Annotated in this window: 60 protein-coding genes (2 of these 60 only partly in view); 28 read left to right on the forward strand and 32 right to left on the reverse strand. The window is 71.4% G+C overall.

Annotation, left to right across the window (positions count from 1 at the left end):
* Together OIE40_RS02330 and OIE40_RS02335 are read right to left on the reverse strand one after the other, a co-directional pair.
* A protein-coding gene (locus OIE40_RS02330; RefSeq protein WP_264699532.1) for a sunset domain-containing protein crosses the window boundary here: on the reverse strand, positions 1–125 show its 5' portion. Its footprint begins 1,249 nt before the window's first position; the window shows 125 of its 1,374 coding nt (coding positions 1–125); its start codon is at positions 123–125; its stop codon lies off the left edge, out of view.
* 164 nt (positions 126–289) lie between these two features.
* Positions 290–1,180: a LysR family transcriptional regulator ArgP gene (locus OIE40_RS02335; protein ID WP_264699534.1), complete on the reverse strand. Its 891-nt coding sequence runs from the start codon at positions 1,178–1,180 to the stop codon at positions 290–292.
* A gap of 71 nt (positions 1,181–1,251) precedes the next feature.
* On the opposite strand from OIE40_RS02335, the gene OIE40_RS02340 reads away from it, so the two are divergent.
* Both OIE40_RS02340 and OIE40_RS02345 read left to right on the forward strand, forming a co-directional pair.
* The gene (locus tag OIE40_RS02340) at positions 1,252–1,950 is read left to right on the forward strand and encodes a LysE/ArgO family amino acid transporter (protein WP_264699536.1); all 699 of its coding nucleotides are present in this window, start codon (positions 1,252–1,254) and stop codon (positions 1,948–1,950) included.
* A gap of 203 nt (positions 1,951–2,153) precedes the next feature.
* Positions 2,154–2,666: a peptidylprolyl isomerase gene (locus OIE40_RS02345; protein ID WP_264699538.1), complete on the forward strand. Its 513-nt coding sequence runs from the start codon at positions 2,154–2,156 to the stop codon at positions 2,664–2,666.
* A gap of 97 nt (positions 2,667–2,763) precedes the next feature.
* Here the strand turns inward: OIE40_RS02345 and OIE40_RS02350 are convergent, their stop codons facing one another.
* The 3 genes from OIE40_RS02350 to OIE40_RS02360 are packed head-to-tail and all read right to left on the reverse strand — an operon-like array spanning position 2,764 to position 4,931.
* Positions 2,764–2,928 (reverse strand): hypothetical protein, encoded by a 165-nt coding sequence (locus OIE40_RS02350; protein ID WP_264699540.1) that lies wholly within the window; start codon positions 2,926–2,928, stop codon positions 2,764–2,766.
* Positions 2,925–3,203, reverse strand: a complete 279-nt coding sequence (locus tag OIE40_RS02355; RefSeq protein ID WP_264699541.1) for an Lrp/AsnC family transcriptional regulator — start codon at positions 3,201–3,203, stop codon at positions 2,925–2,927. Before OIE40_RS02355 ends, OIE40_RS02350 begins: the two co-directional genes overlap by 4 nt.
* A 9-nt stretch (positions 3,204–3,212) precedes the next feature.
* Positions 3,213–4,931 carry a DEDD exonuclease domain-containing protein gene (locus OIE40_RS02360; RefSeq protein ID WP_264699543.1) on the reverse strand — a complete coding sequence of 573 codons (1,719 nt, stop codon included), beginning with the start codon at positions 4,929–4,931 and terminating at the stop codon, positions 3,213–3,215.
* Between the two features lie 97 nt (positions 4,932–5,028).
* Here OIE40_RS02360 and OIE40_RS02365 point away from each other — a divergent pair, with 97 nt between their 5' ends.
* The 3 genes from OIE40_RS02365 (at position 5,029) to OIE40_RS02375 (ending at position 7,430) form a co-directional block, all read left to right on the forward strand.
* Complete coding sequence (locus OIE40_RS02365; RefSeq protein ID WP_264699544.1) at positions 5,029–5,298, forward strand: hypothetical protein; 270 nt, start codon at positions 5,029–5,031, stop codon at positions 5,296–5,298.
* 67 nt (positions 5,299–5,365) lie between these two features.
* Positions 5,366–6,397 (forward strand): C40 family peptidase, encoded by a 1,032-nt coding sequence (locus OIE40_RS02370; RefSeq protein WP_264699546.1) that lies wholly within the window; start codon positions 5,366–5,368, stop codon positions 6,395–6,397.
* Positions 6,375–7,430: a hypothetical protein gene (locus OIE40_RS02375; RefSeq protein WP_264699548.1), complete on the forward strand. Its 1,056-nt coding sequence runs from the start codon at positions 6,375–6,377 to the stop codon at positions 7,428–7,430. The genes OIE40_RS02370 and OIE40_RS02375 overlap by 23 nt, the downstream gene beginning before the upstream one ends.
* A 1-nt stretch (position 7,431) precedes the next feature.
* On the opposite strand, the gene OIE40_RS02380 is transcribed toward OIE40_RS02375, so the two are convergent.
* Together OIE40_RS02380 and OIE40_RS02385 are read right to left on the reverse strand one after the other, a co-directional pair.
* A complete protein-coding gene (locus OIE40_RS02380; protein ID WP_264699550.1) occupies positions 7,432–7,929 on the reverse strand; it encodes a hypothetical protein in 498 nt (165 codons plus the stop codon).
* Positions 7,926–8,675, reverse strand: coding sequence for an alpha/beta hydrolase (locus tag OIE40_RS02385; RefSeq protein WP_264699551.1), 750 nt, complete (start codon positions 8,673–8,675; stop codon positions 7,926–7,928). Before OIE40_RS02385 ends, OIE40_RS02380 begins: the two co-directional genes overlap by 4 nt.
* Before the next feature lie 100 nt (positions 8,676–8,775).
* Here OIE40_RS02385 and OIE40_RS02390 point away from each other — a divergent pair, with 100 nt between their 5' ends.
* The 5 genes from OIE40_RS02390 (at position 8,776) to OIE40_RS02410 (ending at position 13,890) form a co-directional block, all read left to right on the forward strand.
* Positions 8,776–9,531 (forward strand): lysophospholipid acyltransferase family protein, encoded by a 756-nt coding sequence (locus OIE40_RS02390; RefSeq protein ID WP_264699553.1) that lies wholly within the window; start codon positions 8,776–8,778, stop codon positions 9,529–9,531.
* Positions 9,532–9,650: 119 nt separating this feature from the next.
* Positions 9,651–11,042, forward strand: a complete 1,392-nt coding sequence (locus tag OIE40_RS02395; protein WP_264699555.1) for a class II 3-deoxy-7-phosphoheptulonate synthase — start codon at positions 9,651–9,653, stop codon at positions 11,040–11,042.
* Between the two features lie 208 nt (positions 11,043–11,250).
* On the forward strand, positions 11,251–12,171 hold the full coding sequence (locus OIE40_RS02400; RefSeq protein ID WP_264699557.1) for a transketolase: 921 nt from the start codon (positions 11,251–11,253) through the stop codon (positions 12,169–12,171).
* The gene (locus tag OIE40_RS02405) at positions 12,171–13,163 is read left to right on the forward strand and encodes a transketolase family protein (protein WP_264699559.1); all 993 of its coding nucleotides are present in this window, start codon (positions 12,171–12,173) and stop codon (positions 13,161–13,163) included. Before OIE40_RS02400 ends, OIE40_RS02405 begins: the two co-directional genes overlap by 1 nt.
* An 82-nt stretch (positions 13,164–13,245) precedes the next feature.
* Entirely contained in the window at positions 13,246–13,890 is a 645-nt protein-coding gene (locus tag OIE40_RS02410; protein ID WP_264699561.1) for an MBL fold metallo-hydrolase, read from the forward strand.
* A 56-nt stretch (positions 13,891–13,946) separates the two neighbouring features.
* On the opposite strand, the gene OIE40_RS02415 is transcribed toward OIE40_RS02410, so the two are convergent.
* Entirely contained in the window at positions 13,947–15,167 is a 1,221-nt protein-coding gene (locus OIE40_RS02415) for a hypothetical protein (RefSeq protein WP_264699563.1), read from the reverse strand.
* Between the two features lie 20 nt (positions 15,168–15,187).
* Positions 15,188–17,161: a Stk1 family PASTA domain-containing Ser/Thr kinase gene (gene pknB, locus OIE40_RS02420; RefSeq protein WP_264699564.1), complete on the reverse strand. Its 1,974-nt coding sequence runs from the start codon at positions 17,159–17,161 to the stop codon at positions 15,188–15,190.
* 170 nt (positions 17,162–17,331) lie between these two features.
* Here pknB and OIE40_RS02425 point away from each other — a divergent pair, with 170 nt between their 5' ends.
* The gene (locus tag OIE40_RS02425) at positions 17,332–18,228 is read left to right on the forward strand and encodes a thiamine phosphate synthase (protein WP_264699566.1); all 897 of its coding nucleotides are present in this window, start codon (positions 17,332–17,334) and stop codon (positions 18,226–18,228) included.
* 12 nt (positions 18,229–18,240) lie between these two features.
* Here the strand turns inward: OIE40_RS02425 and OIE40_RS02430 are convergent, their stop codons facing one another.
* Positions 18,241–19,329: a polyprenyl synthetase family protein gene (locus tag OIE40_RS02430; RefSeq protein WP_264699568.1), complete on the reverse strand. Its 1,089-nt coding sequence runs from the start codon at positions 19,327–19,329 to the stop codon at positions 18,241–18,243.
* Positions 19,330–19,381: 52 nt separating this feature from the next.
* On the opposite strand from OIE40_RS02430, the gene OIE40_RS02435 reads away from it, so the two are divergent.
* Complete coding sequence (locus OIE40_RS02435) at positions 19,382–20,335, forward strand: methylenetetrahydrofolate reductase (RefSeq protein WP_264699570.1); 954 nt, start codon at positions 19,382–19,384, stop codon at positions 20,333–20,335.
* On the opposite strand, the gene OIE40_RS02440 is transcribed toward OIE40_RS02435, so the two are convergent.
* The 5 genes from OIE40_RS02440 to OIE40_RS02460 form a co-directional block, all read right to left on the reverse strand.
* On the reverse strand, positions 20,244–22,415 hold the full coding sequence (locus tag OIE40_RS02440; RefSeq protein ID WP_264699573.1) for a HelD family protein: 2,172 nt from the start codon (positions 22,413–22,415) through the stop codon (positions 20,244–20,246). The genes OIE40_RS02435 and OIE40_RS02440 overlap by 92 nt on opposite strands.
* A 99-nt stretch (positions 22,416–22,514) precedes the next feature.
* Positions 22,515–22,976: an aminoacyl-tRNA deacylase gene (locus OIE40_RS02445; protein WP_264699575.1), complete on the reverse strand. Its 462-nt coding sequence runs from the start codon at positions 22,974–22,976 to the stop codon at positions 22,515–22,517.
* 73 nt (positions 22,977–23,049) lie between these two features.
* On the reverse strand, positions 23,050–23,679 hold the full coding sequence (locus tag OIE40_RS02450; RefSeq protein ID WP_264699577.1) for a response regulator transcription factor: 630 nt from the start codon (positions 23,677–23,679) through the stop codon (positions 23,050–23,052).
* On the reverse strand, positions 23,676–24,737 hold the full coding sequence (locus OIE40_RS02455; RefSeq protein ID WP_264699579.1) for a sensor histidine kinase: 1,062 nt from the start codon (positions 24,735–24,737) through the stop codon (positions 23,676–23,678). The genes OIE40_RS02450 and OIE40_RS02455 overlap by 4 nt, the downstream gene beginning before the upstream one ends.
* 336 nt (positions 24,738–25,073) lie before the next feature.
* Positions 25,074–25,565, reverse strand: a complete 492-nt coding sequence (locus OIE40_RS02460) for a metallophosphoesterase family protein (RefSeq protein WP_264699580.1) — start codon at positions 25,563–25,565, stop codon at positions 25,074–25,076.
* Positions 25,566–25,788: 223 nt separating this feature from the next.
* On the opposite strand from OIE40_RS02460, the gene infA reads away from it, so the two are divergent.
* From infA to OIE40_RS02500, 8 genes are all read left to right on the forward strand, one after another.
* The gene (gene infA / locus OIE40_RS02465; RefSeq protein ID WP_105186152.1) at positions 25,789–26,010 is read left to right on the forward strand and encodes a translation initiation factor IF-1; all 222 of its coding nucleotides are present in this window, start codon (positions 25,789–25,791) and stop codon (positions 26,008–26,010) included.
* A gap of 86 nt (positions 26,011–26,096) precedes the next feature.
* Positions 26,097–26,210: a 50S ribosomal protein L36 gene (gene rpmJ, locus OIE40_RS02470; RefSeq protein WP_002514836.1), complete on the forward strand. Its 114-nt coding sequence runs from the start codon at positions 26,097–26,099 to the stop codon at positions 26,208–26,210.
* A 226-nt stretch (positions 26,211–26,436) separates the two neighbouring features.
* A complete protein-coding gene (gene rpsM / locus OIE40_RS02475; protein WP_105186151.1) occupies positions 26,437–26,811 on the forward strand; it encodes a 30S ribosomal protein S13 in 375 nt (124 codons plus the stop codon).
* A gap of 41 nt (positions 26,812–26,852) precedes the next feature.
* On the forward strand, positions 26,853–27,269 hold the full coding sequence (gene rpsK / locus OIE40_RS02480) for a 30S ribosomal protein S11 (protein ID WP_264699773.1): 417 nt from the start codon (positions 26,853–26,855) through the stop codon (positions 27,267–27,269).
* A gap of 29 nt (positions 27,270–27,298) precedes the next feature.
* A complete protein-coding gene (gene rpsD, locus OIE40_RS02485; RefSeq protein ID WP_264699775.1) occupies positions 27,299–27,904 on the forward strand; it encodes a 30S ribosomal protein S4 in 606 nt (201 codons plus the stop codon).
* A gap of 144 nt (positions 27,905–28,048) precedes the next feature.
* Positions 28,049–29,053 carry a DNA-directed RNA polymerase subunit alpha gene (locus OIE40_RS02490; RefSeq protein WP_264699777.1) on the forward strand — a complete coding sequence of 335 codons (1,005 nt, stop codon included), beginning with the start codon at positions 28,049–28,051 and terminating at the stop codon, positions 29,051–29,053.
* A 23-nt stretch (positions 29,054–29,076) separates the two neighbouring features.
* The gene (gene rplQ, locus OIE40_RS02495; protein WP_264699779.1) at positions 29,077–29,649 is read left to right on the forward strand and encodes a 50S ribosomal protein L17; all 573 of its coding nucleotides are present in this window, start codon (positions 29,077–29,079) and stop codon (positions 29,647–29,649) included.
* 225 nt (positions 29,650–29,874) lie between these two features.
* Positions 29,875–30,711, forward strand: coding sequence for an alpha/beta fold hydrolase (locus tag OIE40_RS02500; protein ID WP_264699781.1), 837 nt, complete (start codon positions 29,875–29,877; stop codon positions 30,709–30,711).
* A gap of 3 nt (positions 30,712–30,714) precedes the next feature.
* Here OIE40_RS02500 and OIE40_RS02505 read toward each other — a convergent pair whose 3' ends face one another.
* From OIE40_RS02505 to OIE40_RS02545, 9 genes are all read right to left on the reverse strand, one after another.
* Positions 30,715–30,870, reverse strand: coding sequence for a hypothetical protein (locus OIE40_RS02505; protein WP_264699783.1), 156 nt, complete (start codon positions 30,868–30,870; stop codon positions 30,715–30,717).
* A gap of 44 nt (positions 30,871–30,914) precedes the next feature.
* Positions 30,915–31,823 carry an SDR family oxidoreductase gene (locus OIE40_RS02510; RefSeq protein ID WP_319805192.1) on the reverse strand — a complete coding sequence of 303 codons (909 nt, stop codon included), beginning with the start codon at positions 31,821–31,823 and terminating at the stop codon, positions 30,915–30,917.
* A 67-nt stretch (positions 31,824–31,890) separates the two neighbouring features.
* Positions 31,891–32,835: an SDR family NAD(P)-dependent oxidoreductase gene (locus OIE40_RS02515; RefSeq protein WP_264699784.1), complete on the reverse strand. Its 945-nt coding sequence runs from the start codon at positions 32,833–32,835 to the stop codon at positions 31,891–31,893.
* 43 nt (positions 32,836–32,878) lie between these two features.
* Positions 32,879–34,063, reverse strand: coding sequence for a zinc-dependent alcohol dehydrogenase (locus OIE40_RS02520; protein WP_264699786.1), 1,185 nt, complete (start codon positions 34,061–34,063; stop codon positions 32,879–32,881).
* 30 nt (positions 34,064–34,093) lie between these two features.
* Positions 34,094–38,023, reverse strand: a complete 3,930-nt coding sequence (gene eccCa, locus OIE40_RS02525; RefSeq protein WP_264699788.1) for a type VII secretion protein EccCa — start codon at positions 38,021–38,023, stop codon at positions 34,094–34,096.
* Positions 38,020–38,826: a hypothetical protein gene (locus OIE40_RS02530; RefSeq protein ID WP_264699789.1), complete on the reverse strand. Its 807-nt coding sequence runs from the start codon at positions 38,824–38,826 to the stop codon at positions 38,020–38,022. Before OIE40_RS02530 ends, eccCa begins: the two co-directional genes overlap by 4 nt.
* Positions 38,823–40,127, reverse strand: coding sequence for an EsaB/YukD family protein (locus OIE40_RS02535; protein WP_264699791.1), 1,305 nt, complete (start codon positions 40,125–40,127; stop codon positions 38,823–38,825). Before OIE40_RS02535 ends, OIE40_RS02530 begins: the two co-directional genes overlap by 4 nt.
* Positions 40,124–40,627, reverse strand: a complete 504-nt coding sequence (locus OIE40_RS02540) for an OCRE domain-containing protein (RefSeq protein ID WP_264699792.1) — start codon at positions 40,625–40,627, stop codon at positions 40,124–40,126. The genes OIE40_RS02535 and OIE40_RS02540 overlap by 4 nt, the downstream gene beginning before the upstream one ends.
* Before the next feature lies 1 nt (position 40,628).
* Entirely contained in the window at positions 40,629–41,435 is an 807-nt protein-coding gene (locus OIE40_RS02545) for an FHA domain-containing protein (protein ID WP_264699794.1), read from the reverse strand.
* A gap of 192 nt (positions 41,436–41,627) precedes the next feature.
* Here OIE40_RS02545 and OIE40_RS02550 point away from each other — a divergent pair, with 192 nt between their 5' ends.
* From OIE40_RS02550 to OIE40_RS02585, 8 genes are read left to right on the forward strand one after another with little or no spacing between them, the layout of a single operon-like run.
* A complete protein-coding gene (locus tag OIE40_RS02550) occupies positions 41,628–41,972 on the forward strand; it encodes a hypothetical protein (RefSeq protein ID WP_264699796.1) in 345 nt (114 codons plus the stop codon).
* A 28-nt stretch (positions 41,973–42,000) separates the two neighbouring features.
* Positions 42,001–42,306 (forward strand): hypothetical protein, encoded by a 306-nt coding sequence (locus tag OIE40_RS02555; RefSeq protein ID WP_264699799.1) that lies wholly within the window; start codon positions 42,001–42,003, stop codon positions 42,304–42,306.
* A 4-nt stretch (positions 42,307–42,310) separates the two neighbouring features.
* Entirely contained in the window at positions 42,311–43,345 is a 1,035-nt protein-coding gene (locus OIE40_RS02560) for a DUF6177 family protein (RefSeq protein ID WP_264699800.1), read from the forward strand.
* Positions 43,335–43,709, forward strand: coding sequence for a hypothetical protein (locus OIE40_RS02565; protein ID WP_264699802.1), 375 nt, complete (start codon positions 43,335–43,337; stop codon positions 43,707–43,709). Before OIE40_RS02560 ends, OIE40_RS02565 begins: the two co-directional genes overlap by 11 nt.
* Positions 43,681–44,046: a DUF6507 family protein gene (locus tag OIE40_RS02570; protein WP_264699804.1), complete on the forward strand. Its 366-nt coding sequence runs from the start codon at positions 43,681–43,683 to the stop codon at positions 44,044–44,046. Before OIE40_RS02565 ends, OIE40_RS02570 begins: the two co-directional genes overlap by 29 nt.
* 3 nt (positions 44,047–44,049) lie before the next feature.
* A complete protein-coding gene (locus OIE40_RS02575) occupies positions 44,050–46,710 on the forward strand; it encodes a hypothetical protein (protein WP_264699805.1) in 2,661 nt (886 codons plus the stop codon).
* Between the two features lie 17 nt (positions 46,711–46,727).
* Positions 46,728–47,201, forward strand: a complete 474-nt coding sequence (locus OIE40_RS02580; RefSeq protein ID WP_264699807.1) for a DUF6301 family protein — start codon at positions 46,728–46,730, stop codon at positions 47,199–47,201.
* Positions 47,202–47,203: 2 nt separating this feature from the next.
* Positions 47,204–47,689, forward strand: a complete 486-nt coding sequence (locus tag OIE40_RS02585) for a TY-Chap domain-containing protein (RefSeq protein WP_264699808.1) — start codon at positions 47,204–47,206, stop codon at positions 47,687–47,689.
* A 170-nt stretch (positions 47,690–47,859) separates the two neighbouring features.
* On the opposite strand, the gene OIE40_RS02590 is transcribed toward OIE40_RS02585, so the two are convergent.
* The 8 genes from OIE40_RS02590 to OIE40_RS02630 all read right to left on the reverse strand — a co-directional run.
* Positions 47,860–48,468 (reverse strand): resuscitation-promoting factor, encoded by a 609-nt coding sequence (locus tag OIE40_RS02590; protein ID WP_319805193.1) that lies wholly within the window; start codon positions 48,466–48,468, stop codon positions 47,860–47,862.
* Between the two features lie 30 nt (positions 48,469–48,498).
* Positions 48,499–49,632: a resuscitation-promoting factor gene (locus OIE40_RS16905; RefSeq protein WP_319805194.1), complete on the reverse strand. Its 1,134-nt coding sequence runs from the start codon at positions 49,630–49,632 to the stop codon at positions 48,499–48,501.
* 253 nt (positions 49,633–49,885) lie between these two features.
* Positions 49,886–50,500, reverse strand: coding sequence for a superoxide dismutase (locus tag OIE40_RS02605; RefSeq protein WP_264699810.1), 615 nt, complete (start codon positions 50,498–50,500; stop codon positions 49,886–49,888).
* Positions 50,501–50,623: 123 nt separating this feature from the next.
* Positions 50,624–51,448 carry an ECF transporter S component gene (locus tag OIE40_RS02610; RefSeq protein WP_264699812.1) on the reverse strand — a complete coding sequence of 275 codons (825 nt, stop codon included), beginning with the start codon at positions 51,446–51,448 and terminating at the stop codon, positions 50,624–50,626.
* Positions 51,445–53,040, reverse strand: a complete 1,596-nt coding sequence (locus OIE40_RS02615; protein ID WP_264699814.1) for an ABC transporter ATP-binding protein — start codon at positions 53,038–53,040, stop codon at positions 51,445–51,447. The genes OIE40_RS02610 and OIE40_RS02615 overlap by 4 nt, the downstream gene beginning before the upstream one ends.
* Positions 53,031–54,185 carry an energy-coupling factor transporter transmembrane protein EcfT gene (locus OIE40_RS02620; protein ID WP_264699816.1) on the reverse strand — a complete coding sequence of 385 codons (1,155 nt, stop codon included), beginning with the start codon at positions 54,183–54,185 and terminating at the stop codon, positions 53,031–53,033. The genes OIE40_RS02615 and OIE40_RS02620 overlap by 10 nt, the downstream gene beginning before the upstream one ends.
* A gap of 5 nt (positions 54,186–54,190) precedes the next feature.
* Positions 54,191–55,078: a hypothetical protein gene (locus tag OIE40_RS02625; RefSeq protein ID WP_264699818.1), complete on the reverse strand. Its 888-nt coding sequence runs from the start codon at positions 55,076–55,078 to the stop codon at positions 54,191–54,193.
* Positions 55,075–55,719, reverse strand: the 3' end of a protein-coding gene (locus OIE40_RS02630) for a prenyltransferase/squalene oxidase repeat-containing protein (protein ID WP_264699820.1). It continues 927 nt past the right edge of the window; only the last 645 of its 1,572 coding nucleotides appear in the window; the start codon falls outside the window, past its right edge — the gene reads right to left on this strand; it ends in the stop codon at positions 55,075–55,077. The genes OIE40_RS02625 and OIE40_RS02630 overlap by 4 nt, the downstream gene beginning before the upstream one ends.

The raw sequence follows: 55,719 nt of genomic DNA on the forward strand, positions 1-55,719 counted from the left end.
TAATCGCCGGCCTGCTCGACCAAGGGGGTGATCCGCTGCACCGCCTCGTCGAAAACTGCCTTGCCGGAGTCTGCGGCTGAGTCGGCGGCCGATTCGGCGGCCTTCAGCAGCTTCTTTCGCTTCACTGTTCCTCCAGTGGTTGGTTGGTCGCGGCTGTACCGCGTCCCCCCAAAGTACCCGGCCGTCGATTCCACCGAACAGGGATGCAGCCTTATCCCACTCCTACGGGTGAAGCTTTCGTCCCACTCCGACGGGTGAGGCCGGATCTGCGGCGGCACCCGATCCGCCCTCAGGGCTGCTTCAGCACCCGACGTGCCTCGTCGATGACGGCCTCGGCGACGGCGTCCAGCACGGTGGAACGAAGGTTCCACTGCTGCCAGTACAGCGACACGTCGATGCTGGGGTCGCCGAGGTCGACCAGTTCGCCGGACGCCAGCGCCGCCGCCGACTGGAAGGGCGGCAGCAGCCCCCAGCCCAGCCCGCCCAGCACAGCACGGGCGAAGTCGCTCGAGGCGGGCACGAAACTGCGCGGCGGCAGCGCCGGGTCGACACCGCGAGCCTGCAGCCAGCCGGTCTGCAGGTCGTCGCGGCGATCGAAGTCGACCACAGGGGCGCGGGCCAGGTCCCCGGCCACCGCGCCGTCGGGCAACCAGCGCCTGACGAAGGCGGGCTCGGCGACAGCGCGATACCGCATCAGTCCGAGCGGTATCACCCGGCAACCCGCGACTGGTTCGGCCCGCGAGGTGACCGCGGCCATCACGGTGCCCGACTCGAGCAGCCCGGCGGTGAAGTCCTGGTCGTCGCGGTGCAGATCGAAGAGCACCGGCAGGGTGCCGGCCAGTCGGGTCAGCGGCGCCAGGAACCAGGTGGCCAGCGAGTCGGCGTTCACCGCCAGGGGAACGCTGACCGGGCCGACCGAGTCGGTTGCCCCCAGGTCGCGCAGGGTGTCGTGCTCGAGCAGCAGCACCTGCCGGGCCAGCCTGACCACGGCTCGTCCGGCCGCGGTGGGGCGGGCCGGTTTGCTGCGCACCAGCAGCACCTGACCCAGCTGGCGTTCGAGGGCCTTCAGCCGCTGGCTGACGGCGCTGGGGGTGAGGTGCAGCCGGGCGGCGGCCGCCTCGAGCGTGCCTTCGACGACGATCGCTGCGAGGGTTTCGGCCTGGTCGAGCGAAATGCGCATAGTAAGCAATGCTAATGCTCCTGAAGAATCATTAGCTGGACTGTGCATCGGTTCCCTTCTATGGTCGACGCGTGCTCTCGTTCCTGGCCGGCCTCGGTCTCGGTTTCTCACTGATCGTCGCCATCGGAGCACAGAACCTGTTCGTGCTGCGGCAGGGGCTGCGCCGCGATCGTGTGCTGCTCACCGCCGCGATCTGTGCGCTCTCCGACGCGCTGCTGATCGTGCTCGGCGTCACCGGCGTCGGGCTGCTGGTGAGGGCCCTACCGTGGCTGTTCGACGCGGTGCGCTGGGTGGGGGCGGTCTTCCTCGTCGGCTACGGCGCGCTGGCCGCCCGGCGCGCGCTGCGGGGTCAGGACGCCACGCTGTCCGCGGCCGTTGAGCCCGCCGGCCGGGGCGTCGACCACCCCCGTCAGTGGACCGGGTCGGGGAAGGCTTCCGACCCGAGGGGGCAGAAGGCGGGGGTGGCGACGGCGCCCGTGACCCGTGCGGCGCCGGTGGTGCTCACTGTGCTGGCGCTGACTTGGCTCAACCCGCACGTCTACCTCGACACGGTCTTCCTGCTCGGAACGGTGGCCAACTCGCACGGTGAGGCCCGGTGGGCCTTCGCCGCTGGTGCTGCCACCGCCAGCGTGCTGTGGTTCGTCGGGCTCGCGCTCGGCGCCCGGCTGCTTGCTGGTGTGCTGGCCACCGAACGCGCCTGGCGCGTCTTCGACGCACTGGTGGCCACGGTGATGATCGCCCTCGGGGTCAGCCTCGCCGTCGGCCACTGAGACACCCCCCCGGTGGCCCGCATCGAGGCGCTCGAACGGGGCCCGCATCGGTGCCCGACCGAGCCCGTTGTCCAGCGGCCGCGATCACGGTCGGCGACCTCGGCGCCGTCGGCGGGGCGGGTGTGTCAGGATGGACGGCACTGCACAGCCGTAACCGCCAGGTCGGTGCGCGAGGGCGCCGCTGACCGGGGAAAGGATGAACCGTGGCTCAGACCGCCACCCTGCACACCAATCACGGGGACATCGTGATCGACCTCTTCGCCGACCAGGCCCCCAAGACGGTGGCCAACTTCGTCGGCCTGGCCGACGGCACGAAGGAGTACACCGACGCCGCTTCGGGTGCCCGGACGACCGGGAAGTTCTACGACGGGCTCACCTTCCACCGGATCATCGACGGCTTCATGATCCAGGGCGGCTGCCCGCAGGGCAGTGGACGCGGCGGGCCGGGCTACACCTTCGACGACGAGTTCCACCCCGAACTGAGCTTCGACCGGCCCTACCTGCTGGCGATGGCCAACGCCGGCCCCGGCACCAACGGCTCCCAGTTCTTCATCACCGTGACCAGGACGCCGCACCTGAACCGGCGGCACACGATCTTCGGTGAGGTGACCGACGAGGCCAGCCAGAAGGTGGTCGACGAGATCGCCCAGGTGCGCACCGGCTACGGCGACCGGCCCGTCGAGCCGGTCGTGATCGAGTCCGTCACCATCGCCTGAGCCTGCCGGCTGCGCGGAGTTCGCGGCTTCGCCCGGCGTGACGTGGGCTGATCCGGCCCCGTCGACCCGGGAGCTGCGAGCCCGGCAGGCCGGGCGCTCAGGCGCTCGGGCTGGTGCCGACCGGCACCGGGTGCAGTGGCGTGGAGCCATTGATCCACAGCGCGAAGCCGACGGCGGCCACCAGCGCCAGCACGGCGACGGTCAGGATCAGCCACAGCGTCCGGTCGGAGAGTCGGCGCCGGGTGGCCGGCTGCGCGCTCACTCGGCCCCCAGCGAGAACGCCGCCTCCAGGTCGTGCGATGAGTAGGTCCGGAAGGCGATGTGGGTCTGGGTGTCGACCACACCGGGCACCTTGTTGACCTTCTCGGCGACCACCTCGGCCACCTCGTCGATGGAGCGCACCCGGATCAACGCGATCAGGTCGATCCCCCCGGTCACCGAGTAGACCTCGGACACCCCGGCGAGGTCGGCGATCCGGGTGGCCACTTCGGGGATGCGGGCCACTTCGGCCTCGACGAAGACAATCGCGGTGATCATGGCCGCATCCTAAACCGCCGGTGTCGCCAGGGCGTGCCGGGCCAGATCGCCCTCGGCCAGGCCGATGTGCAGCGGCCAGCTCCACTCGCCCTCGATCTCGATCAGCCTCACGCCGGGACGCTCCAGCCATGCTGCGATGCGCTCGGTCTCTTCCGTGATCGCCGACGGTTGCGGACCCTTCGGCGCCGGGAACTGATCGGCGGCCGCCACCGCGGCCCGGGCGACCGCCTGTGGTACCTCGCCGGGACGAGCCCGGGCGGCGGCCGCCAGCCGTCCGTGCCGCACCACGTGGATCTCCCAGTCGGCGTCCAGCCGCCGGGCGGCCACGATCTGCGGGCAGCGGGCCAGGCTGGCGATCCGGTGGTGCCGCACGGCGCTTCGGGCGAACCCGGCGAGCCGGTCGGTCACCACCGCGGCCTCTTCGAACCGTTCGCCGGCCACCAGGCCGGACAACCGGCCCCTGGCCGCGGTGAGCACCGGCCGGATGTCACTGGTCAGGCTGGCCAGGACCTGCTCGACCACCTCGGCGTACTGGTCGGGCGTGACCGCCAGCTCGCACGGCGCGCAGCAGCGGCCCAGTTCGGCCAGCACGCACGAGATGGACGGTTTCTTCGCCGACAGCCGGGTGGTGCACTGCCGGATCGGGAAGGCGTCGTACAGGGCGGCCTGGACCGCCTCGGCGGCGGCGCGGCGTCCGAACGGGCCGAAGTAGTGGGCCCCGTCGTCGAGACACGAGCGCACGATCGACAGCCGGGGGAAGGGCTCGCGGGTCAGTTTCAGCCACACCTTGCGTTCAGGGAACTTGGAACGGCGGTTGTAGCGCGGCGCGTGCGCCGCGATCAGCCGCAGCTCGAGCACTTCGGCCTGCAACTCGGTGCTGCACACCAGATGTTCGACCCCGGTGGCGACCCGGACCATCTCGTCCATCCGCGGCCGGGTCTCGGCGGCGGTGAAGTAGCTGCGAACCCGGCCGGCCAGGCTGCGGCTCTTGCCGACGTAGAGCACTTGCCGGCGGGGTCGGCCGGCGGGGTCGCGGCCGTCGGCGACGAACCAGTAGACGCCCGGCGATGCGGGCAGGCCGGACGCCCAGGTGCGCTTCGCGCGGCGCTGCGGCGAGACGCGGCGGGTGAACTCGAGCAGGTCCTCGACGGTGCGCACGCCCAGGTTGCCGACCCGCTCGAGCAGCCCGTGCAGCACCGTGACGGTGGCGCGGGCGTCGGTCAGCGCCCGATGGTTGGGGACGGTCTCGGCGCGGAAATGCTGGGCGAGCGTGGCGAGCTTGTGGTTGCGGACCTCGTCGCGCAGCAACGCCTGCCGGGCCAGGGCGACGGTGTCGACGACGGCCGGGTTCGGCCATGGGTAGCCGAGCTGTGCGCAGGCGCGCTTGAGGAAGCCGGTGTCGAAGCCGGCGTTGTGCGCGACCAGCACGCAGCCGGCGGAGAACTCCAGGAAGGACGGCAGCACCGCCCCGAGCCGGGGGGCGTCGGCGACCATCGAGTCGGTGATGCCGGTCAGAACGGCGATCAGCGGAGGAATGTGGGTGCGCGGGTTCACCAGGGTCTGGAACTCGCCGAGCACCCGCCCGCCCTGCACCTTCACCGCGCCGATCTCGGTCACGGTGTCGTCGACGCCGCCACCGGTGGTCTCCAGGTCGACGACGCAGAAGGTGACCGCGGCGAGCGGCGTCCCCAGGTCGTCGATGGTGGGTTGGTTCGGTGGCAACGTCATGGCTCCGGACGCTAGGCGCAGGCACTGACGCTTTTCGTGGGCCACGCCGTCGAACGCCTGAACGAAAACTGTCGGAGGGGGCCGGCAGGCTTCAGGCATGGACCTGTTGAGGATCGATTGCGGGAGTTGCGCGGTGCGGGGGCCGGCTTGCGGCGACTGCATGGTGACGGCGCTGCTGGGTGCGGACGAGGGCGTCGAGACGCCCGTCGACGGGGTGGTCGAACTCGACCGCGACGAGGTGAGCGCCCTGACGGCGATGACGGCGGCCGGGTTGTTGCCGCCGCTGCGGCTGGTCCGCGCCGTCGGCGCGCCCCGTCATCCACAGGGGGGACAGGAGTGGTTTGTATCAGGTCTGGGCGTCGTTTAACCTGTCTAGGAACGGTCTGCTGGCCTTCCCCGCAGAGACCCCTTTGTCCCGACTCGTCGAGGAGGCGATGGTGCGTCTGCGCGCACTCCTACGTGGCGCCCTGGTTGCCGTGGCGAGCAGTGCGGTGGTGTTGGCAGGTTCGCTGCCGGCGTCCGCCGACCCGACTCTCGACGACGCCAAGAAACAGCTCGCGGCGATCGAGGATCAGCAGAGCAAGATCGGCGAGGAGTGGTCCGAGGCCCGGCTCGAGTTGGCCGACGGCCAGGCGAAGGTGAAGACGCTCGACGCCGACATCGCCGCCCAGCAGACCAAGGTCGACACCCTGCGCGGCCAGGCCCAGCGGCTGGCGATCACCCGCTACCAGACCCGCGGCGTCGACATCACGGTGCAGCTCATCACCTCACCCGATCCCGACGAGTTCCTGTCCGACCTGACCACGATGGGCAAGGTCGACCAGAACCTGAACTCGGTGCTGCAGGATTACCAGGCCCAGAAGGCCAACCTCGACGAGTTGAAGCGCGCCGCCGACGATCAGGTCACCGAGCTCGCCGCCCAGGAACAGCGGCTGGCAGGGCTCAAGGAACAGATCGATGCCAAGACCAAGGAGAGCCAGGAGCTCGTCGACCGGCTGACCGAGGAGGAGCGGCAGCGGCTGCTCGCCGAACAGGCCGCGTCGCGCCAGGCGTCCGACCGGGCCGCGGTCGACGAGGAGGCGATCGTCGACGCGAGCGGGTCGGCCGACGAACGCGCGGTCAAGGCCGTCAAGTACGCGGTCGCGAAGGTGCCCGGCAGCAGCTACGTCTGGGGCGCGGAGGGTCCGAACTCGTTCGACTGCTCGGGGCTGATGCTGGCCGCCTATCGCACCGTCGGCATCTCGTTGCCGCACTCGTCGCGGGCCCAGTTCGGCGTGGGCCGTGCGGTGTCGCGCGATGCGCTCAAGCCCGGCGACCTGCTCTTCTTCTACAACCCCATCCACCACGTCGGCATGTACATCGGCAACGGCCTGTTCGTCCACGCGCGCAATCCCCGCGACGGGCTGGAGATCACCAAGCTCGCCTCCTACCCCGCCTATCAGGGTGCCCGCCGCGTCATCGGTTGACCGTGGTCGACGCGCGCTGCTGCTCGCCGCGCCGGCGCTGCTGCTGCTCGGTGGGTGCGGGGGTGGCGACACCACTCTCGACCAGCACGCCCGGGCGCTGACCGAGCGGCTGGCGGCCGAGGATCAGAACGGATTCCTGGCCCGGTTCGCCGCCCAGCCCGGCCCGCAGGCGCTCGGCGAGCGCATGTTCAGCACCCTGTCGCGGGCGCCGGCTTCGTTCGCCGTCACCGCCGCGGGGGTGCTGCGGGTCGCCTGGGGCCTTGCCGGCGAGCCGCAGGTGCTGAGTGAGGCGCGAGCGACCCTGCTCGAGGATCGGATCGGCAACCTCGTGGCGACGACGTCGGGCACCGAGTGGCTCGGCCCGCCGCTTGGGCTGCAATCCTCGGACGCGCTGGTCGTGGCCGCCCCCACCGCCCAGCAACTGCGCCGCTGGTCCCGGGCCGCGGAGGGCGCCCTGGAGGCACTGGCCCCGGTGGTGCCGGCGGGGCGGGACTGGGCGAAGCCGGTGGTGGTGGTCGTCCCGGAGGACCTGGTCGGCTACCGCGCTTACGCCGGGGACGCCGTCCGGACCAGCGCGGCGGTGACGGTGGTGCCCGGCGATCCAGGCAGCGGCGGGGTACGGGTGGTGGTCAACCCGACCGTGACCCAGAAGGCCGACGACGACCAGGCGCTGATCGCCCACGAAACCGTGCACGCCTGGATGCGCTCGCCCCGACTGAGCGGCACGCCCGGCTGGCTGACCGAGGGGATCGCCGAGGCTTTCACCGCCCTGGCCTTTCCCCGGGTGGCGGCCACCGACCGTGAACTGGCCCGGGCCGCGGTGACCGGGGGCCTGCCGACGGCGCTGCCCGAGACGGCCTCGGCGACCCCGACCTCGTACGCCCTGGCGCAGGTCGCGGTGCGGGCAGCGGCCGACCAGGTCGGCTGGCCCGTGGTGCTCGACGAGGCGGAGGCACGGTCCGCCGGGAGGTCGACGCTGGCCGAGGATTCGTTGCTGCAGTGGTATCGCGAGGCGTTGCGGGCACTGCACTGACTCAGACCACGGCGCCGTCACCGTCGGTCGGCGGCCGTTGCCGCAGCCGGTACAGCAGCAGGCCGACCCCGACGAAGAAGCCGATCCCGCCGAGCACCTGCACCAGTTTGGGCAGCTGGACGCCGAAGGCGGTGAGCAGCACGAGGAGCAGCGGCAGCACCACCCCCGCGGTACCGGCGATTCCGGCGGCCGTCCAGCGTCCGGGCGGCGGTGCCGGAGGAGCGACGAACTCCTCGTCGGGCTCCTCGGCCGGCGTCCAGCTGCGGAAGCCGGGGTCCTGCGCGGTCGAGGCGGGCGGAGTGGTCGGTTCGACGCCGGACGGCTCGGCGGGAGCCGGACCCGACGGGCCGGCACCGGCGTCCTCGACGACCGGGTCGGCATCCGCCGGCGCCTCCGGCGGTTCAGGGCGCTCCGACCACCGTCCCGGAACGAGACCGCTGGGGAACTCGCGCTCCATCAACTCGCGGAACCGGGCGTCCTCGGCCTCCCGCGGGGTCATTGGGCCGAGTTCCCGGCGACGAAGTCGAGCGTGCCGGACACGATCAGGTCGGCGTCGTTGTCCAGTGGTGCGACGTGGTCGCTGTCGGGCAGCACGACCTCACTGATCTGCTCCGACGACACCTGCCGCAGCACCAGCTCGGCGGAGCTGACCGGGACGACGCGGTCGCGCTGCGAGCGGAAGAGCAGGATCGGGCAGTACACCAGATCGAGCCGGGACCGGACCTGAGCCCACAACCGCATCATGGCGTGCACCGCCTTCAGCGGCGTCCGCGGGTAGCTGTGTTCGGTGACGTCGGGCTTGTTGATGCCGCTGCCGATGCTGTTGGTGGTGCGGATCAGGTGCTTGGCCAGCGGGACCAGGGCGAGCCGCCGGTTGCCCAGCAGTGCCGGATTGACCAGCACCAGGCCGGCCACCTCGTCCGGACGCCGTTCGGCGAGTTGCAGCGCCAGTGCGGCCCCCATCGACAGCCCCGCGACGAAGACCCTGTCGCACTGTGCGCGCAGGTCGAGGAAGGCGCGTTCGGCGGCCGCGTACCAGTCCCGCCCGTCGGTGATCTCGAGTTCGCGCCAGCTGGTGCCGTGCCCGGGCAGCCGCGGCACCGCCACCCGGTAGCCGGCCTCGGCGGTGCGGCCGGCCCATTCGCGCAACGTCCACGGAGTGGCGGTGAAGCCGTGCAGGAACAGCACGCCGACGTCGCCCGAGCCGTCCGCCCGGAACGGTTCGGCGAAGTCGTGTACCTGCATGCCGCCATCGTAGGGCCAGCCCGCGATCGGCCTGGACGTGGCCACTTGCCTCCAGGCGGGTGTTCTAGGGTGAGCGCACAAGGCGCTCCAAGGAGGTGCTGTGCTCTACTCCCTGTTCAAGAACGTGGTGTTCCGCCCGGTGATCAAGCACCTGTTCGGTGCCCGCGTCGAGGGCGAGCAGAACATTCCCAGCACCGGCGGAGTGATCCTGGCCAGCAACCACCTCGACGCCGGCGACACCCTGGTGCTGCCGGCGATGATCACCCGCCAGGTCACCTTTCCGGCCAAGGCCGAGCTGTTCGCCGGCAATCGCGGCCCGTTCTCCAAGCTGGTGGCCTGGTTCCTCACGGCGGTGGGTCAGGTGCCGCTGGACCGATCCGGCGGGCGGGCGTCCTTGGACGGTCTGGCGCCCGTGCTCGAGGTGCTGGCCGACGGCGGCTGCGTGGGCATCTATCCCGAGGGCACCCGCTCGCCGGACGGCCGGTTGTACAAGGGCAAGACCGGTGTCGCCCGGATGGCGCTGGCTGCGAAGGTGCCGATCGTGCCGGTGGCGATGCGGGACAGCACGATCAGCAAGCGGGCCGGAATCCCGTGGATCGACCACCCGGTGGTGGTGGTCGGCCGGCCGATGGAGTTCAGCGAATTCTACGACCGGGTCGACGATCCGCGGGTGCTGCGCTGGGTGACCGACAAGGTGATGGCGGCGATCCAGGAGCTGTCCGGGCAGACCTACGTGGAGGCGTACGGCACCTCGGTGAAATCCGGGTCGCTGACCAAGGCCGAGGCCGATGCGCGCATCCTGGAGCGGCCCGGCATCAACACCGTCGAGCCGGACGCCGCCCCGCCGGCCCAGTGAGCCGACGCCGCCGGAGTGCGTCGCCGGACGCGATCGGGTGGACCCTGTTCGCCGGTTCGCGGCGTCCACAGCGGGGGTCCCGACCGGGGCACCGGGCGTGACCGCGTATCCTGACCGGCGTGTCGACGCCGATCCCCACTCTTGAACGCCTGCAGTCCCTCCATCCGGTCCAGCAGCCCAGCTATGCCGACACCGAGCAACTGCACCGGGTGATCGCCGAGCTGCGCAAGCGTCCGCCGCTGGTGTTCGCCGGCGAATGCGACGAACTCCGGTCCAAGATCGCGGACGCCGCGGCGGGCCGGGCCTTCATCCTGCAGGGCGGCGACTGCGCCGAGACCTTCGAGACCGGTACCGCGCAGGACATCCGCGGCAAGCTGCGGGTGCTGCTGTCGATGGCGGTGGTGCTCACCTACGCGGCGCAGGTACCGGTGGTGAAGCTGGGCCGGTTGGCCGGCCAGTACGCCAAGCCGAGGTCGAACGACGTCGAGACCCGCGGCGGAGTGACCCTGCCCGCCTACCGCGGGGACGCCGTGAACGGGCTCGATTTCAGCGCCGAGGCGCGCGTGCACGACCCGAACCGGCTGATGGAGGTCTACAACCATTCGGCCTCCACGCTGAACCTGATCCGGGCCTTCGTCACCGGCGGCTTCGCCGACCTGCGCGCGGTGCACACCTGGAACCACGACTTCGTCCGAAACTCGGGCGCCGAGGCGCGCTACGAGGCGCTGGCCGACGAGATCGAGCGAGCGCTGGCGTTCATGGTGGCCTGCGGGGTCGACAAGGAGGCCTTCCGCACCGTCGACTTCTACTCCTCGCACGAGGCGCTGGTGCTGGCCTACGAGCATGCGATGACCCGGGTGGACTCGCGCACGTCGACCCCCTACAACACCTCGGCCCACATGATCTGGGTCGGCGAGCGCACCCGGCAGGTCGACGGGGCGCACGTCGAGTTCGCGCGGCACCTGCGCAACCCGATCGGGGTGAAGGTGGGCCCCTCGACCACCGCCGCGGACGCCGTGGCGCTGGCCGACGCGCTCGACCCCGAGCAGGAGCCGGGACGGCTGACGATCATCTCGCGGATGGGTGCGGGCAAGGTGCGCGATGCGCTGCCGCCGATCGTGCGGGCCGTCGAGGCGACCGGGCGGAAGGTCGCCTGGATCTGCGACCCGATGCACGGCAACACCTTCGAGGCGGCCAACGGCTACAAGACCCGCGCCTTCAGTCAGGTGGTCGACGAGGTCAACGGCTTCTTCGACGTGCACGAGGAGCTGGGCACGTGGCCCGGTGGCGTCCACATGGAGCTGACCGGCGACGACGTCACCGAGTGCGTCGGGGGAGTGGCGGACGCGCTGGCCGAGGCCGACCTGCCCAACCGGTACGAGACGGCGTGCGACCCGCGGCTGAACCGCAACCAGTCGCTCGAGCTCGCCTTCCAGATCGCCGAGCGGCTCACCGACGGCCGGATCAAGCGGGTCAACCCGGTGCAGGAGTACGCCGCCGAGGACTTCTGAGGCACCCTCCGGGCGTCGGGACCGCGGTGGGTCTGGGTACCGCGGTCGCCGTCCAGGCTCACCCTCTCGCCGGTGTGCGGACGAACGCCGCGATCGTGCACACAGATCGCGCGATTCCTTGCCGCAACTTGTCTATACAAGTACACTCAGGTTATTAGGTCCGGAGGCAGCGTCGTCTCCGGGCCGCGATCGTCGGCAAGGAGGCATGGTGATCACCGCGGAAGAGACCCGGCAGGCAGGCACGACGGAATCCTCGGGAGTTGCGCACCGGGACGCCGAGGTGGCCGAGTTGGAGTTGAGCGCGGCCCGCACCCGGCGCAGGGTGCTGCGGATGTTGCAGGCCAACCCCGCCGGGCACGTCGGTGGAGCGCTGTCCGTCATCGAGATCCTGGTGGCCCTGTACCGGCGCGCGATGCGCTTCGGGCCCGACCGGGTGACCGATCCCCAACGGGACAGGTTCCTGTTGTCGGCGGGGCACAAGGCCTTGGCGCAGTACGCCGTCCTGGCCGAGGTCGGTGTGGTCGATGACCCCGTGCTCGACACCTACGGGCGGACGGGTTCGGCTCTGCCCGGACATCCCGACCTGCACAAACTGCCCGGCATCGAGGCGAACACGGGTGCGCTCGGTCACGGACTGCCGATCGGCTGTGGCATGGCCCTGGGGGCCCGGCTACGCGGCTACCGCTCGCGCGTGTACGTCGTCCTCGGGGACGGGGAACTGCCCGAGGGGTCCAACTGGGAGGCGGCCGCGATCGCCGCTCACCATCGTCTGGACACGCTGACCGCCTTCGTCGACGTCAACGGCCTGCAGATCAGCGGTCCGACCGCTCAGGTGCTCGGCATGGAGTCGATCGCCGCCAAGTTCGCCGCCTTCGGCTGGGCCGTGGTCGAGATCGACGGCAACGACGTTGCGGCGGTCTGTGACGTGCTGGACCGGCTGCCGCTGAGTGCCGGCCGGCCCACCGCGGTGATCGCCCGGACGGTGAAGGGGAAGGGCCTGCCCGGACTGGAAGGCACCGTCGCCTCGCACTACTGGAAGCCCACCCCCGAACAGCTCCACGCCGCGATCGCCGCCGCCGACGCGGCCGTCGCCCGTGCCGCGGCGCGGGTGCAGGAGGTGGCACGGTGATGTCCGGTGGGTTGCAGGATCCGCGCAAGACCTTCGGTGCCGCGGTGGCCGCGGTGGCTGAGTCCGACCCCAGGGTGGTGGTGCTGTCCGCCGACAGCGGTGGCTCGTCCGGCCTGGGAGAGTTCGCCGCCAAGCACCCCGACCGCTACCTGGAGTTCGGCATCGCCGAGCACGGTGCCACCGGTGCCGCCTCCGGGCTGGCCACCATGGGCCTGGTCCCCGTGTTCTGTGCGATCGCACCGTTCGTCACCTGCCGAAACTTCGAGGCGTTCCGCAACGACGTCGGCTACATGCGGCAGAACGTCAAGATCGTCGGCCGCAACGGCGGCTTCACCTATGCCGACCTGGGCGCCACCCACCATTCGTTGGAGGACTACACCCTGATCGGCATGATCCCCGGCGTGGTCGTGCTGGCACCGCAGGATCCGGCCGAGATCCGCGGGGCCGTGCGGGCCATGATCGCCCACGACGGCCCGGTGTACATGCGCATCGGCAACGACCCGCTGCCCCAGATCTTCGAGGACGACAGCTTCACCATCGGCGAAGCCAGGCAGCTGCGGCACGGGGGCGACCTCACCGTGGTCAGTGCCGGCTACATGACGCCCCGGGTGCTCGAGGCCGTGGACGCCGTGGCCGGCGAGGTCGACGTCGACCTGCTCGGCCTGGGCACCGTTGTGCCGCTGGACGAAGAGGCGATCCTGGCCTCGGCGAGAAGGACGGGGCACGTGCTCACCGTTGAGGAGCACTACCTGCGCGGTGGCCTCGGTGGCGCGGTGTGCGAGTTGCTCGCCGGCGTCGACGGTGTGATCGTCGAACGGCTCGGGGTGCCGCACGACTACGTACCCAGCGGTCGGTACTCGGAGTTGTGCGCCCGCTTCGGGCTGGATGTTGCGGGGATCGCGCGGCGAATCAGGCAGGCCGCACGGCGAGGCGGGCCACGAGACGAATTGGGGTCTCGGCGGACGCCGATCACTGCCGCCGCGGGCGACTGAGCCCCGGCGGCCCGGAGGTGGCCCGTCGACGACGTGACGCCCGACCTGCTCGACCAGTGAGGACACTCGTTAGGGTGAGACCATGCAGATCACCCATCTAGGACACGCCGCCGTCCTGGTCGAGGTCGCCGACCGGCGCATCCTGATCGACCCGGGCAACTTCTCCAGCGCCTGGCACGACGTCGTCGACCTGGACGCGATCCTGGTCACCCACCTGCATCCCGACCACGTCGACCCCGAGCACGTCGGGACCCTGATCACCAACAACCCGGCCGCCACCGTCTACGTGGAGCCGGGCGTGTTGAAGGCGGTCGACCTGCCCCGCGGCGAGGGCATCGCCGCCGACACCAGCATCGACCTGGGCGCGGTCAGGGTGGACGCCGTGGGCGGCCTGCACGCGATCATCCACCGCGACATCCCACAGATCGGCAACGTCGGGCTGGTGATCAGCGCCGAGGGCGAGCCGACCCTGTTCCATCCAGGCGACTCGCTCGCCACCGTGCCCTCGGGGGTGGACGTCCTGGCCGTCCCCGCCTACGGGCCGTGGGCAGCGATGAAGGAGACCATCGACTTCGCCCGGGCCGTCGGGGCGTCCCACGGCTTCCCGATTCACGACGGGTTGCTGCACGAGCGTGGCGTCCAGCTGATCTACGGACGCCTCGACGCGATGACCGGCATGGAGATGCACGACCTGCGTGACGGCGCGGGTTGGACGCCGGACGCCTAGAATCGTCTGGCCGCCGGCGGTGCCGGACTCAGCGACAGTCGCAGGGAAGGGCGGGCTCAGAAGCCGTCCAGCTCCCGGCTGATCGGCGGCTGGGCGTGGCCCAGATCCTCCCAGACGAAACCGGGGACGCCGGCGAAGAAGGTGACCAGGAAGCTGCCGCAGTGCTCGAACACAGCCGGGTCGTTGACCTGGGTCGAGAACCGCACCCGGCCCTGCTCGATGCTGAACGGCAGCGGCTGCGCCTTCAGCATGAACTCCAGCTGCCGGGGGTGGAACACGTCCGAGGCGAACTTCGGGTAGGCGCAGCGCACCTTGAACGCCCGGTCGAAGTCGCTGGACTCGAAGCGCACCCGGTCTCCCCACCCCGACCAGTTGACGCTCAGGTCGCCGAAGTGCCAGGGCAGGTGGAACTCCAGCACCACCTCGCTGTGATGGTCGGTCACCGTGCGGGTGGTGGTGTTGCCCTGGGCGTCGGTGCTGGTTTCGGTCCGGTCGGTCTTCCAATGGTGGCTCAGTCCGATCATCCGGATGCCGAGCCGTTCGCCGAGCACCACGTCGCGCGCCTCGTGCCCGTACCCGCCCGAGCTGTGCACGACCTGCCCCAGCCACGAGTCGTCCGATGGTCGGTAGATCCAGTCCGGATGCCCGTACAGGCTCAGTTCCGCCGGTGGATTGGGCCCCTGGAAGCCACCCAGCGCCGGCGCAGAGGCCAGCGCCCGCGCGATCGGCTCCACGCCGTTGAGAAACGACTCCATCGCCTGGGCCTCCCGCGGCACCCCGAGCGCGACCAGCCGGGCGCCGTCCACCGACAGGTCGACCGGGTGACCGGCCGCCGCGAGCGCGTCCACAGAGGCGCCGATCGCCCCCATCGCCGCCTCTGCCCAGGCCGGATCGCCCGCCGTCACCAACCACGGGCCCAGTTGCTTCTGCAGGCCGACGGCCCCCGGCCTCGGGGCCGAGCCGACGTACAGTTCGGGCAGCGGACGCGGCAGCGCGAGGGTGGCCACGTAGCCCAGCGCGTTGTACTCGAACACCGCGAACGGGACGCCGCCGGTCGTCGTGCCCGAGATCTCGTCGTCGATCTTGCGGTTGTAGCCGAGGCCGAACGGCGGATTGTTCAACCCGTAGGTGTTGGCCAGCGTCGGCGAGCCCTCGAAGGTCCAGCCCTTGTCGCGCAGCGACTTCACATAGAGCTGCCGACGGACGATCAGGGCGATGACGACAGCCACCACCAGACCGACGATGATCCAGATGATGTGACCGGCGGAGAGAGGCACGTCGTCAGGGTAGCGACCGATCAGACCAGATTGACGGTGATCGTCGAGCCCTCGGGGGCCTTCGTCCCCGCGCCCGGGTTGGTGCTCTGCACCAGGTCGAAACCGAAGCTGATGAGGCGGTTCACCTGCACCTTGAAGCCGGCCTTGGTGAGCACCTCACGGGCCCGGTCGAGGGAGTAGCCGCGCGTCGCCGGCACCTCCACCATCAACGGTCCCTTCGACACCACGAAGCGGACGGTGTCGCCGCGGTGCACCTCGCCGGCCGCGGGGTCCTGGGAGATGATGTCGCCCTTGTCGATCTCGGGGTCGTTCTTCGACTCGCTCTTCTTGACCTTCAGGCCCTGCTCGGTCAGCGCCTTCTTGGCCTCGGAGTACGACTTGCCCTTCCAGTCACCCAGGGTCACCGGGGCCGGCCCCTTCGACAGCAGCAGGTCGACCGGTGTGTCGGCCTTCAGCGGCGTCCCCTCCTCGTAGGAGGCCTTGATCACCTGACCGGCCGCGACGTCGTCGTCGTAGTCCTCGGTGACCGAGCCGACCTTCAGGCTGACCTTGGTCAGCGCCTCGGAGGCGGTGGCCAGGTCGAGGCCGCGCAGGGCGGGCACATTGAACCGCTGGGGCCCCTTGGACAGGAAGGCCTGCACGGTGCCGCCGTGCACGATGCGTTCGCCGGCGCCGGGCTCGGTGCGGGTGACCAGACCGACCGGGACGTCCTCGGAGTACTCGTTGCCGAAGCTGATCTGCAGCCCGGCCCGCTCGGCGGCGTCCTGGGCCTGGGACTGGTTCAACTGGTCCATCGCGGGGGTGGCGGTGTACTGGCCGGCGAAGACCCACCACAGCCCGGAGCCGACCAGGACGACGGCCAGCAGCAGGGCGATCAGCCCGGGCCAGCGTCGCCGCCGCCGGGTCTGGGCCGGGGCCGATTCGACCGGGCCGTCGTAGTACGGCATCCCGTCGGTGATTTCCGGGAACCCGGGGCTGACCGGGGTCGAGGGGGTGAATCGCAGGGTCGGCGTCCGTTCCCCCTCGTCGGGGCTGCGCAGGCTGGGCACCGGCTCGGTGATGTGGTTCTCGGGGTCGAGGGTGGTGCTCCGCATCCGTTCCGACAGCGCGGGGTCGTCCATCACGCCGCGCGCCAGCGCCTCACGGGCCTGGCGCAGGTGGTCGAGCAGCACCCGGGCGTCGGTGGGCCGGTCGGCCGGACGCCGGGCGGCGGCCGTGGTGACCACTGCGTCCAGATAGGGCGGGATGCCGTTGCGGGACTCGCGCCACGACGTCTTCACCGCCGAGGACGGGGCCGGGATCGCCTTGTGCACGTGGGCGTAGGCGACCTGGATCGGGTTGTCGCCGGTGTGCGGCTTGCTGCCGGTCAGCATCTCGTACAGCACCACCGCCAGGGCGTACACGTCGCAGCGCGGGTCGGCCTTGCCGTGGGTGACCAGTTCGGGGGCGATGTAGCTCACCGTGCCGATCAGCATGCCGGTCGCCGTCGCGGTCTGCGCCGAGATCGCTCGGGCCAGGCCGAAATCGGCGACCTTGATCTGGCCCCGATCGGAGATCAGCACGTTCTCGGGCTTGATGTCGCGGTGGATCAGTCCCGACTCGTGCGCGGCCGCGACCGCGCTGGTGACCGGGATCAGCAGGTCGAGCGCTCGCTCGGGGCTGAACGAACCCTCGCGGGTGATCATGTGCCGCAGCGTGCAACCCTCGACGTGCTCCATCACGATGTAGGGCCGGCCGTTGTGCACACCCTGGTCGAACACCGACACCACGTTGGGGTGCGACAGCCGGGCCGCGGCCCGCGCCTCGCGATCGAACTTGCCGATGAAATCCTGATCGTCGCCCAGGCCCTCGTGCATCACCTTGATGGCGACGGTCCTGGTCAGCCGCTGGTCGTCGGCCAGGTATACGGTCGCCATGCCGCCCCGGGCGAGCTTGCGTTGGATGGCGTAGCGACCGTCGAGCAGTTGCCCCACCAGGGGGTCGCTCGTATGCACAGTCGTCACGCTCGCTCCGGATCAGTCAGGGGAAGTGGGCCGTCCAGACCTGCCGGTGAGTCTAGGTCGGCCCGGCCGGGGCGTCGGGTGCGACCCGCCGGGGCGGGACGGATAGCGCCCGGCGGCACGGGCGTGCCCAAACCGGTCCGGGCTGGCTTAGGCTGGCGATCGTGACGGTTCTGCGAGGACTCGATGTACGGATGCGGCTGGCCCGCCTGTTCTGCGTCACCGACGCCCGGCTCGCGCGCGGTGACCTGCCCGACGTCGCCGAGGGCCTGTCCCGGGCCGGGGTCGACCTGCTCCAGCTGCGCGACGACAAGGCGTCCGACGCCGAGAAGCTGACGGCGCTGGAACAGTTGCGCGCCGCCGCCCAACCCAACGGGCTGGTGTCGGTCTACGCCGACTACCACCTGGCGCAGGAGTTCGGCGCCGACGTGCTGCACCTGCCGAAGGGCCGACCCACGGCGGCCAAGGCCCGCGGCTACGTCAGTGAATGGGCCCAGCTGGGCCGGTCCTGCTACAGCGCCGACGAGATCGACGCCGCGCTGGCCGACGACGGGATCGCCTTCCTCACCGTCGGGCCGATGGTGGGCCGTATCCCGTGGCGCGGGGCGCAGCCGGGGCTCGACCTGGTGCGGCACGCGGCGACGGTGGCTCCGCCCGCCCGGCCCGGCAGCAAGCCGTGGTTCGCGATCGGCGGCATCACCCTGGACAACCTCGACCAAGTGCTGGACGCCGGCGCCCGCCGGGTCGCGGTGGGACGCGCCATCGTCGACGCCGACGACCCCGCGGCGGCCGCGGGGCGGTTCTCCGACCGGCTGCGCGCGGCGTGGGGCGACGAGTTCGAGTCGTTCACCCTGGGCGCGTTGTCCTCGGGCGGTTTCCGTTCGGTGGCCGGGGCAGCACCGGTGGCCGGGGCAGCGCCGGCGCCAGGCGAAGGCCTCAGTATGCCGGCCGCCCCCAGCGACGCCGGTGCCGACGACGACTCCGGAGAGGCCGACGATCTGTCGCCGGCCCGTTCGGCGGGAGCCGACGACCCCGAGGCGTGCGACCTCGACGGGCACTGAACCTCCGGAGCCTCAGGCGCTGCGGCTGGTGGACAGTTCCGCCAGCCTGCGCAGCGCGGTGACCGCCTCCGGCCGCAACGGTGCGTCGTCCAGGACGGCCAATGCGGCGGCCAGGTCGTCGGCGATCCGCTGCTCGGTCGCCTCCAGCGCACCGGAGGTGACGATGATCTCCTGCGCCGTGGCGACATCGGTGGCGTCCAGTTCGGGGCTGCCGAGCAGGCCGATCAGCCGCTCGCGGGCCGTCTCGGACGCCAGCTGCAGCGCCTGCGCGACCAGCACCGTGCGCTTGCCCTCGCGCAGGTCGTCGCCGGCCGGCTTGCCGGTCACCTCCGGCTGGCCGAACACGCCCAGCACGTCGTCGCGGAACTGGAACGCGCGACCGAGCGGCGAGCCGTACGCCTCGAGCGCAGCCAGCACCGCGGCGTCCCCACCGGCCAACGCGGCGCCGATCTGCAGCGGCCGGATCACGGTGTACTTCGACGTCTTGAACTCCACCACGCGCGGCACGACCTCCATCAGGTCGACGGTGCCGATCGGTTCGGCCTGGGCGTGCACGTCGAGGAACTGGCCGCAGGTCACCTCGGTGCGCAGGGCGTCCAACAGGGGGGTGGCCCGCTGCAGGGCCTCGGCCGGCAGCCCGCACCCGGTGAACAGCTCCATCGACCACACCAGCAGCAGGTCGCCCAGCAGGATCGCCCCGGCCCGTCCGAACGCCTCCGCCGACCCCTCCAGCCCGCGCGCGTGGTGCCAGGCCTCGAACTGCCGGTGAGCCGCGGGCAGACCGCGGCGGGTGTCCGAGGCGTCCATCACGTCGTCGTGCACCAGGGCCGAGACGTGCAACAGGTCGAGGCTGGACGCCGCGGCGAGCACGGCCTGGGAATCACCGGGTTCGGCGACGGCCTGATGCCCCCACCAGCAGAACGCCGGACGCAGCCGCTTGCCCCCGGCGGTGAAGGCGGCGGCCAGCTCGATCAGCACCTGGGCGTGTCCGCCGAGGTCGCCGAGCCGCCGGGACTGCCCCGCGATGAAGTCGGCCAGAGTGCCGCCCACCGCCTCGGTGAACCGCTCGCCGATCGGGTCGTCGCCGGTGAAGGTGCCCATCCCCTGAGCCTAGGGCCGCCGGCGACGTCGCGCTCGCCTAGGGTGGGTCCTCGTGCCCGAGAACCCCAGCCCCGATCAGCAGGAGTACCTGCCGAGCATCGCCGAGCTGCTCGCCGACACCACCCGCCCCACCTTCAGCTTCGAGTTCTTCCCGCCTCCCGACGAGGCCGGCACCGATGTGCTCGCCCAGACGATCCTCGACCTGGACGCCGCCGGGCGCCCGGACTGGTTGTCGGTCACCTACGGCGCCTCGGGAGCGACCCGTGACCGGACGATCCGGGCGACCCGGTTCATCAAGACCCGCACCGAGGCGCAGACCATGGGCCACCTCACCTGCGCCAGCCAGTCGATCGACGAGCTGCTGGCCACGCTGGCCGGCTACGCCCAGGCCGATGTGCGCCATGTGCTGGCGATCCGCGGGGACATGCCGGGCGGTGCGACGGTGCCCTGGCGGCAGCACCCGCAGGGGCTGGCGAACGCGACCGAGCTGGTCCGGCTGATCGCCGACAACTTCGACTTCGGGATCGGGGTGGCCGCCTTCCCCGACCCGCATCCGCAGAACCGCGACGCCGACCTGGACGCGAGGCTGCTGCTGGCCAAGCAGGAGGCCGGGGCGAGCTTCGCCGTCACCCAGCTGTTCTTCGACGCCGACGCCTACTTCCGGCTGGTGGAGCGCAGCCGGGCGATCGGCTGCACGCTGCCGATCGTGGCGGGCATCCAGCCGGTGACGAACCTGGCCCAGATCGAACGCTTCGCCGGGTTGTCCGGCGCGGCCCTGCCCGAACCGGTGGTGGCGCGGCTGCACGCGGTCGGCGACGACCCGGCAGCGGTGCGCCGGGTCGGGGTCGAGATCGCCACCGAACTCAGCGCCGCCGTCCTGCGGGGCGGGGCGCCGGGGCTGCAGTTCTTCACCCTCAACCGGTCGCGGGCCACCGCAGCGATTCTCGCCAATCTCCGCCGGCTGGGGTTGGATCGACGGTCACCAGTCGCTGCGTCGGACGGGTGAGCGCCACGTAGAGCACCCGGACGCCGCCCGGCGACTCGGCCACGATGTCGTCGGGGGCGACCACGATCACCCCGTCGTACTCCAGGCCCTTGGCCTGCAGCGGGGACACCACGACCAGCCGGTCGGCGTCCAACCCGGCCAGGGCGTCGGTGACGGCCGCCAGTCGCGACGGCGGCGCGATGACACCCACCGAGCCCGGCAAATCGGCGAGCAACCGCCGCGCCTGCTCGTGCACCGTGGCCGCCACGGCGTCGGTCGCGAGCAGCAACGGCTCCACCCCGGTGCTGCGGACGGCTTCGGGCAGGTCGGCGTCCGGATAGGCGCGCTCGACCACCCGGGCGGCCAGCGCGAACACCTCGGCCGGCGAGCGGTAGTTGACGCTCAGCCGGAACCGCCGGCTGGGGGCGTGCCCGATCAACTCGGCCAGCGCCTGCTCCGATTCGGCCACGTCGGGCCAGCTGCTCTGTGCGGGGTCGCCGACGATCGTCCAGGACGCGTGGGCGCCGCGCCGCCGCAGCATCCGCCACTGCATCGGAGTGATGTCCTGCGCCTCGTCGATCAGCAGGTGGGCGAACTCGTCGTGGGCGTCCTCGTCGGGGTCGTCCACCACCTGCCGGGACAGCCGGTCGGCGGTGGTGACCAGTTCGGCGACCTCGCCGCCCTCGATGAAGACCGGATCCTCGGCGTCCGGTTCGGCGGGTATCGGGCCGAGCAGGTAGGCGAGTTCGTCCAGCAGCGCGATGTCGGCCACGGACCAGGTCTGCTGGGCGAACGAGGTGCTCAGCACCTGCTGCTCGGCGTCGTCGAGCAGGCCGACGCCGACCTGACGGGTGACCGCCGGGTCGTCGAGGCGGCGCAGCACCTCGGTGGGCGACAGGGCCGGCCACCAGGCGTTGACGAACATCCGCCACTGGGCGCTGGCGGTGATCAGGTCCTCGATCGCGTCGGCGTCCAGTTCGAGCTCGTCGGGAACCTGGGCGGTGAGCGCGGCCAGCAGCGCGCGTTCGGCGTGCTCACGGGCACGGTTCACCTTGTGCCTGGCCAGCACCTCGTCGCGGATCCGCCGCAGCTGGTCGGCGTCCAGCCCGACCGGCTCGCCCTTCACGGTGAGCAGCAGTCGGGCGCCCTCGGGGCCGGCGTCGACCAGGGGCAGGTCGACCAGGCGCTTGAGCAGCGGCGCCATCCGCAGCGAGCCCTTGATCGTGGCGGCGGTGGCGTCGTCGTTGCGGTCGGCCGAGAAGCCGAGAACGTCGGAGGCGACGGCGCCGATCGAGCGCAACGTGACCGAATCCTCGCCCAGCGACGGCAGCACCCGCTCGATGTAGTTCATGAACAGCGACGAGGGGCCGACCACCAGGATGCCGCCGCGTTCGAACCGACGCCGGTTGGAGTACAGCAGGTAGGCGGCGCGGTGCAGGGCCACCACGGTCTTGCCGGTGCCGGGGCCGCCGGAGATGACGGTGACGCCGTGGGCGTCGGCCCGGATCGCCTCGTCCTGCTCGGCCTGGATGGTGGCGACGATGTCGCGCATGTGCGGGCCGCGGGCACGCTGCAGGGCCGCCATCAGCGCACCCTCGCCGATGATCACCAGGTCGCCCGCCTCGGCGGCGTCCAGCAGGTCGTCCTCGATGCCGATCACCCGGTCGTTGCGGCAGCGCAGCACCCGGCGGCGGGTCACGTCCATCGGGTCGGTGGGGGTGGCCCGGTAGAACGGTTCGGCGGCACGCGCGCGCCAGTCGATCACCAGCGGCTCGTACTCCTCGTCGCGGACGCCGATCCGGCCGATGTAGCGGATGTCCCCGTCGGACAGGTCGAGCCGGCCGAAGACCAGGCCCTCGTGCTCGGCGTCCAGGGTGGCCAGCCGCTTGGCGGCCTGGAAGGCGAAGGCGTCCCGCTCGAACATCGCGGTGCCGTCCTCCTCGCGGGCCCAGGTGCCACGGTCGGAGGTGTAGATCGCGCGGCCGGCGTTGGCTGCGCGTCTGGCCGACGCGGCCGCCTTCGCCAGTTGGGCGTAGACGAGGTCCACATGGGCCTGTTCGACGGCGAGTTCGCGGTCGAGGGCCGAGGCGGGCTGGGTCAAGGAACCTCCTGCTTGCCGTTTTGCCAGCGTCCCACTCTACGCCCGGCGGCAAGGGGGTCACGGCATGCGCCACGCGACGGCCGGCCGGGAGGAGAGAGGTCAGCCGTTGACGATGGGTGCGACCACCGTCCGCACCGCCACCCGGGCGAAGGCCCCGGCGTCGAGTTCGAGGGTGGTCACGGGGTTGCCGCCGCCGCAGTACACGGTGCCCATGCCGGGCACGGACGCGTCCAGCAGCAGCGTGACCCCGGCGTCGGCGCAGACGGGACTCACGCCGCCCGGTTCCATCCCGAGGCCGGCGATGACGTCAGGCGGCGCGGGCCTCAGTTGCGAACGGGAGACGCCGAGAGCCCGGGCCAGGGCGCCGTAGCCGACCCGGGCCGGCCCGGGAACCCCGACCAGGGCGATGGTGCCGGCGGGTAGGACGAAGGCGAGGGTCTTCACCGAACGCGTCCAGTCCAGCCCGGTCACGTGCAGGTCGCCCTCACCCCGGATCGGTGGATGGGTGTGGACGCGGTAGGGCTCGCCGGCGGCGTCCAGGGTCTGCAGGACTTGGTTCACGACCGACATTGTGGCGGCACGATGCCGTCGCGCGAGCGCGGCCGGTCGTGGAGAGTCCGACGCGGTCGGTGTGTCATCCACCCGGGTTGGCCAGGCCCAGTTCCACCGCCGCCACGGCCAGCATGGTGCGGTTCGCGACACCGAGCTTCCGGCACAGTCCGGCCACGTGGTACTTGACCCCGTCGGCGCTCAGGTGGACCCGTCGGGCGATCTGGTCGTTGGTCATGCCCTGACTCACCAGTTCGATGACCGCCTGCTCGATCGCGCTGAGCGGTGGCGGCTCCGGTCGGGCGAGCCGGCTGCTGAATCGGGGCGACAGCACGGACAGTCCGGCGCGCGTGGCACGGATGGCGTCGGCGAGGGCCGCCACGGAGGCCTCCTTGTAGACCACACCGCTCGCCCCCGCGCGGAGCATGGCGGCCACGGAGAGCTCGTCGGCCAGGGACGTGAAGGCCAGCACCCTGGTGTGCGGATGGTGCGCGCGCAGCAGCGCGGTCAGCTCGGCGCCGCCCATCACCGGCATCGAGATGTCTGCCACCACCACCTGCGGGGGATGCGTCTTCAGCGCCGCCCAGGCGGCGTGGCCGTCGGCGTAGGTGCCGACGATCGCCAGGTCGTCGTGCTGGGTGAGCAGATCCTCGACGATGGTGCGCACCAGCACGTCGTCGTCGACGAACGCGACAGTGATCGGGCTGTCGCTCACAGCGGAAGGCTGATCCGGCAGATCCACTGCGTGCCCTCCTGTTCGGTGACCAGTTCGCCGCCCACCAGGGCGAGCCGCTCACGCAGGCCGTCCAGCCCGTAGCCGGCGCCGGTCGGCCGGCCGGCGACGTGGTTGATGAAGGCTGCGTCCAGCCGGTCGTCGGAGACGTTCACCATGATCGCGCACGGGGCGCCGGCGTCGGCGTGGCGTTCGATGTTGGCGCAGGCCTCGCCCACGACCGCGTCCACGATGGGGTGCAGGGCCGGCGGCACGGCGTCCAGATCGCCCTCAACGAACGTGCGAACCAGCAGCCCGTGGTCACGCAACGATTCCGTGGCCCGGGCGAGGCTCTGGCCCGTCGACGCGGTCGAGCCGAACGCGGTCGGCTCGGCCTCGCGCAGCAGGGCCATCAGCCAGCGCAGGTGGGTGGAGGCCTGGTGGATCTCGCGCAGCACCGCCTCGATCTCGGGCGACGGCTCGGCGGCGACAGCGGCCTGGCCCCGCAGCGAGGCCCGCACCAGGTCGCGCGCCACCGTGTCGTGCAGTTCCCGGGCCAGTGACAGCCGCTGCTGTTGCAACGCGGCGGTCTTCGCCTCGTCGAGCGCGGCCCGGTAGCGCATGAAGAGGTTGCCGACGCCCCACAACAGGCCGATGATCGCCGCCCAGGCCAGCAGCGCCAGCGGCAGCAGCGTCACGGATCCGGCGATGGTCCACGACCGGATCGCCAGGATGGTCCCGTAGGCGACCGTGAACTGCAGCCGCAGTCGTCGCTCGCCGCGCATGCCGGTGCCCAGGATGGGGATCAGGGCAGCGTACTCGCCCAGCGAGGGTCCGGCCGGCATGAACAGGATGAAGGTCAGCAGCACCCCGAGCGCGACGCCGGCGGCACGCGGCCACCGGACGGTGAGGGCCGCCGCCGCGCACGCCGCCAGATCGAGCGGAGCCGCGTTCCAGTCGTTGCGACTGACCGCGGCGACGACGACCAGTAGGGCCAGCGCCGACGCAAGGATGACATCGAACCGGCCGGCAAGCCACGGCGACGGCGGGGTGTTCGGCATCGTGCTCCATTCCTCCCGGTCACGGTAGCGAGGACGGCACGCGCCTCAGGGGTGTCCGGCCGGATCGGGCCAACCGCTACCCGATCGGGTAGTCGGGCCCGTGCCGGGATGCCCGTGCAGGTACACCCGCGCCGACGCCGAGAACGTCGCCGGGGGCGGTGGCCATCATCGAAGGGTGAGTAGGTCCGGCGGCGTCCGCGTGGTGAAGCTGCTCGTCGTCGGTGCGGCGTTCATCGGACTGGTCTGGGCCGTGGCCGGCCTGCGGGCCGCGACGGTCGAGTCGCCGTCCACGACTGCGGGGTGCCCGACCGACCGGTCCGCTCGATCGGACTGGCCTCAGGGCAACTCGTGGATGGTGGCAGCGACCAGGACGCCGTCGTCGATCACCAACTCGGCGAGCGTGCGGTGCGGCTGACGGCGCTTGTCGGTGGGCGAGCCCGGGTTGAGGATGCGCAGCCGGTCGTCGCCGGCGTCCAACGGAATGTGGGAGTGGCCGAAGACCACCAGGTCACAGGCGGGGAACCGGCGGTGCAGCCGTTGCAGCCTGCCCTGTTTCGCTCCGGCGTCGTGCACCATGCCCACCCGCACGCCGTCCAGCTCGAACTCGAGCGTCTCGGGGGCTCCCCAGGCCGCCACGTCCGGGCCGTCGTTGTTGCCCAGCACGACCTTCACCGGCGCGAAGGCGGCCAACTCGTCCAGCACGGCCGGCGTGCACACGTCGCCCGCGTGCAGGATCAGGTCGGCCCGCTCGGCGAAGCGAGCCACGGCCGGCGGGCACCTCTTCCAGAACCGCGGGGCGTGGGTGTCGGACAGGACCAGGACGCGCATCGCCCCAGTCTGGCGGGCCGGGGCGGCGGAGAGCCCGGCGTTCGCCGGGATGACGGGGCGCCGGGATGACGGAGCGCGGGGAGGACCGGGAAGGTAGGGAGGAGCGCCGGGATGACGGGGGCGGGTGGACCCCTCGCCGATTTGGGGGGCTGCTGTGCCTTGGACTAGACTCGACCTTCGGTCACCTGTGTCCACAGGTGCGTCCACGTCCAGATTGGGAGCAATGGCGAAGAAGGAAGGTGCCCTCGAGCTCGAGGGCCAGGTCGTAGAAGCACTGCCGAATGCGATGTTCCGGGTGGAGCTGGCCAACGGTCACAAGGTGCTGGCGACGATCAGCGGCAAGATGCGGCAGCACTACATCCGCATCCTTCCGGCCGACCGTGTCGTCGTCGAGCTGTCTCCCTACGATCTGACCCGCGGTCGCATCGTCTACCGGCACAAGTAACCCGCACATCCACCACCAGTTCCGGCGCCTCCCTCGCTGACCCGAGGGAAACCCTTGTCCGGGGCGACGAGTCAGAAAGTTGCTCGATGAAGGTTCAGCCGAGCGTCAAGAAGATCTGCGACAAGTGCAAGGTGATCCGCCGGCATGGTCGCGTGATGGTGATCTGCGACAACCCGCGGCACAAGCAGCGCCAGGGCTGACCTGGCCAGCGCCGTAACGGGCCGCAGCAACACCGGACGGGGCCGCACCCGTCCACCCGCCCCAGGGCGGACCAACAGAACAACGTGATCGCACCAACCGGAGCAATCCGGTTGCCACCCCCGGTCGGAGGCCGGGGCCCACGCCGAGGCGGCGAGGGGACGCATCACGCCAGACACCTCCGCGGACGGGGCAGAAACCCCTCCGACAACGAAAGGGAAACGCCTCATGGCACGCCTCATCGGGGTGGATCTTCCGCGCGAGAAGCGCCTGGAGATCGCACTCACCTACATCTTCGGCATCGGCCGTACCCGCGCCGCCGAAACCCTGGCCGCCACTGGCATCAGTGGCGACATCCGTGTCCACCAACTGACCGACGAGCAGCTCGTTGCGCTTCGTGATCACATCGAAGCGAACTACGAGACCGAGGGCGACCTGCGCCGCACCGTCGCCGCCGACATCCGGCGCAAGATCGAGATCGGCTCCTACCAGGGCCGTCGTCACCGCATGGGCCTGCCCGTGCGTGGTCAGCGCACCCGGACGAACGCCCGCACCCGCAAGGGGAAGAAGAAGGCGGTCGCCGGCAAGAAGAAGGCCCGCTGACGCGGCCCCTAGGCACGAGATACCAGGAGAACTGAGAACACATGGCTACTGCAGGCCGCACCAAGGCGCAGGCCGGGTCCAAGACCAAGCTGCGCCGCAAGGAGAAGAAGAACGTCACCGCCGGTCAGGCGCACATCAAGTCGACGTTCAACAACACCATCATCACGATCACCGATCCCACCGGTGGGGTGATCTCGTGGGCCTCCGCCGGCACCGTCGGCTTCAAGGGCTCGCGCAAGTCGACCCCGTTCGCCGCCCAGATGGCCGCCGAGGCCGCCGGACGCCGCGCCATGGAGCACGGCATGAAGCGCGTGGACGTCTTCGTCAAGGGTCCCGGCTCCGGCCGTGAGACCGCGATCCGTTCGCTGGGTGCCGTCGGGCTGGAGATCGGCCCGATCGCCGATGTCACCCCGGTGCCGCACAACGGCTGCCGTCCGCCCAAGCGCCGTCGCGTCTGAGCCCGAGCCGAAGAAAGAAGGACTGAACAATGGCCCGTTACACCGGACCCATCACCAAGAAGTCGCGCCGGCTCGGGACCGACCTGGTCGGCAACGACAAGGCGTTCGAGCGCCGCGCCTACCCGCCCGGCGTGCACGGCCGCGGCCGCACCAAGGAGAGCGAGTACCTGCTGCAGCTCCGCGAGAAGCAGAAGGCCCGCTACGCCTACGGCGTGCTCGAAAAGCAGTTCCGCCGCTACTACGAGGAAGCCAACCGGCTCGCCGGCAAGACCGGTGACAACCTGCTGATCATCCTCGAGTCCCGGCTCGACAACGTGATCTACCGCTCCGGCCTGGCCAACACCCGCCGGCAGGCCCGTCAGCTCGTCGTGCACGGCCACTTCCTGGTCAACGGCAAGAAGGTCAACATCCCGTCGTACCGGGTGGGCGCCTACGACATCATCGACATCGCGCCCAAGTCGCTGAACTCGCTGCCGTTCGTGATCGCCCGCGAGACCCACCACGAGCGCACGGTTCCGGCCTGGCTCACGGTGCGTCCGAACAAGGGCCGCATCCTGGTGCACCAGCTGCCGGTCCGCGACCAGATCACCATCGACGTCCAGGAACAGCTGATCGTCGAGCTCTACTCCAAGTGAGCCTTCCGGCGGCCCCCGAACCTCGGGGGCCGTCGGAGCGAGGACGCCGCGCCGCGGCGTCCTCATCCCCGTCCGGGGTGGCCCCGGGCGGGTTGACCAGGACTGCCTTCATATAGCGGTTGGCAGGAAAGGAAACACAACTACATGCTCATCGCACAGCGTCCGACCCTGACCGAAGAGGTCGTCGACGACCACCGCTCCCGCTTCGTCGTGGAGCCCCTCGAGCCCGGTGTGGGCTACACCCTCGGCAACTCGCTGCGCCGCACGCTGCTGTCGTCCATTCCGGGCGCGGCCGTGACCAGCATCAAGATCGAGGGCGTCAACCACGAGTTCTCCACCATCGAAGGCGTCGTCGAGGACGTGACCGAGGTCATCTTGAACCTCAAGGGCCTGGTGCTGTCCTCCGAGGAGGACGAGCCCGTCGTCATGTACCTGCGCAAGGCCGGCCCCGGTGAGGTCACCGCCGCCGATATCGCGCCGCCCGCCGGCGTCGAGGTGCACAACCCCGACCTGCACATCGCCACGCTGAACGACACCGGCAAGGTCGAGATGGAGCTGGTCGTCGAGCGCGGCCGCGGCTACGTCTCCGCCGTGCAGAACAAGAACATCGACGCCGAGATCGGCCGGATTCCGGTCGACTCGCTGTACAGCCCGGTGCTGAAGGTCACCTACAAGGTCGAGGCCACCCGCGTCGAGCAGCGCACCGACTTCAACCGGCTCACCCTGGACGTCGAGACCAAGTCCTCGATGACCCCGCGCGACGCCGTGGCGTCCGCCGGCAAGACCCTGGTGGAGCTGTTCGGCCTGGCCCGCGAGTTGAACGTCGACGCCGAGGGCGTCGAGATCGGCCCGTCCCCGGTGGACGAGCAGCTGGCCGCCGACCTGGCGCTGCCGGTGGAGGAGCTGAAGCTCACCATGCGCAGCTACAACTGCCTCAAGCGTGAGGGCATCCACACCGTGTCCGAGCTGGTGTCGCGCTCGGAGCAGGACCTGCTGGACATCCGGAACTTCGGTTCGAAGTCCATCGAAGAGGTCAAGCTGCGGCTGCACGAGATGGGCCTGTCGCTGAAGGACAGCTCGCCCGGCTTCGACCCGCTGGCCGCCCTCAACCGCTACAACGACGACGCCGATTTCGGCGACGAGTACTGATCCGCGAATAGGAGAACACCGAAATGCCCAAGCCAACCAAGGGCCCCCGGTTCGGGGGGTCCCCGGCCCACCAGCGGATCATCCTGGCGAACCTGGCCAGCCAGCTCTTCGAGCACGGCCGGATCACCACCACCGAGGCCAAGGCCAAGCGAGTCCAGCCGCTGGCCGAGCGGCTGATCGCCAAGGCCAAGCGGGGTGACCTGCACAACCGTCGCCAGGTGCTCTCGACGATCACCGACAAGGGCGTGGTGCACGTCCTGTTCACGGAGATCGCCCCGAAGCTGGCCGACCGCGACGGTGGCTACACCCGGATCACCAAGATCGGGCCGCGCAAGGGCGACAACGCCCCGATGGCCGTGATCGAGATCATCACCGAGACCGTCGAGGAGTCGCGGGCCAACAAGGCCAAGGCCAAGGGTGCCGCGACGTCCAAGAAGGCCGACAAGCCGGCCGCTCCGAAGCGGGCCAAGGCCGCCGCCGCGGCGTCCAGCCCGTCGTCGCCCTCGAGCCCGTCGGCGCCGTCGCCCGACGAGGCCCCGGAGGCCGCCGAGCAGACCGAGGCCCCCGAGGCCGCGGAGGATTCCGCGAAGGCCTGACCTTCCGCTCGACTGCCCGGTCCCCGTTGGGGCCGGGCAGTTGTGCGTCCGGAGCTCCTTGCCCGGCCCGGTGATTTCATCGGCACTGGATATACCGATCTTCGACCTCGATGCGCAATGAAACGTTTCGATGTCCTCCTGGGTCGATCGACGTCGAAAATCGGTATATCGGCAGGAGGGGAATCGGGTCGTCGACGGCTGGAACGGGTCGGCTAGCCTCGCCTGGTGACCGATCGATCCGAAGCTGTGGTGCTGGGCGACGGCGTCCGGTTGGCGACGACGACCCGGCCCGGACGCCCCGGCGCGCCGGACGTGGTGCTGCTGCACGGCGGTCCCGGGCTGTGGGACTACCTCGAGCCGCTGGCCGACCTGATCGGCGGCGAGGCCACCGTTCTTCGCTACGACCAGCGCGGCTGCGGGGCGTCGTCGGCGTCCGCCGAGCAGTCGATGGCCCGCAGCGTCGCCGACCTGGAGGAGCTGCGCGAGCACTGGGGGATGGAGTCGATGGTCGTGGTCGGGCACTCGTTCGGTGCGGCGCTGGCGCTGGCCTACGCGGCCGGCCACCCGCAGCGGGTCAGCGTGCTGGGGCACGTGTCGGGGGTGGGGATCGGTGATTGGCACACCCCGTTCGCGGCCGAGCGGGCTCGGCGCGGGGAGCCGTTCGCCGCCCGGCTCGCGGAACTGAAGGCGATCGCGAACCGGACGCCCGAGCAGGAGGTGGAGTGGCGGCGGCTGACCTGGGCCACCGACTACGCCGACGTCCGGTTCGGCTACACGGCGTCCGAACCGATGGCCCGGACGCCATACCCGATCAACCACATCGCCAACTCGGCGATCCGGTACGGCGACGCCGACCTGATCGGCTGGGCCGCCGCCACCACCTGCCCGGTGTACTTCATCCACGGCACGGCCGACCCGCGCCCGGCCGCCAACGCCATGCTGCTGGCCGACCGGACGCCGATCGCGCGCAAGCGGGCGGTTGAGGGCGCCGGGCATCTGCCCTGGGTGGAGCAGCCCGACCAGCTGCGTGAACTGTTGGTCGAACTGCTCCGAGCGGGCTGAGGCTCAGTCGGCCTTGGTCCGACCCTCCTTGCTGCGCTGCTTGTTGACGGTGCGGGCCGCGATCTCCTCGGCCCGGTCGTCGGAGCGGCCCTGCTCTTGCTCGCTGTCCTTGACGTGCTCGTACTGACGCTCGTCCTTGGCCGACCATTCCTTGGGCATGGTGCCCTCCTTCGGTGATTCTCGACGCGGCCAGGCCGATGGGGTCAGAAGACCGGTTTGCCGCCGGTTACCCCGACCACCGTCGCCGACACGTAGGACGCCTCGAGCGGGCTGGCCAGGAACACGAACGCGCCGGCCAGCTCCGAGGGCTGCCCGGCCCGCCCCAGCGGGGTGTCCGAACCGAACTTCGGCATGCTCTCGCCGGGCTTCGTGGCGGGCTGCAGCGGCGTCCAGATCGGTCCGGGGGCGACGGCGTTGACCCGGATGCCCTTCTCGCCGAGCTCGGCGGCCAAGTTGACGGTGAAGTTGTTGATCGCGGCCTTGGTCGAGGCGTAGTCGATCAGCGCGGTTGAGGGGTCGTAGGCCTGGATCGAGCTCACGTTGATGATGCTGGAGCCCGGCTTGAGGTACTGCAGCGCCTGCTGGGTGATCCAGAACATCGCGTACAGGTTGGTCTTGAACACCCGGTCGAGCTCGGGCGTGGTCAGGTCGGCCAGCCCGCTCTCGCGGCGCGCCCACTGGAAGCCCGCATTGTTGACCACGATGTCGAGGCCGCCGAGCTGGCCGGCGGCGTCGTCCACGACCTTGCGGGCGGTCGCCTCGTCGGTCAGGTCGCCGGGCAGCAGCACCGCCTTGGCGCCGGCCTTCTCGACCCACTGCGCGGTGTCCTCGGCGTCGGACTGCTCGTCGGCCAGATAGGAAAGGGCCACGTCGGCGCCCTCGCGGGCGAAGGCGATCGCCACGGCCCGGCCGATGCCCGAGTCTCCGCCGGTGATCAGGGCCTTGAGACCGGTCAACCGGTTACGGCCCACCCAGCCCTTCTCGCCGTGGTCGGGGACCGGTTCCATCGCCGAGGTCAAGCCGGGCGGCTGCTGCTCCTGCTCGGGGAAGCCGCCGTCGGAGCCGGCCAGCGCGGCAGCGGCACGATCGATCGCTTTGAGGTTCTCGCTCATCCGTCCACCCTGCCAGCCCGCTCCCCGGGTCACCACCCACTCCGGGGTGGTAGGGCCACCCACCGCCTCAGCGTTCGTTGTTCGCCTCGGACGCCGCGTCGCCGGCCGCCGTGAGCGTGTCCACCAGCGGGGACGCCAGATCGGCCCGGGCCCGTTCGCCGGGCACGGCCTCGGAGTTGCCGGTGGCGCCCGGCAGCAGCAGGCTGACCAGCTTCATCAGTCGGGTGGTGGTCGCCGGCGCCAGTCCGCGCAAGCGGGTGGCCAGCCAGGTCAGCGGTGTCAGGCTCACCCAGGGCCGGCCGGCCAGCACCCCGTCGACGATCCGGGTGGCGGCGCGGGCGGCGTCCATCGACAGCAGCGGCAGGGACGCCGCGGTGGCGAACCACGCGTACTCGCGCGGGGCGTCGCCGAAGAAGCGGGCCTGCACGTGCGAACCGGTCCGCATCAGCCCCGGCACGATCGTGGTCGCCGTCACGCCGGTGCCGGCCAGTTCGCCGGCCAGCCCGTCGGAGAAGCCGACCGCACCGAACTTGGCCGTCGCGTACGGCAGCAGGTGCGGCGGCGCGACCACCCCGCCGACCGACGCGACGGTGCCGACGCGGCCGCGACGGCGCTCCCGCATGCCCGGCAGCACCGCCCAGGCCAGGTTGATCGGGCCGTTAAGCATGGTGCCGATGGCGGCGTCGAAGTGTTCGAGGGTGGCGTCGGCCGCCGGCCCGACCTGGATGATCCCGGCGACGTGGATGGACACCTCGATCGGGCCCAGTTCGGCCTCGATCCTGTCGACGGCCCGCCGCAAGCCCTCGCGGTCGGTGACGTCTGCCACCTGGGCGGACGCCTCCGGACCCAGCCGGGCGACCGCCCGGTCGAGCTCGGCGGCGTCCCGGGCCAGTACGACGACGCGATGGTCGCGCTCGATCAGTCGCTCGGCGATCAGCAGGCCGAGTCCGCGCGATCCGCCGGCGACCACCGCGACCGGTTTCGGGGCGCCGTCAGCCTTCGAGCCGCTCACGGGGTCAGCACGACCTTCAGGCAGCCGTCAGCCTTCGAGCCGCTCACGGGGTCAGCACGACCTTCAGGCAGCCGTCAGCCTTCTGCTGGAACATCCGGTAGGCGTCCGGCGCCTCGCTCAGCGGCAGCCGGTGCGTCGCCAGGGTTTCCAGCCCCAACTCGTCGCCGTCGCGCAGCGCCAGGTCGAGCAGCTCGTCGGTCCACCGGCGCACGTGGCACTGGCCCATCCGCAGGGTGAGGCCCTTGTCGAACAGGGTCATCATCGGCAGTGGGTCGGCCATGCCGCCGTAGACCCCCGAGATCGACACCGTGCCGCCGCGTCGGACGCCCTCGAAGGCCAGCTGCAGCGCCGCCAGCCGGTCGATGCCGACCCTTTCGATGGCGGCCTTGGCGAGGGGTTTCGGCAGTCGGGCGGCGGCGCCGACGATCGTCTCGGCGACCGGACTGCCGTGCGCCTCCATGCCGACGGCCTCCAGCACGGCGTCCGGCCCGCGGCCGTCGGTGAGGTCGCGCAGCGCCGCCGCGGCGTCGTCGGTGGCGCTCAGGTCGAGGGTCTCGGCGCCGGAGTCCCGGGCCGCCGCGAGCCGCTCGGGCACCAGGTCGACCCCGATCACCCGGCCGACGCCCTGGTGCCGGGCGGCGCGCACGGCCAACTGGCCGACCGGGCCCAGGCCGAGCACCGCCAGGGTGTCGTCGGGGCCGACATCGGCGTAGGCGAGGCCCTGCCAGGCCGTCGGCAGGATGTCGGACAGGTACAGGAAACGCTCGTCGGGCAGGTCGCCGGGCAGTTTCACCGGGCCGAAGTCGGCGTGCGGGACGCGGACGTATTCGGCCTGCCCGCCCGGCACGGCGCCGTACAGGCTGGTGTAGCCGAACAGGCTCGCGCCCTTGCCCTGCTCGGTGTTCTGGGTGGTCTCGCACTGGGCGAACAGCCCGCGCGCACACATCCAACAGTGTCCGCACGAGATGTTGAACGGCACCACCACGCGGTCGCCGACGGCCAGGTTGCCGACCTCGTCGCCGACCTGTTCGACGATCCCCATGAACTCGTGGCCGAGAATGTCACCCTTGGTCAGGAAGGGGGCCAGCACCCCGTACAGGTGCAGGTCCGAGCCGCAGATCGCTGTCGAGGTGACTCGAATCACCGCGTCCGTGGGCTGTTCGATCACCGGATCGGGGACCTCATCGATGCGGACGTCCTCGGGGCCGTGCCAGGTGAGTGCCTTCATGCTGTGACTTTAGGCGGGGCCGGCCGCCACTCACGGCACCCCTGGGGGTGGCTGGTGATCGGCGGGCGGCAGCGCGACCTGGACGATGTGCGGCCGCTCGCCACGGCGGACGAACCTGCCGCGGCCGGGCGGGAAACGTTCGGGGTAGACCCGGGGCAGGATCTGGCCCTCGCTGCGCTCGCCCGACATCAGCAGCAGCGAGCCGCCGGTATCGCGGGTGACGGTCAGCACCCGGTCGTACATGGCCCGGGCAGCGCCTGCCACCGGCCGGGTGACGATCAGGTGCAGCTTCAGGTCGCGGGCGCTGGGCAGGTGCGCCAGCAGCGGCCCCAGCGGGTCGGTGCCGCCGGCGCCGACGATGTCGTAGTCGTCGACCAGCACCACGATCCGCGGAGTCCGGGCCTGCTCCTCGGCGCTGCGGCCCGGCCGTTGCTCCAGTTCCGACGCGATGGACGCCGCCAGACCGCGCGCCTGCTGGGCGGTGCGGGCGTGGGCGGCCAGGTAGTCGTCGCCGATGATGGACGGCACGTGGCCACGGACGTCGATCACCGCGATGGCCAGCTCGTCGGGCGTGAACCGTTCCATCAACCCGGCCGCCACCGTGCGCAGCAGCGACGTCTTGCCGCACTTGGTGTCGCCGAGCACCACCAGATGCTGGTCCTCGCCGAGGAAGTCCCACAGCGCCGCCTCCATGGTGTCCTGGCGCAGCCCGATCGGGACGGCGTCCGGCTCGTCGAAGCGGTCGGGCAGTTCCGCCGGCGACAACTCCAGCGGCAGCAGCCGGATCGGTGCCGCCGCGGGCCCGTTCCAGGACGCCGCCGCCTGCGCCGCCAGCCGCTGCAGCTCGTCGGCGATCTCGTCGTCGGGCATCTCGTCCAGCACGGGCAACGCGATCTGGGCCAGGTTCCTGTCGGTCAGCAGGGCCCGGCCGGGGGTGTCGGCCGGCAGCACCGCCGACAGCTTGCGGTCGATGCCCGAGTCGGCGGGGTCGTTGAGCCGCAACTCGATCCGGTTGCCGAACAGCGCCTGGTGGGCGAGCCGCAGGTCGTTCATCCGGGTCAGGCTCAGCACCAGGTGGATGCCGTAGCTGGAGGCCCTCTGCATGATGTCGGTGAACAGGTCCTCCAGCTCGGAGAACTCGTTGCGCAGCGCGCCGAAGCCGTCCACCAGCAGCAGCACGTCGGCGGCGGGCAGCTCGGGCACCCTGCCCTGGCCGTGCAGGGTGCGCAGCTGGGCCAGCGAGTCGATGCCCCGGTCCTTGAACACCGCCTCACGCTGCACCAGCATCACCGCGATCTCCTCCAGCAGCCGGCGCAGCCGGTCGCGGTTGCCGCGGGCGGCGACCCCGCCGACGTGGGGGAACTCCTCCAGTCGCTGCAGGCCGCCCCCGGTCAGGTCCATCCCGTAGATGGCGATCTCGCGCGGCGTCCGGGTCAGGCAGGCCGAGACGGCGATCGTGCGCAGCAGGGTGGAGCGGCCCGACTGCGGCGCGCCGAGGATCATCAGGTGTCCGCCGGCCCGGGTCAGGTCGACGGTGAGCGGTGCCTGCGCCTGCTTGGCGGGGTCGTCGGTCAGCCCGATCACCACGTTCAGCGGCGGCAGCGTGGCGTCCTCGGCGATCAGTGAGCCGAGCCCGAGCCGTTCCGGCAGCGGCGGCAGCCACACCGGCCGGGTCAGCCGGTCGTCGTCCCGCAGTTCCGCCACCGACGCCTCGACGAACGTCACCGAGGTGTCCGGACGCCGCAGCTCCAGCGGCTGCTCGGCCGGCCCCTCGTCGATCCGGATGCCGTTGAACGCGGGCAGCAGCAGCGGACGCGGCACGGTCAGCACCACCGGCGCGCGCGTCTCGGTCTCGGCCGGGCCCGACACGTAGCCGGAGCGGAACCGGGTGTAGACGGTGGTGTCGACCTTCAGGTAGCCGTAGCCGGGCATCGCGGGCAGGTGGAAGGCGTCCGGGGTGTTCAGCACCACCGCCGACTCGGATTCGCTGAACGTGCGCAGGCCGAGCCGGTAGGAGAGATAGGTGTCCAGACCGCGCAGCTTGCCGCCCTCGATCCGCTGGCTGGACAGCAGCAGGTGGACGCCGATCGAGCGGCCGATCCGGCCGATCTGCAGGAACAGGTCGATGAAGTCCGGCTCGGCGGTCAGCAGCTCGCCGAACTCGTCGATGACCACGAACAGGTGCGGCATCGGCGGCAGCTCGGGCCGTTCGGTGCGCAACTGCCGGTAGTGGGTGATCGACGGCGACGAGCCGGCGTCCTTGAGCTGCTGCTGCCGGCGCACCACCTCGCCCTGGATGGACGCCCGGGCGCGGGTGGTGAGCTGCGGGTCGTCGGCCAGGTTGTCGATCAGCCCGGCCAGGTGCGGCAGCCCGGCGAACGGCGCGAACGCGGCACCGCCCTTGTAGTCGACCAGGATCATGCTGAGGTCCTCGGGCGGATGGGCCATCGCCAGCGACAGGATCAGCGTGCGCAGCATCTCGGACTTGCCCGAGCCGGTCGCGCCGATGCAGATGCCGTGCGGGCCCATGCCGAACTGGGCGCTCTCCTTCAGGTCGAGGTGCACCGGGTTGCCGTGGTCGTCCAGACCGAACGGCACCCGCAGGAAGTCCGAGGGCGAGCGAGGCCGCCACAGCTGGTGCACGTCGATGTCGGAGGGGGCGTGGACGCCGAGCAGCGCCTCCAACTCCATCACCTGCTCGCTGTGTTCCTCCTCGCGGGCGGCGATCCGGGAGAGCCGCAGCGCGGCCAGGGCGCGGGCCAGCCCGGCGAAGCCGGCGGCGTCCAGAGCGTCTGGGGTGAGCCGCACCGTGCTCGCCCCGCGGGTGCCCGGCGCGGTCTCGACCAAGGCTTCGCCGTCGCCGAGGGTGATCCGCAGGTCGACGTCGTCGGGTTCGTCGAGCCGGTCGGCGAGCAGGTGGACGACGCCCACGCCCAGTTCGGCGGGCCGGGCGCCCGCCCCGGGAAGCCCGGACGCCTTACCGCCGTGTTCGTCGGCGACGACGAGCAGCCGGGCCGGCGGCTGCACGGCCGCCCCGCTGCGGCGAGCGCCGTGCACCTGCTGCAGGCGGTCGGTGAGTCCCGGGCCGAGCACCTGGCCCAGGCCGGCCATGCTGTCGGCGATCCGCCGGGCGGGCACCGGGCCGTCGAACAGTTGCGGGTCCTGGGCGTGCGGCAGCAGGTCGAAGCCCTGCCAGTCACCGACCCGGTCGGCGGACGCCGCCAGCGCCAGTTGCAGGTCGTCGGGGGACTGCAGGGCGGCGAGTTGCCCGATCAGCGCCCGGATCAGCGCCACGCCGGCGTCCCGGTCGCCGATGACGGCGACCTGGTGCGCGGTGCGCAGGTCGAGGGCGACCGGCATGGCGGCCACCGTTGCGAACCGGTCGACCACCGTGGTCACTTCGGCCAGCAGGTACGGGTCCTGTGGCTGCACCGGCGACTCGGCCGGCGGCACGGTGAGCGCGAACCAGGGCACGTCACCGAGCCCGGCGCGGGCCTGCAGGTAGTCCTCGTCGCGGCGGCGGCGTTCCCACAGGCGCGCCGGGTCGCGGACCAGGCCGACGAGCGCCTGCGGATCGGGGTGGACCAGGGTCGCGGCGTCCCGGACGTCGTTGCTGCGGGTGCGCAGGTCGACCCGCAACCGTTCCAGGTAGTCGAGGTAGCGGGTCCGCTGGGCCGCCTGCTCGGCGTTCTTACGGCCCTTGGAACTGACGGCGAACCCCACCCCGGCGACCACGGCCAGCAGGAACACCACGCCTGCGATGACCAGGAACAACGGCTGGCCGTTGCGCATCACGACCATCATCACCACCGACGACATGGCGCCCACCATCGGCAGCAGGAACTGCAACGGGAAGCCGCCGGCCTCGGCGACCACCGGGGGCGGCGGGGAGAGCGTCTCGGGTTCGACCGCGGGTATCGGCAGCGTCGAGCGGGTGGGGCGATGCACCAGGACGGTCACGAGGACACCTCCGGGGCGTGCCGGGCGCCGGCTGCGGTGACCACCCGGGCGGCCAGGTCGAGCAGCGCGAGCCGGGTGCGGTACCGGAGCCGGGCCGGGTCGGGACACTCCGACGCCAGTGCCGGGTCGGCGCCCAGCCAGGCCGCGTCGTTGACCCGGGCCGCCTCGGCCAGCCCGCGCGGGCCCTCGCCGGTGTCGTGCACCACGATCAGGCAGCCGGTGCCCGGCGCCTGGATCCGGGCCCGCAGGTCGACCGCGGCCTGCAGCCCGGCCCGGTCGGCGGCGGTCACCACGACGGTGAGAGCGCTGGCGGCGCGGGCGTCGTCCAGGGCGGCCGGAGCGCCCCAGTCGGTGACCACGAAGTCGAAGAACCGGCTGATCGGCGCCACCGCCTCCCACCAGCGGCCGGGCGTGCCCTCGGTGTCCAGCGCCCACAGGCCCGAGGGCGTGCGGGCCAGGCCCTCGGTGGCCTGCGCCGAGTCGCGGGCGCCGGCCCGTTCGGCCAGTTGCCCGGCGGTGGGTATCGCAGGCTCCTCCAGGCCGGCCCGCTGCAGCATCGTGTTCTCCTCCGACGCCGCGGCGACCGCCAGCACCCGGCGTCCCCGGCGTCCGGCCAGCGTGCGGGCCAGCAACGCCCCCACCACGGCGGTCGGGGCCGCGACGCCGCCGTCGGTCGCCGGGACGCCGAGCAGGCCCAGCGAGGTGCTCAGCGGCAGCGGCGCGCGGATGGCGGCGTCGAGGCCGGCCAGCCGCTCCGGCCGGCCGGGCAGGGCGCTGTGCAGCACCGCGGCCAGCGCGCTCACCCGAACGCCCCGATCAGGTCGGCGAAGACGCCGAGCAGGCCCAGCAGCAGCGGGACGCCGGCCACCACGGCCAGCAGCTCCAGCAGGTTGCCCAGGCGCGACAACCGGGCCTTCAGGTTCTCGCTGAGCCGGACGCCGACCACCGCGACCAGGCCGAGCGCCAGTCCGGCCAGCCCGGCCAGCGTCCAGCCGGGCGCCAGCGCGAGCCCGGCCACGGCCAGCCCGGCCATGACCGCGGTGGCGGCGGCGAACAGCGCCAGCCGCTGCGGGGCCAGCGGCAGCACCCGGCTGCGCAGCAGCAGGATCAGGCCGACGGCCGCGGCCAGGCCAAGGGCCCAGCCGTCGCCACCGCCGGCGGTGCCGAGCTGGTAGCCGGCCGCCCCGGTGATCGCGGCGAAACCGATGCAGGCCGCGTTCAGCCCGCGGTGGGTGGCGGCCAGGGCGTCGGCCGCTTCGGGCCGCGTGATACTGCCGCCCTCGATCATCCGGTCGTCCAGCGCGGTCAGGCCGCTGGCCACCATGGCCAGCCCGGGCAGCAGCCCCAGCCCCAGCGCGCCGGCCAGGCCGATGATGCCGGCCGACTCGACGGTGCCGAAGCCGGCCAGCCCCAGCCCCGCCCAGGCAGCCACCAGCGCCGCCGTGGCCCCCGCCCCGAAGCCGAGGCCGCGATCACCGAAGCCGAGCAGCGCCACCAGCGCCAGCAGCGCGGCGGCTGCGCCCAGCCAGGCCCCGGCACCGGCGCCGGCCGGTTGGCCCGCCACCAGTGAGGCCACCGGGGCCCCGAGCAGCCCGCCGGCCAGCGCGGTCACCGTCCAGGCCGCGCCGTGCCCGCCGCGCCGGGCCAGCAACGCGGCGACGACGCCCAGCCCGGCCGCGGCTCCGATCAGCCACGACGCCGGCCACCCGGCCAGCAGCGTGCCGCCCAGCAGTCCGCCGATCACCGCCACCGCCACGCACGCGGCCAGCACCGCCCAGGGCCGCCGCCAGCGGTCGCCGCGGGCGGCCACCGACTCTCCGGCCAGCTGGGTGATGTCGGCCACCTCGGGCGGCGGGGGCGCCTCGTCCAGTCGCACCAGCCGGACGATGCCGCCCTGCCGGACGTCCTGCTCGGCCAGGCTGAGTGAGGTGTTCAGCTGCTCGCCCAACACCGTGACCAAGGTCAGCGGGCGGGCCGCCCCGGCCGGCTCGTCCAGCAGCTCGAGCAGGTCGGGCAGCATCGCCGCCAATGGCTCGTCGTCGGGCAGCACCACCTCGGCGGCGTTGCGGGTGCCGCGGATGCTGAGCCGGATGTACTCGCTCACCGGGTCTTCACGATCTGCTGGGTCCTGGGGTCGATGGTCAGCCCGGTGGCCGGATCGGTGTAGTAGCCCGTCTCGGGGTCGATGTACCAGTCGATCCGCGGGTCGATCAGCCGCCCGTCGGGGTCGCGGGACAGACCGGTGCGAGGGTCGACCACGTAACCGGTCTGCGGGTCGACCAGCACCTTCGTCCTGCGGTTGCGCAGGAAGCCGGTGCGTTCGTCCTCGACCCAGTCGCCACCCGGCTTGAGCGGGTTCGCGGCCAGCGCCGCCCGGAACGACGCCACCGCCTGCTCCTGCTTCTGCCGGCCGAGCAGATCGACCACGAAGCTGGTCCCGACGCACGCCGCGCAGGCCACCGCGGCGGCGACGATCGAGCCCACCGCCCGCTTGGCGTTGTTGTTCGCCCGTCGCCGGTCGGGCAGTTCACCGAAGGCCAACGCCGAGCCCAGCCGCTGCCGGTGGGTGCGGCTGGTCTCGATCAGGATCTGTTCAGACGCCATCTCAGCCTCCCACCGCCCGGGTGACCCGCAGCGTGCGGTCACCGAGCCCGATGCTGCCGCCGGCTCGCACCGCCACCCGCTCGCCGGGCCGTAGCCGGGTCTCGATCACAGTGCCACCGGACGCCGAGGGCGACGCCGCCCGGGTGCCGTTGGTGGTGCCGGCGTCGGTCAGCCACAGGCAGTCGGCGTCCGGCTCGACCAGGGCATGCACGCGGGAGATGCTGCGGCTCAGGTCGGGCAGCGAGATCAGCGCGTGGTCGGCACCGTCGTCGTTGGCCGGGCTGCGGCCGAGCAGGGTGGAGCGCTCGATCGGCAGCTGGCTGCCGTCCTCCAGCACCAGCTGCCACTGCCCCGTACCGCCGCTCACGGGTTGCTGCCAGCCCCCCTCGGCGACCGGCACGAAGCCCGCACCTTCCGACGGCGGCAGCAGCAGCGGGTCGCGTCCGGTGCGCAGGTCGGCGGTGCTGGTGCGGCGTCCGGCCAGTTCGGCGGGCACGGGCGGCAGCAGGCTGTCGGAGCCGACGGTGCGCAGCCGCAGCAGCCGGCGCGGCGGGGTCTGCCCGGTGCGGCCCAGGCCGGCGATGAGAGCCGTGGCCACGGCGACGGCGGCCAGCCCGGCGACCGTCCAGCTCAGCCACACCGGGAAGCCGGCGAGGGCGAGCAACGGGGCCAGCGGCAGCGGCAGCCAGGCCAGCAGCAGCTCGCCGGCGACGGCCGCGATCCGGCGGCCCGGACCCGCCGGGCGCACCGCGTCGGACGCCGGGGCGGCAGGGCCGCCCGGGCGCGTGACGGTGTCGGCGAGGGTCATCGGCAGCCTTGCGATCGGGGTTTCCGAGCCTAACCGGTGACCCGTTCAGCACCGACCGTGAAGCCCCCCGGCGGGGAGCACTCCCCATCGAGGGCGGTGGGGAGCGCTCCCCATTCTGCTCCGGGCGACCCGCGCCTAGCGTGGATCGCGCACACCGCACACAGCACAGTCCCCGAAACGGAAGTGGTCGACATGAAGTTCTCCATGGGCGCCGATGTGCTCAGCAGCCTGTCCAGCAAGACCAGCGTCGAATCCGACGACATGAAGACCCTGGTGGACAACTTCATCGCCGCCGCCGAGCCGCTGCGCGGCAAGATGAGCGGCCCCGCCAAGGACGCCTTCGACAAGTTCAAGCTCAAGAGCGACGAGATCGCCGTCACGATGAACAACGCCCTGGTCGGCATCTGCGGCTCCATCGAGGGCCAGGACAAGTCGTTCAAGCAGGGCGCCCAGGAGGGCGCCGACGTGCACTCCGCCAACGAGGGGTCGGCCAACTTCGCCGGCGCCGACGTCCTCGCCCGCTTCGCCCCCCGCTGAGCCGAGCAGTCCCGAAAGGAAACCCGCCATGAGCTACTCCGATGACCGCAACGCCCACGACGTGGGCGTCTCGCAGATGGTGCAGGACGACTTCACCACCCACGCCGGCGCGCTCGAGGCTGCACTGGACCGCCATGACTCCGACGTGATGACGGCCATGCAGGACTATGACGCAGACGGTGTCAGCGACAACTACCTCGCGATGGAGAAGCAGTACAACGCCGCCGGCAAGGAGGTGCGCGACATCATCAAGCTGCTGAAGGACTCGCTCTCCCAGGGCGACGACGTCGCGATCACCGCGCTGAACCGGGCCAAGTCCTACATTCCCAACTGATCCGATGCGCATCGTCCACCCCCTGGCCGACGAATGGACCGACGAGTACGCGGTCTACGTCGCCGACACCGCCGCGGTGCTGCTCACCGACCCGCTGGACTCGTTCCTGCACTGGTCGGTCAGCGAGGGACTGCGGCCGGTGCTGATGACCGGTGAGCACGCCACCCTCACCCCGTTCGCCTCGGTCGCCATGAACCGGGCCGGCGGGCTGTGGGCCGTCCGGACGCCGCACGGCGTCTTCGACGGGCTGACCGGCTACCGGATCGCCGGCTTCGAGCAGCTGTGGCGCCGGGAGACGTTGGAGGGCGAGCGGCTGCCCGGCTTCGAGCAGCCCCAGCCGCAGCCCCAGGGGCTGCTCGGGTACGACGTGTTCGGCGTCCAGCGCGCCGTCGCCGAGACCCGGGTGGGTGGCCTGGCGCGCACCGTGCAGCGCGCCCTGGGTGGTGCCGAGTTCGACGTCTGGGGGCTGACCGAGCCGCTGCTCGAGCCGTTCAGCGTCGACCGGGTCACGGAGACGGCGCGGCGCACCATGCCCGAGTCGGACGTGATGCACGTCCGGGCCGCCGACGGCTCGTTCTGCGACCTGACGGTGGGCCGGACGAGGCGCGGGATCATCGAGCATGTCGCCGGGGGAGTGCCGATCGGCGACTACCCCCAGCACCTGGCGCCGCTGATCGAGACCGCCACCCGCGCGCTGCTCGCGGTCGAGACCGAACACCAGCCGACGATCGGCTTCGTGTCCGTCGCCGAGGTCGAGCCGGGGGTGCTGCAGCGGGCCGCGGCCCGGCGTCCCGAGGTGCCGCTGGCGGTGCTGCTCGGTCCCCGCGCCGTCCACGACCTGGCCGCCGACGTCGAGCGGTTGAAGACCGAGCACGACGTGCTGGTGCTGGGCCGCCCCCGGCTGCCCAGCCTGCTGGTCCGCTTCGCACGCACCGATCGCGGCTCGTGGGCACAACTGATGGCGTTCGCGCACGACCTGGGCGTTGAACGCGTCCAGGAGGTGGCCGGACTGGCCTGGGGAGGTACCGATGCCCGGTGAACTGACCTTGCTGAGCGATGTGGAGCCGACCCTCGAGCGGGTCACGGCAGTTGCCGCCACGGTGCACCCGGACGGCTCGTACGTCGGCTACCGCGGTGGTGACATCAAGCAGTTCGTGGACGCCACCGGCACCCCGTTGCTGTGCCTGTTCCGGACCCGTCCGGTGCTGGTGGCCCGCGAGGCCGCGCAGGCCCTGGCCGACCCGCCGACGGCGTTCGCGTTGTGGACCGACCTGACCCTGCCGTACGGCGACGACGGCCGGGGCAGGGCACTGGCGCAGGCCATCGCCGATGCCGTCGGCGGCGTGCTGGCCGCCCGTTCCGAGGAGGTGGATCATGTCGAGCTGGGACATCAAGCCGGCTGAGGTGAAGACGATCCTGACCACCGTGCAGGACGAGTCCGACACCCTCGGCAAGGCGCTGACCGAGGAGAAGTTCACCGCGATCGGCGAGGGCATCTCCTGGGGCGGCGGGCTGACCATGGACGTCAGTGCCGCCGTCGGCACCGTGATGGAGGAGCAGGGCGAAAACCTGACCCTGATCCAGAACCACATCAGCGCAGGGATGGCCGGGGTGTCGAACGCCACCATCGCCTACAACAACGGCCAGTACGACATGGCCGCGACCTTCCAGAGCGAGATGGTCAAGGCCGCTGACAGCGGCGATTTCACGTACTTCGTCGACCACGGCTACGGGGAGTGAACCGTGACCAACATGTGCATGGCCAGTGACGCCGGTGGCGGCGGTGGGGACCCCGTCTCCGGTGACGGGCTGATCTACCCGGCCGCGCTCCCGGCCAAGTCGGCCGACCTGGACATCGAGGCGATCACCTCCGCGGCGTCCGGGCTGCGGTCGATGGGTCGCACGGTGGACAAGAAGACCGACGAGATCAAGAAGACGTGGTCGGGGCTCAGTGCCTGCTACGAGGCCCCGGAGCAGGGCCAGGTCTACGCGCTGATGGATTCGCCGGCGACGGCGTCCGAGGACGTGAAGACGACCTTCGTCAAAGCCGCCGGCCACCTCGACACCTACGCCGAGGCGCTGGAGCTGATCAAGCCCAAGCTGTCCGACTTCGAAACCCGCGCGCAGGCGTTCCGGGACGAGGTGATCGGCGGGGTGTGGGTCGACGCCCACGAGGCGTCCGACGCGCACGTCGGCACCTACATCGCGGCCGGCTGGAACGCCATCACCGGCCAGGACCAGGACCGCAAGCTGGTGCCCTGGAACGAGGACACCGACACCGTCGACAAGAACACGGCCTTCGTCGAGGAGATCGGCGCCATCTACGCCGAGGTGTCGCAGGCGGCGTCCACCTGCGCGACCAGCATCAACGGCCTCACCAGCCTGCCGCTGGAGGAGCGGACGGTCGAGCCGATCCCCGAGGAGGCGTTCTACAACCCGGAGTCGCCGATGCCGTGGGGCTCGCCGACCGAGGAGGACCGCAACTGTGTGGAGTCGGTCGGCAACGGTGCCTACCAATTCGGTGCGGGCACCCTGAACGGCCTGGGTTCGCTGATCAGCTACAACCCCGAGACCGGGGACTGGGGCGACTGGGGCCACGCCGGCCAGGCCTGGATGGGCACCGGCAACGTGTTGCTCTCGCTGGCCGTCACCGGACTGGGAACCACCGCCTTCAGCATGGTGATGCACTCCACCGGCAACGGCGACAACCCCGTGGTGAAGTGGCTCGACGAACGGCAGCAGGTGTCGGCGACCGTGGTCAGCGGCCTGGTCGGCATCGACCTGAACGCCGACGATCCCTTCCACAAGTGGAAGGAGGACGGCGTCTCCACCTTCACCGAGTCGTTCCTGAACGTGGGCACCATGTTCATCCCCGGCGCCGGCCAGGTCGGTGCCGCGCTGAAGGTGGGCAGCCTGGGCTCGAAGCTGGCCCGCATCACCGGTGCCGTGGCCGACTTCGCCGTGCCGGGCGGCTCGTGGGTGATCAAGGGCGGGCTGCACACCATTCCGGTGCTGCGCAACGTGCTGAAGTTCGGCGACGAGGTGCCGGTCAACGCCCTGGACAATGTTGCGGACGCCGCTGCCGGGGCCGGTCGCGGACCCACGTTCAACCCGGCGGCCGCGATCGACGACGTGGTGCCCGACGTGCCGCCGGTCACCCCCGACACCCGTCCGGTCAGCAACGACGCCTTCGGCGGCGACACGCCCCCGAGCACCCCCGACGTCGACCCGGCGCCCACGCGTCCGGTCAACACGGCACCCGAGGTGGCGACCCCCGACGTGGACCCCGGCCCGGCGCGTCCGGCGAACAACGCCCCCGAGCTGCCGGAGGCGACGCCGCAGGGGCGCGAGCCTGAGCCGGCCGCCACGACGCCGGAGGGCCAGCCGGACACGCACCCGGTGGACAGCAACCCGGAGGCCGCTGCCGACGGCCGACTCCAGACCGAGCCGCAGGCGGACGCGGACCCCCGGCCCGAGCCGGACGCCGACGCCAGGCCGGACGCCGATCCGAAGCCGGTCACCGACGCCAACGGCAACGAGTTCACCGACGGCCGCTCGCACCGGCCGGGTGACCCGGAGAACACCTTCCGCGACGTCAACGGCAGGCTGCACGGCGAGAACGGCACGTTCACCGCCGAGACCCAGCCCGACGTCGACCGGCCCGTCGAGAAGGGCGAACCGGGCACGCCGACCGACCACCCGGTCAGCCCCGCCGATCAGGCCGCACACGATGCCCGGATCGAGACCCGCAACCAGGCCGAGGTCTCCCTCCAGCAGGCCAACGCGCGGCTGCAGCGGCTGGTGGAATCCACCGGCATCGACCCGTCGGTGCTGAAGGGCAGCAAGCGGGACGTGGCCATGCGGATCAGCGAACTGATCGCCGACAACAAGCTGACCGTCAAGGAGGGGCGCTCGCTGACCAACGCGGTCGTCCACGACAACGTGGCCCGGAACATGCTGCGGAACATCTCCGAGACCATCGGCGACAAGGCCGCCGCGGCGGTCGCGCGGATGCGGGGCGAGATCACCCTGATCGGGTCCGGCGGGGCCGGCGCCGGGCGCTTCGACCAGGTCACCCTGGTCGACCAGACCCCGCCGGTGCTCAGGATCTATGAGGCCAAGGGCGGCAACAGCCAGCTCGGCAGCCGGATCGTCGACGGAGTCGAGGCGCAGCAGGGCTCGACCCGCTACGTCAACGATCTCCTCCAGGTCGACCCGCGGCTGGCCCAGTCGCTGAACGACTTCGTGACCAACCCAAGGACGGCCGACTCGGCGCTCGCCGAGGCGATCCGCACCGGCACGCTCAGGATCGAGTACGACCTCGTCCAGGCGCTGCCCGGTGGCCGGATCAAGGTGACGCCGTTCGTCCTCGACAGCAGCGCACTGAAGCTGCCCGACTTCTGATGGATAGGCTGCACGGCATGACATGGAGGGCGATGAGCGCGCAGCGCGCCTGCGACCTGGTGGACTTCTGGCGGGCCGTCGAATGGCCCCGGACGCCCGCCCAGGTGCAGGAGCTGGGTGAACAGGTCGGCTGGACGCCCGACGAGGACGAGATGATGGAGAACGCGGCGGACGCGCTCAGCGAACCGGCCGTGCCGATCGCGACGATGCCGACCGGCGAGACCGCCTCGTTCAACTTCTGGGTCACCGACCTGGTGCGCGGCGATCTGACGGCCGAGGCGTCCGCCTTCCTCAACGACCAGTACACGTTGCTCGTCCGCGAGGGCAGCTCCCGGTGGGGTGAACCGGCACTCGCCGACGGCGAACACGCCAGTGCCCAGTGGGAGCTGGAGGGCGGCGCCCGGGTCCTGGCCGGTCGTGGCTCGCGGGCGGTGACCGTCGACTTCACCACCCCGCAGTACGCGCGGGTGCTGCGCGAGCTGGGGGAGTGATCATGCTGTGGGAGGACTTCCGTGACCGGCTGCAGGCGAGCCTGCCCGAACTCACCGACCGGTGCTTCCTGATCGTCTCCGCCCCGCCCGGCCACGGCTACGTGCAGTTCGCGGCGATGCCGGAGGCAGTGACGGCGGAGGCCGCCGGCCCCGAGTTCGTCACCTCAGCGCCGGCCACCACCGCCGGCGATCCGCACATGCTCGGCGCCGGGTGGGCGGCGCCCGACCCGAGCCGACCCAACTGGTCCTACGACCTGTCGCTGCCGGCGCTGACCGATGAGTACCGGGCACTGGCCGACCGCTGCGTGGTCGCGCTGCGAGACGTGTACCGGGTCGGCGACCCCGGCGTCCTGACCTACCAGGCGTGGCGCGAACCGGAACCCAAGCCGTTCGGCTCGTTCCTGCGGGACGGCGACAGGGACCTCGACCCGGGTGCGAACCCGCTGCCCCTGCCCGGTCTTGGGCTGCGACCCCAGCCCGTGGGCTGATCCCGCCGGGTACTTCACGACAAAACGAGTTGGGCTCCCGATCGGGAGCCCAACTCGTGTGGTCCTGGGCGGCTCACCGGGGGGAAGGGAGCCGACCCATGGCGGGCGAGTCCAGTCAGAGGGACTCGCGCCCGAAGGTCCTCGGGGGGAGTGAGGACCGGATCAGGGGGTCAGAGCACGTGCTTGCAGCCCCAGGGCTGGAAGCCGCGCTGCTTGTACAGCCGGTTGGCCGCGGTGATCTGTTCGCGCCAGGTCGCCTTGTGCGGGTACTTGGCGAAGTCCCGGCCACCGACCGAGCGCCAGGTGCCCAGGTTGAACTGCAGGCCACCGTAGTAGCCGTTACCGGTGTTGATCGACCAGCGCACCCCGGACTCGCACTTGGCGATCTTGCGCCACTTCGACTCCTTGGAGAGGTTGATCGAGTGCTTGGTGTTGGTGCCGTAGTAGACCTTCCGGGTCACCGGCTTCTTGGTCACCACGGTCTTGACCAGCTTGGTGGTCGACTTGCCGTTCACGGTGGTCACCACGTAGGTCTTGGTGGCCCTGCCGTTGCGGCCGTCCTGGATCAGCTTCTTGTCACCCTTGAAGAGCTTCGAGGTGTACACCCGGACGCCCTTGTACTTGACGGTCACCTTCTTGGTGATCGTCTTGGTGGTGGTCTTCGCCGCGGGGGAGGTCAGCGCACCGGTCGTCTGCGCCTGGGCTGGCAGGGCGGTCAGGCCGCCCAGCAGCAGGGTGGCGCAACCGGCGGTGGCCATCAGTCGGGTGGTGGTGCTCATTGGTTTCTCCCGTTGGTGGATCGGTGGTTCTCAGGCGGCGTGGGCGCAGCCCCAAGGGCCGAGGCCCGCGCTGGCGTAGTAGCGGTTGGCGACGGTGATCTGCTCGGCCCGGCTGGCCAGGTCGGCGCGCGGCGCGAAGTCGGCACCGCCGTTGGCGAGCCAGGACGCCGTGGCGAACTGCAGCCCGCCGTAGTAGCCGTTGCCGGTGTTGATCGACCAGTTGCCGCCGGATTCGCACTGCGCGATCCGGTCCCACATGGCGGCCCGGGCCAGGTTCAGCCCGGCGCCACTGTTCCCGCTGGGGGCGCTGGTGGTGGTTGTGGTGGTGCTGGGCCGGGACTTGGTGCCGACCTTTACCTGCGCGCTCACCGGCTTGACCACGACCACGCGCTTGAGGATCTTCTTCTTGACCCGCTCGCCGTTGACGTTGGTGTACTCGAACGTCACCGTCGCCTTGCCGTTGCGGCCGGTCTTGACCACCTTCGTCTGGCCCTTGTAGAGCGACTTGGTGTTGGTCCGGACGGTGGAGTACTTCACCTTCTGGGTGACGGTCTTGGTGCCGGTGACCACGCGGTCGAGCTGGATCTTCAGCCCCTCGGCGACCTCGGCGTCGAGACCGGGCTTGATCCGGTCGTCGACGCTCATCGACAGGCTCTGGTCGCCGAGCAACTCGGCGACGGTGCCGGCCGTGGTGGTGACCTTCCTGGTCTTGCCCGCCACCGTGAGGGTGACCTTCTTGGGGGTGGTCACGTCGACGGTGAGCCCCTCGCGTCCGATCGCGAACGAACGCGAGACGGAGAAGTCGGCGCCGCTCAGGCCGCGCACCTGCGCGGTGTCGAGGGCGCCGTCCAGCGTGGTGGCGGTGGTGTAGAACTCGGTGGGCTTGCCGTCGACCATCAAGGTGACCTTGCGGGCGTACTGCACCTGAATGGTGCTGCCGTCGGTGACCGGCGAGTCGACGGAGGGGAACACCAGGTCGCGCTCGCCCACCTGGACGCCATTGGCGCTCAGCACGTCGCCGACGGTTCCGGCGAAGGTGTTGGTGGTCGTGGTCGTGCCCTCCACGTTGAGGGTCACCGACTTGTCGAGCGAGGCGGCGGTGACGGCACCGCCGGCGAGGACGACCGCACCCGCCAGCGCAGTCAGCTTGGTGGTCCAAATCACAGGTGAGAGCTCCCGATAGCAAAGGATTTGCGGTGGGTTGTTGAGAACAACCTGAGAAACAGTGTCCCTCAACCTGAGAAACGAAGCAAATCCTCTCAGGGAGGCTTGCGGAGGGGGCTGCAGAGGTGCTAGTCGGAGCCGATTTCAGCGCGGGGTGCCTCCACCCGCTGGGTGGGACGGGGCCCGCGCAGGTGTGCGCGGGTGGACATGCCGACGGCCCCCGGCGCGATGCCGGGGGCCGTCGGTCGTTCGATCAGAACAGGCCGGAAGAGGCGGCCTGCGCCTTGGTGAAGCGCTCGGTGACGTCGGCCCAGTTGACCACGTTCCACCACGCCTTCACGTAGTCGCCCTTGACGTTGAGGTACTGCAGGTAGAAGGCGTGCTCCCACATGTCGAGCTGCAGCACGGGCAGCTGGCCGGCCGGCAGGTTGCCCTGCTGATCGAACAGCTGGTTGATGTTGAGCCGCTTGCCCAGGGTGTCCCAGACCAGCATCGACCAGCCCGAGCCCTGGATGCCGTTGGCCACCTCGTTGAACTGCTTCTGGAAGCCGTCGAACGAGCCGAAGAACTCGTCGATCGCGGCTGCGATCTCGCCCTCTGGGCGGCCGCCGCCGTCGGGGGACATGTTCTTCCAGAACACCGAATGGTTGACGTGTCCCCCGAGGTGGAAGGCCAGGTCCTTCTCGAGCTTGTTGATCGACGCGAAGTCGCCGCTCTCACGGGCCGCGGCCAGCTTCTCCAGCGCGGTGTTGGCACCGGCGACGTAGGTGGCGTGGTGCTTGTCGTGATGAAGCTGCATGATCTGGCCGGAGATGTGCGGCTCGAGGGCGCCGTAGTCGTAATCGAGGTCCGGCAGCGTGTAGGTCATCGAGTCTCCTTCGTGGGTGGCTGTGTGGATCAGGGCCGTTGTCAGCCCCAACCTGCCTCTTGGCCACTCTATTCCGAACGTCGCGAAGCGAAAGCCCCCGTCCGGGCGTAGGTCCCCTCCGCCTCAGGACGCCACGGCCGCCGCGGGGGCGTCCGGCGCGTCCGGGTCCGCGGAGGCCACGGACGCCGCCGCCGGAGCGAAGTCGGCCCGCCGGGCCGAGCGCCGCAGCAGCCGCAGCAGGGCCGGCCCGGCCAGGGCGATCAGCACCGCGTTGGTGATCGCCCGGCCCAGGTTCCAGCCCATCGACGTGGCGATGTTGTACAGCACGAAGCGGTGCAGGTTCTCCAGCGGGCCCAGGGTGGCATCGAAGGAGATGCCGGTGTCGTTGCCGACACCGAACGGCCAGAACGCGAAGTCCATCACCCAGCCGTACGCGAAGGCCGACACCGCACCGTAGCCGGCCAGCAGCCACACCTCGGCGCGTCCGCCGGCCCGGGGCAGCAGCCCGGCGAACAGCCCCACGAATCCCGCGGCCAGCATCTGGTACGGCAGCCACGGCCCCACCCCGGAGGTGATCAACGCCGAGGTGAACAGCGTGATCGCCCCGAGCGCGAAGCCGAAGCCGGCACCGAACACCCGGCCGGCCAGGATCAGGACGAAGAAGACGAGCTCGAAGCCGGCCGTCCCGGCACTGAGCGGCCGCAGGATGGTGCCGACCGCCGCCAGCACGCCCAGCATCGCCAGTTGCCGGGCGTCCATCCGCCCGCCGGCCACCTCGGACAGCACCACCGCCAGCACCATCGGCAGCACCAGCGCGAACACGATCGGCGCCTGCTCGGGTTGCATGCCCGACTCGGGACGCAGGAACAGCGGCCAGCCGAACGCCACGGTGCCGATCACCAGGGCCACGGCGACGGCCAGCGGTACCCGGGCGCGCGAGCCGGTCACGACAGTCCCCGGGCGACGTCGTCGGGGGTGAGCACCTCGACGGGCGCGAACACCTTGGCCATCTGGGGAGCGTAGGCGGGCGACGAGGTGAGCACCTCGGTGGTGGTGCCGTCCGCGATCACCTCGCCGTCGGCCATCAGCACCGTGCGGGTGCTGGTCGCGGCGGCGAACTCGACGTCGTGGGTGCTGATCAGCACCGCCTCGCCACGGGCCGCGAGGTCGGTCACGATGCGGCGCAGTTCGGCCTTGGCGCGGTAGTCGAGGCCGCGGGTCGGCTCGTCGAGCAACAGCACCGGCGGCCGGGCGGCCAACTGGATGGCCAGCACCAGGGCCAGCCGCTGGCCCTCGGAGAGATCCCGCGGGTCACGCTCGGGCGGCAGGTCCACCCCGAGTTCGGCCAGCAGCGCGGCTGCCGTTCCCGGTTCGGCGTCGCTCTCGGCGTCCGCCTGGGCGCACTCGGCGCCGACGCTGGGCAGATAGAGCAGGTCGACCGCGGTCTGGGGCACCAGGGTCACCAGTCGGCGGGCCTCGGCGGCACCCAGCCGCCGCGGGTCCTGGCCGCGCACCTCGATCGCACCCGAGCAGCTCAGTGCGCCCTGCAGCGCCCACAGCAGCGACGACTTCCCCGCGCCGTTGCGGCCCAGCAGGCTGGTCACCGTGCCCTCGGCCAGCTCGAGGTCGACCCCGTTCACCGCCACCAGGTCGCCGTACCGCACCTCGACGCCGCGGGCCGACAGCGCCACCGGCTCGGTGGGCACCGTCGCCGGGCTCACCGCGGCGGGCCGCAGCCCCTGGGCCTGCGCGCGGCGCCGGGCGAGACGCACGCTGAGCGGCACCTCGGCCCAACCCACCTCACGCGCCAGCGCGGCCAGCGGCGGGGTGATCGTGGACTGGGCGAGGACGGCGCCCGGCGGCCCGTGCAGGGCGCTGCCGTCACCGCGCAGCCACAGCACCGAGTCGGCGGCCTGCATCACCCGCTCGAGCCGGTGCTCGGCGAGCACCACCGTCAGGCCGACGTCGTGCACCAGGGTGCCGATCGCCGCCAGCACGTCCTGGGCGGCGGTGGGGTCGAGCGCCGAGGTCGGTTCGTCCAGCACCAGGATGCGCGGCTGGGCGGCGAGCACCGCGGCGATCGCCACCCGTTGCTGCTGGCCGCCGGACAGTTCGGTCAACGGACGTCGGCGCAGGTCGGCGATCCCCATCAGGTCCAGCGTCTCCTCGACCCGCTTGCGCATGGCGGTCGGTGCGATGCCCAGCTGCTCCATCCCGTAGGCGATTTCGTCCTCGACGGTGTCGGTCACGAAGCCGCGCAGCGGATCCTGCCCGACGTAGCCCACGACGTCCGCCAGGTCGCGTGGACGGTTCTGCGCGGTGTCGCGGCCGTCGACCAGGACGCGCCCGGTCAGCGTCCCACCGGTGAAATGTGGCACCAGGCCGTTGATGGCCCCCAGCAGGGTCGACTTGCCCGTCCCGGTCGCACCGATCACCAGGCACAGGTCGCCCTCGGGCAGCTCGAAGCTGATGTCGTCGAGGGTGGGCCGCTCGGCGTCGGCGTAGGTGACGCCGACCCGGTCGAACGAGATCACCGCCATGTCGGCTCCGGCTCGGCCTGGGCGCGCAGCAGCCGCACCCGGGTGTCGTTGCGGGTTGATTCGACGGTGGCCGCCCGCCTCGGCCGGGTCAACGGCAACGGCGCCAGCACCAGCGCGACGACCAGCAGCATCGGCAGGGTGAGGGTCGGCCATTGCAGCGGATCGGTGCTCGGGCTGAGGGCCAGCGGATCGAGCAGCACCACCAGAGCCGGGCTCATCGTGTCCGGGTCGAGCCAGCCGACGCCCAGCACCAGCACCGCCGCCAGCACCCCCGATGCGGCGATCAGCGTCTCGGTGAACCGCCAGGGCAACGGCCGGTAGGTGGTCACCCGCAGCCGCGCTCCGGCGGCCCGCAGGCCCAGGCCCCCACCGATCATCCCGAGTACCAGCAGCCAGGCACCGGTCTGCCAGAACGGGCTGCCGAGCAGCAGGAAGACGCCGAGCGTCGCGGCGGCCGACGAAATCAGCATCACCGGCAGGGTGCCGGCCGTCGGCAGGCCGCGGGTGCGGCCGAAGCCGCGGGCCTCCATGCCGGCGGCGAGCGCCAGCGACCGGTCGATCGCGTCGGCCAGCACCGGCATGGCGATGGTGCCCAGCGCGCGCAGGGTCGCGGTCGAGTCGCCCCGCAGGCGGCGCGCACGGCGCACCCGGGCGATGCTCTCGATCAGCTGCGGGGCGACGCTCAGCGCGATCACCACCGCGACGGACGCCTCGTACAGGGCCGCCGGCACCGAGCGCAGCGCCTGCCTCGGGTTGGCCAGGGCGTTGGCGGCGCCGACGCACAGCAGCATGACCGCCAGTCGGAACGCCTCGTACAGGGTGCCGGTGATCGCCTCGGCGGTGACCGGCCCGCCCAGCGTGATGCCCGCGGCCCATTCCGGCAGCGGGATCTGGGGCAGGGTGAACAGCACCGTCTCGCCCGTGGAACCCCCGAGCAGGATGCGGAAGAACAGCCGCATGCCGATCACGAACAGCGCCAGGATCAGGTACGCCCGCACCGAGCGTGCCCAGGGCGCCTCGCTGCGGCGCAGCATCACCACCACGACCATCGCGGTGGCGATCAGTGCGAGCAGCAGGGGGTTGGTGGTGCCGCTGACGGCGATTCCGATGCCGATCGCCCAGCACCACCAGGCCCAGGGGTGCACGCTGCTCAGAGTTTCCGTCCCTTCAGCAGCCACCAGCCGCCGAGACCGCCGGCGGCGGCGACGACGGTCACGCCGGTGACGATGACGCCGACCGGGCTGCCCGGGCTCGAACCGTCGGCCGTGCCGGCTTGCTCCTGGGCGACCGTGGCGTCCGATCCGGCGGTGGCCCGGGTCGCCTCGGGCGAGGTCGATGTCTGCGGGCTCGCCGTGTCCGTCGCGGTGGCCGACGCCGTCGCGGTGGCGCTCCGGGTCGCCTTGGAACTGCTCGTCTTCGTCGCCTTCGCCGACGCGCTCGCCCTGGTCGAGGCGCTGCTGGTGGTCGAGGGCTTGGCCGAGGTGCGGCCCGGCTTGCTGGTCTTGGTGGTCTTGGTGGTCTTGGTCGGCTTGGGGGTGGGGGTCTCCTCGGTGTTGCTCGGCGGCGACGCCTGCGGCGGCGTCTTCGGGTCGCTGATCAGCACGTAGCGCCAGCCCTCGGCATCGCCCTGTTTCGGCGTGTAGCTGGTCGCGCCCAGGGTGGAGTAGGTCCAGGCGTTGTAGCCGCCGTTGCCGTCGGCGGCCGCGTGCCAGTACGACCAGTACGCATTGTTGATGTTGGCCTTGGACGGCTTGCCGGAGATCGTGTAGACGAACCCTTCGTCGGTCGTGGGCTCGAAGCCGGCGCTGCGCAGCGCGGTCAACCCGGTGGTGTAACTGACCGCGCACCTGCGGGCGACGCCGCCGCCGAGCGAGCCGTAGTCGACCACCACCCACACCCCACTGCAGGACGCCGCGCGCGGCAGGCCGGTGACCGCCGCGACCCGGCTCTGCGCGGGTTGGGCGATGCCCGCCGCGGCAGGTGCGCCGGCGCCGGCGACCAGGGTCGCCAGCGCCAGTGCGATGAGGCGCTTCCTCACTTGACGACCTTCGCGGTGGCCTTGGAGGTCTTGGCCACGGTCTGCAGGCCGCTTCCGCTGGCTGTCACCTTGACGGTGATCGTCTTGCCGATGTCGGACTTGGTCAGCTTGTAGGTGGTCTTGGTCGCCTTCGAGATGGCCTTGCCCGAGCGGTACCACTGCAGCTTCAGCGTCGGCTTCGGCGTCCAGGTTCCCGGCTTGGCGGTCAGCGTCTTGGTGTACTTCGCGGTTCCCGAGATGGTCGGGGTCGGGCTGCTGGAGTACCCGGCCGGCGGGGGCTTCAGGGCCGAGGTGGACGAGAACCCGCCGTAGTACCAACCCTCTGCGGCCCCCTTCTTGGGCGCCGACTGGGCGGCGCCGACGTTGTAGGACTGCCATTCGCCCCAGCTGCCGTCGGGGTTGGGGTTGGCGTACCAGTAGCCCCAGTACTTCGACCAGGTGGCGTCGAGGTTGTACGGGTAGCCGTTGATCCGGTTCACGAAGCCGTTGTCGTCGCCGACGGTCAGCCCGGCGCTCTTCAGCGCCTTCAGGCCGGTTCTGTACGAGGTGGCGCAACGCGTCGTCGCCTGGCCGTTGCCGCGGTCGACGACCACCCACACGCCGGTGCACGACGTGCTGGACGCCGGCAGCGACGCCGGGTT

The sequence above is a fragment of the Micropruina sonneratiae genome, from assembly GCF_025972045.1.
In the GTDB taxonomy this organism is placed as follows: Bacteria; Actinomycetota; Actinomycetes; order Propionibacteriales; family Propionibacteriaceae; genus Micropruina; species Micropruina sonneratiae.

Excerpts from the sequence above, each read along its gene's own strand:
- OIE40_RS02335 (WP_264699534.1), bottom strand. The coding sequence starts at position 1,180 with ATGCGCATTTCGCTCGACCAGGCCGAAACCCTCGCAGCGATCGTCGTC.
- OIE40_RS02355 (WP_264699541.1), bottom strand. The coding sequence starts at position 3,203 with ATGATCACCGCGATTGTCTTCGTCGAGGCCGAAGTGGCCCGCATCCCC.
- OIE40_RS02360 (WP_264699543.1), bottom strand. The coding sequence starts at position 4,931 with ATGACGTTGCCACCGAACCAACCCACCATCGACGACCTGGGGACGCCG.
- OIE40_RS02365 (WP_264699544.1), top strand. The coding sequence starts at position 5,029 with ATGGACCTGTTGAGGATCGATTGCGGGAGTTGCGCGGTGCGGGGGCCG.
- OIE40_RS02370 (WP_264699546.1), top strand. The coding sequence starts at position 5,366 with ATGGTGCGTCTGCGCGCACTCCTACGTGGCGCCCTGGTTGCCGTGGCG.
- OIE40_RS02380 (WP_264699550.1), bottom strand. The coding sequence starts at position 7,929 with ATGACCCCGCGGGAGGCCGAGGACGCCCGGTTCCGCGAGTTGATGGAG.
- OIE40_RS02385 (WP_264699551.1), bottom strand. The coding sequence starts at position 8,675 with ATGCAGGTACACGACTTCGCCGAACCGTTCCGGGCGGACGGCTCGGGC.
- OIE40_RS02405 (WP_264699559.1), top strand. The coding sequence starts at position 12,171 with ATGTCCGGTGGGTTGCAGGATCCGCGCAAGACCTTCGGTGCCGCGGTG.
- OIE40_RS02410 (WP_264699561.1), top strand. The coding sequence starts at position 13,246 with ATGCAGATCACCCATCTAGGACACGCCGCCGTCCTGGTCGAGGTCGCC.
- OIE40_RS02430 (WP_264699568.1), bottom strand. The coding sequence starts at position 19,329 with ATGGGCACCTTCACCGGCGACGACCCGATCGGCGAGCGGTTCACCGAG.
- OIE40_RS02455 (WP_264699579.1), bottom strand. The coding sequence starts at position 24,737 with ATGCCGAACACCCCGCCGTCGCCGTGGCTTGCCGGCCGGTTCGATGTC.
- OIE40_RS02460 (WP_264699580.1), bottom strand. The coding sequence starts at position 25,565 with ATGCGCGTCCTGGTCCTGTCCGACACCCACGCCCCGCGGTTCTGGAAG.
- infA (WP_105186152.1), top strand. The coding sequence starts at position 25,789 with ATGGCGAAGAAGGAAGGTGCCCTCGAGCTCGAGGGCCAGGTCGTAGAA.
- rpmJ (WP_002514836.1), top strand. The coding sequence starts at position 26,097 with ATGAAGGTTCAGCCGAGCGTCAAGAAGATCTGCGACAAGTGCAAGGTG.
- rpsM (WP_105186151.1), top strand. The coding sequence starts at position 26,437 with ATGGCACGCCTCATCGGGGTGGATCTTCCGCGCGAGAAGCGCCTGGAG.
- rpsK (WP_264699773.1), top strand. The coding sequence starts at position 26,853 with ATGGCTACTGCAGGCCGCACCAAGGCGCAGGCCGGGTCCAAGACCAAG.
- rpsD (WP_264699775.1), top strand. The coding sequence starts at position 27,299 with ATGGCCCGTTACACCGGACCCATCACCAAGAAGTCGCGCCGGCTCGGG.
- OIE40_RS02490 (WP_264699777.1), top strand. The coding sequence starts at position 28,049 with ATGCTCATCGCACAGCGTCCGACCCTGACCGAAGAGGTCGTCGACGAC.
- rplQ (WP_264699779.1), top strand. The coding sequence starts at position 29,077 with ATGCCCAAGCCAACCAAGGGCCCCCGGTTCGGGGGGTCCCCGGCCCAC.
- OIE40_RS02505 (WP_264699783.1), bottom strand. The coding sequence starts at position 30,870 with ATGCCCAAGGAATGGTCGGCCAAGGACGAGCGTCAGTACGAGCACGTC.
- OIE40_RS02510 (WP_319805192.1), bottom strand. The coding sequence starts at position 31,823 with ATGAGCGAGAACCTCAAAGCGATCGATCGTGCCGCTGCCGCGCTGGCC.
- OIE40_RS02520 (WP_264699786.1), bottom strand. The coding sequence starts at position 34,063 with ATGAAGGCACTCACCTGGCACGGCCCCGAGGACGTCCGCATCGATGAG.
- OIE40_RS02540 (WP_264699792.1), bottom strand. The coding sequence starts at position 40,627 with ATGGCGTCTGAACAGATCCTGATCGAGACCAGCCGCACCCACCGGCAG.
- OIE40_RS02545 (WP_264699794.1), bottom strand. The coding sequence starts at position 41,435 with ATGACCCTCGCCGACACCGTCACGCGCCCGGGCGGCCCTGCCGCCCCG.
- OIE40_RS02550 (WP_264699796.1), top strand. The coding sequence starts at position 41,628 with ATGAAGTTCTCCATGGGCGCCGATGTGCTCAGCAGCCTGTCCAGCAAG.
- OIE40_RS02555 (WP_264699799.1), top strand. The coding sequence starts at position 42,001 with ATGAGCTACTCCGATGACCGCAACGCCCACGACGTGGGCGTCTCGCAG.
- OIE40_RS02560 (WP_264699800.1), top strand. The coding sequence starts at position 42,311 with ATGCGCATCGTCCACCCCCTGGCCGACGAATGGACCGACGAGTACGCG.
- OIE40_RS02565 (WP_264699802.1), top strand. The coding sequence starts at position 43,335 with ATGCCCGGTGAACTGACCTTGCTGAGCGATGTGGAGCCGACCCTCGAG.
- OIE40_RS02570 (WP_264699804.1), top strand. The coding sequence starts at position 43,681 with ATGTCGAGCTGGGACATCAAGCCGGCTGAGGTGAAGACGATCCTGACC.
- OIE40_RS02580 (WP_264699807.1), top strand. The coding sequence starts at position 46,728 with ATGACATGGAGGGCGATGAGCGCGCAGCGCGCCTGCGACCTGGTGGAC.
- OIE40_RS02585 (WP_264699808.1), top strand. The coding sequence starts at position 47,204 with ATGCTGTGGGAGGACTTCCGTGACCGGCTGCAGGCGAGCCTGCCCGAA.
- OIE40_RS02590 (WP_319805193.1), bottom strand. The coding sequence starts at position 48,468 with ATGAGCACCACCACCCGACTGATGGCCACCGCCGGTTGCGCCACCCTG.
- OIE40_RS02605 (WP_264699810.1), bottom strand. The coding sequence starts at position 50,500 with ATGACCTACACGCTGCCGGACCTCGATTACGACTACGGCGCCCTCGAG.
- OIE40_RS02615 (WP_264699814.1), bottom strand. The coding sequence starts at position 53,040 with ATGGCGGTGATCTCGTTCGACCGGGTCGGCGTCACCTACGCCGACGCC.